Annotated in this window: 49 protein-coding genes, 1 tRNA gene, 1 pseudogene and 2 riboswitches (2 of these 53 cut by a window edge); of the genes and pseudogenes, 37 read left to right on the top strand and 14 right to left on the bottom strand. The window is 65.3% G+C overall.

Going from position 1 to position 57,125, the window contains the following annotated elements:
* The 13 genes from ACFPB1_RS11620 to ACFPB1_RS11560 form a co-directional block, all read left to right on the top strand.
* Positions 1 to 757 carry the 3' portion of an enoyl-CoA hydratase/isomerase family protein gene (locus ACFPB1_RS11620; RefSeq protein ID WP_379225271.1) on the top strand. The gene continues 59 nt to the left of window position 1, outside the view, so 757 of the gene's 816 nt are visible here — the last part of the coding sequence; its start codon lies off the left edge, out of view; it ends in the stop codon at positions 755 to 757.
* 215 nt (positions 758 to 972) lie between these two features.
* Positions 973 to 2,718, top strand: a complete 1,746-nt coding sequence (locus ACFPB1_RS11615) for a sensor histidine kinase (protein WP_379225269.1) — start codon at positions 973 to 975, stop codon at positions 2,716 to 2,718.
* On the top strand, positions 2,715 to 3,809 hold the full coding sequence (locus tag ACFPB1_RS11610; protein WP_379225267.1) for a response regulator transcription factor: 1,095 nt from the start codon (positions 2,715 to 2,717) through the stop codon (positions 3,807 to 3,809). Before ACFPB1_RS11615 ends, ACFPB1_RS11610 begins: the two co-directional genes overlap by 4 nt.
* A 254-nt stretch (positions 3,810 to 4,063) precedes the next feature.
* On the top strand, positions 4,064 to 5,779 hold the full coding sequence (locus tag ACFPB1_RS11605) for an extracellular solute-binding protein (RefSeq protein WP_379225265.1): 1,716 nt from the start codon (positions 4,064 to 4,066) through the stop codon (positions 5,777 to 5,779).
* Between the two features lie 72 nt (positions 5,780 to 5,851).
* On the top strand, positions 5,852 to 6,742 hold the full coding sequence (locus ACFPB1_RS11600) for an ABC transporter permease (protein ID WP_379225263.1): 891 nt from the start codon (positions 5,852 to 5,854) through the stop codon (positions 6,740 to 6,742).
* A gap of 18 nt (positions 6,743 to 6,760) precedes the next feature.
* Positions 6,761 to 7,651: a carbohydrate ABC transporter permease gene (locus ACFPB1_RS11595; RefSeq protein ID WP_379225261.1), complete on the top strand. Its 891-nt coding sequence runs from the start codon at positions 6,761 to 6,763 to the stop codon at positions 7,649 to 7,651.
* A gap of 45 nt (positions 7,652 to 7,696) precedes the next feature.
* Entirely contained in the window at positions 7,697 to 8,875 is a 1,179-nt protein-coding gene (locus ACFPB1_RS11590; protein ID WP_379225259.1) for a Gfo/Idh/MocA family protein, read from the top strand.
* A gap of 124 nt (positions 8,876 to 8,999) precedes the next feature.
* Complete coding sequence (locus ACFPB1_RS11585; RefSeq protein WP_379225257.1) at positions 9,000 to 9,452, top strand: VOC family protein; 453 nt, start codon at positions 9,000 to 9,002, stop codon at positions 9,450 to 9,452.
* A gap of 50 nt (positions 9,453 to 9,502) precedes the next feature.
* On the top strand, positions 9,503 to 10,390 hold the full coding sequence (locus tag ACFPB1_RS11580) for a TolB family protein (RefSeq protein WP_379225255.1): 888 nt from the start codon (positions 9,503 to 9,505) through the stop codon (positions 10,388 to 10,390).
* A 214-nt stretch (positions 10,391 to 10,604) separates the two neighbouring features.
* Positions 10,605 to 11,438: a 5-dehydro-4-deoxy-D-glucuronate isomerase gene (gene kduI / locus ACFPB1_RS11575; RefSeq protein WP_379225252.1), complete on the top strand. Its 834-nt coding sequence runs from the start codon at positions 10,605 to 10,607 to the stop codon at positions 11,436 to 11,438.
* 34 nt (positions 11,439 to 11,472) lie between these two features.
* Entirely contained in the window at positions 11,473 to 12,249 is a 777-nt protein-coding gene (locus ACFPB1_RS11570) for a DeoR/GlpR family DNA-binding transcription regulator (RefSeq protein ID WP_379225250.1), read from the top strand.
* Positions 12,239 to 12,988, top strand: a complete 750-nt coding sequence (gene kduD / locus ACFPB1_RS11565; RefSeq protein ID WP_379225248.1) for a 2-dehydro-3-deoxy-D-gluconate 5-dehydrogenase KduD — start codon at positions 12,239 to 12,241, stop codon at positions 12,986 to 12,988. The genes ACFPB1_RS11570 and kduD overlap by 11 nt, the downstream gene beginning before the upstream one ends.
* A 61-nt stretch (positions 12,989 to 13,049) precedes the next feature.
* Positions 13,050 to 13,688: a bifunctional 4-hydroxy-2-oxoglutarate aldolase/2-dehydro-3-deoxy-phosphogluconate aldolase gene (locus ACFPB1_RS11560; protein WP_379225246.1), complete on the top strand. Its 639-nt coding sequence runs from the start codon at positions 13,050 to 13,052 to the stop codon at positions 13,686 to 13,688.
* Between the two features lie 279 nt (positions 13,689 to 13,967).
* Here the strand turns inward: ACFPB1_RS11560 and ACFPB1_RS11555 are convergent, their stop codons facing one another.
* Positions 13,968 to 14,828: an AraC family transcriptional regulator gene (locus tag ACFPB1_RS11555; protein ID WP_379225244.1), complete on the bottom strand. Its 861-nt coding sequence runs from the start codon at positions 14,826 to 14,828 to the stop codon at positions 13,968 to 13,970.
* Between the two features lie 120 nt (positions 14,829 to 14,948).
* Here ACFPB1_RS11555 and uxaC point away from each other — a divergent pair, with 120 nt between their 5' ends.
* The 3 genes from uxaC to ACFPB1_RS11540 all read left to right on the top strand — a co-directional run bounded on the left by uxaC (position 14,949) and on the right by ACFPB1_RS11540 (position 19,276).
* Entirely contained in the window at positions 14,949 to 16,388 is a 1,440-nt protein-coding gene (gene uxaC, locus ACFPB1_RS11550) for a glucuronate isomerase (protein WP_379225242.1), read from the top strand.
* Positions 16,385 to 17,890, top strand: a complete 1,506-nt coding sequence (locus tag ACFPB1_RS11545) for a tagaturonate reductase (protein ID WP_379225240.1) — start codon at positions 16,385 to 16,387, stop codon at positions 17,888 to 17,890. Before uxaC ends, ACFPB1_RS11545 begins: the two co-directional genes overlap by 4 nt.
* 84 nt (positions 17,891 to 17,974) lie before the next feature.
* A complete protein-coding gene (locus ACFPB1_RS11540; protein ID WP_379225238.1) occupies positions 17,975 to 19,276 on the top strand; it encodes a Gfo/Idh/MocA family protein in 1,302 nt (433 codons plus the stop codon).
* A 253-nt stretch (positions 19,277 to 19,529) separates the two neighbouring features.
* On the opposite strand, the gene gcvPB is transcribed toward ACFPB1_RS11540, so the two are convergent.
* From gcvPB to gcvT, 3 genes are read right to left on the bottom strand one after another with little or no spacing between them, the layout of a single operon-like run.
* Positions 19,530 to 21,035 carry an aminomethyl-transferring glycine dehydrogenase subunit GcvPB gene (gcvPB, locus tag ACFPB1_RS11535; RefSeq protein ID WP_379225236.1) on the bottom strand — a complete coding sequence of 502 codons (1,506 nt, stop codon included), beginning with the start codon at positions 21,033 to 21,035 and terminating at the stop codon, positions 19,530 to 19,532.
* A complete protein-coding gene (gcvPA, locus tag ACFPB1_RS11530) occupies positions 21,032 to 22,396 on the bottom strand; it encodes an aminomethyl-transferring glycine dehydrogenase subunit GcvPA (protein WP_379225234.1) in 1,365 nt (454 codons plus the stop codon). Before gcvPA ends, gcvPB begins: the two co-directional genes overlap by 4 nt.
* A gap of 5 nt (positions 22,397 to 22,401) precedes the next feature.
* Positions 22,402 to 23,517, bottom strand: a complete 1,116-nt coding sequence (gene gcvT, locus ACFPB1_RS11525) for a glycine cleavage system aminomethyltransferase GcvT (RefSeq protein ID WP_379225232.1) — start codon at positions 23,515 to 23,517, stop codon at positions 22,402 to 22,404.
* Positions 23,518 to 23,748: 231 nt separating this feature from the next.
* A riboswitch (glycine riboswitch) is annotated at positions 23,749 to 23,848 on the bottom strand.
* Positions 23,849 to 23,996: 148 nt separating this feature from the next.
* Positions 23,997 to 24,113: riboswitch (glycine riboswitch) on the top strand.
* A 251-nt stretch (positions 24,114 to 24,364) separates the two neighbouring features.
* On the opposite strand from gcvT, the gene gcvH reads away from it, so the two are divergent.
* The 11 genes from gcvH (at position 24,365) to ACFPB1_RS11470 (ending at position 37,138) form a co-directional block, all read left to right on the top strand.
* The gene (gene gcvH / locus ACFPB1_RS11520; protein WP_379225230.1) at positions 24,365 to 24,757 is read left to right on the top strand and encodes a glycine cleavage system protein GcvH; all 393 of its coding nucleotides are present in this window, start codon (positions 24,365 to 24,367) and stop codon (positions 24,755 to 24,757) included.
* A gap of 66 nt (positions 24,758 to 24,823) precedes the next feature.
* Entirely contained in the window at positions 24,824 to 25,489 is a 666-nt protein-coding gene (gene sdaAB, locus ACFPB1_RS11515) for an L-serine ammonia-lyase, iron-sulfur-dependent subunit beta (protein ID WP_379225228.1), read from the top strand.
* A 12-nt stretch (positions 25,490 to 25,501) separates the two neighbouring features.
* Entirely contained in the window at positions 25,502 to 26,473 is a 972-nt protein-coding gene (gene sdaAA / locus ACFPB1_RS11510; RefSeq protein WP_379225225.1) for an L-serine ammonia-lyase, iron-sulfur-dependent, subunit alpha, read from the top strand.
* 58 nt (positions 26,474 to 26,531) lie between these two features.
* A complete protein-coding gene (gene lpdA, locus ACFPB1_RS11505) occupies positions 26,532 to 27,944 on the top strand; it encodes a dihydrolipoyl dehydrogenase (protein WP_379225223.1) in 1,413 nt (470 codons plus the stop codon).
* A 5-nt stretch (positions 27,945 to 27,949) separates the two neighbouring features.
* The gene (locus tag ACFPB1_RS11500; protein ID WP_379225221.1) at positions 27,950 to 28,828 is read left to right on the top strand and encodes a lipoate--protein ligase family protein; all 879 of its coding nucleotides are present in this window, start codon (positions 27,950 to 27,952) and stop codon (positions 28,826 to 28,828) included.
* A 13-nt stretch (positions 28,829 to 28,841) separates the two neighbouring features.
* Entirely contained in the window at positions 28,842 to 29,474 is a 633-nt protein-coding gene (locus ACFPB1_RS11495; protein WP_379225219.1) for a hypothetical protein, read from the top strand.
* A 400-nt stretch (positions 29,475 to 29,874) separates the two neighbouring features.
* Positions 29,875 to 32,076 carry an AraC family transcriptional regulator gene (locus ACFPB1_RS11490; RefSeq protein WP_379225217.1) on the top strand — a complete coding sequence of 734 codons (2,202 nt, stop codon included), beginning with the start codon at positions 29,875 to 29,877 and terminating at the stop codon, positions 32,074 to 32,076.
* 391 nt (positions 32,077 to 32,467) lie between these two features.
* Entirely contained in the window at positions 32,468 to 33,379 is a 912-nt protein-coding gene (locus ACFPB1_RS11485) for an ABC transporter permease (RefSeq protein WP_379225335.1), read from the top strand.
* A 13-nt stretch (positions 33,380 to 33,392) separates the two neighbouring features.
* A complete protein-coding gene (locus tag ACFPB1_RS11480) occupies positions 33,393 to 34,292 on the top strand; it encodes a carbohydrate ABC transporter permease (RefSeq protein ID WP_379225215.1) in 900 nt (299 codons plus the stop codon).
* Between the two features lie 127 nt (positions 34,293 to 34,419).
* Positions 34,420 to 36,087, top strand: a complete 1,668-nt coding sequence (locus ACFPB1_RS11475; protein ID WP_379225213.1) for an ABC transporter substrate-binding protein — start codon at positions 34,420 to 34,422, stop codon at positions 36,085 to 36,087.
* Positions 36,088 to 36,220: 133 nt separating this feature from the next.
* A complete protein-coding gene (locus ACFPB1_RS11470; RefSeq protein ID WP_379225211.1) occupies positions 36,221 to 37,138 on the top strand; it encodes an AraC family transcriptional regulator in 918 nt (305 codons plus the stop codon).
* A 329-nt stretch (positions 37,139 to 37,467) separates the two neighbouring features.
* Here ACFPB1_RS11470 and ACFPB1_RS11465 read toward each other — a convergent pair whose 3' ends face one another.
* A complete protein-coding gene (locus ACFPB1_RS11465) occupies positions 37,468 to 38,661 on the bottom strand; it encodes an MFS transporter (RefSeq protein ID WP_379225209.1) in 1,194 nt (397 codons plus the stop codon).
* Between the two features lie 121 nt (positions 38,662 to 38,782).
* Between ACFPB1_RS11465 and ACFPB1_RS11460 the strand changes: the two genes are divergently transcribed.
* Positions 38,783 to 39,724, top strand: a complete 942-nt coding sequence (locus ACFPB1_RS11460) for a helix-turn-helix transcriptional regulator (RefSeq protein ID WP_379225206.1) — start codon at positions 38,783 to 38,785, stop codon at positions 39,722 to 39,724.
* A 48-nt stretch (positions 39,725 to 39,772) separates the two neighbouring features.
* On the opposite strand, the gene ACFPB1_RS11455 is transcribed toward ACFPB1_RS11460, so the two are convergent.
* Positions 39,773 to 40,678: a DMT family transporter gene (locus ACFPB1_RS11455; protein WP_379225204.1), complete on the bottom strand. Its 906-nt coding sequence runs from the start codon at positions 40,676 to 40,678 to the stop codon at positions 39,773 to 39,775.
* A gap of 160 nt (positions 40,679 to 40,838) precedes the next feature.
* Positions 40,839 to 41,258 (bottom strand): VOC family protein, encoded by a 420-nt coding sequence (locus tag ACFPB1_RS11450; RefSeq protein ID WP_379225202.1) that lies wholly within the window; start codon positions 41,256 to 41,258, stop codon positions 40,839 to 40,841.
* 98 nt (positions 41,259 to 41,356) lie between these two features.
* Between ACFPB1_RS11450 and ACFPB1_RS11445 the strand changes: the two genes are divergently transcribed.
* From ACFPB1_RS11445 to ACFPB1_RS11430, 4 genes and pseudogenes are all read left to right on the top strand, one after another.
* Complete coding sequence (locus tag ACFPB1_RS11445) at positions 41,357 to 41,602, top strand: SRPBCC domain-containing protein (protein WP_379225200.1); 246 nt, start codon at positions 41,357 to 41,359, stop codon at positions 41,600 to 41,602.
* Between the two features lie 483 nt (positions 41,603 to 42,085).
* Positions 42,086 to 43,021 carry a DUF4912 domain-containing protein gene (locus tag ACFPB1_RS11440; RefSeq protein ID WP_379225198.1) on the top strand — a complete coding sequence of 312 codons (936 nt, stop codon included), beginning with the start codon at positions 42,086 to 42,088 and terminating at the stop codon, positions 43,019 to 43,021.
* A gap of 80 nt (positions 43,022 to 43,101) precedes the next feature.
* Positions 43,102 to 45,714: a 1,4-alpha-glucan branching protein domain-containing protein gene (locus tag ACFPB1_RS11435; protein ID WP_379225196.1), complete on the top strand. Its 2,613-nt coding sequence runs from the start codon at positions 43,102 to 43,104 to the stop codon at positions 45,712 to 45,714.
* A pseudogene (locus ACFPB1_RS11430) lies at positions 45,711 to 45,803 on the top strand (sugar phosphate nucleotidyltransferase); the annotation flags it as partial. The gene ACFPB1_RS11435 and the pseudogene ACFPB1_RS11430, both read left to right, overlap by 4 nt.
* Before the next feature lie 219 nt (positions 45,804 to 46,022).
* On the opposite strand, the gene ACFPB1_RS11425 reads toward ACFPB1_RS11430, so the two are convergent.
* Entirely contained in the window at positions 46,023 to 47,102 is a 1,080-nt protein-coding gene (locus ACFPB1_RS11425; protein ID WP_379225194.1) for an LLM class flavin-dependent oxidoreductase, read from the bottom strand.
* A gap of 136 nt (positions 47,103 to 47,238) precedes the next feature.
* On the opposite strand from ACFPB1_RS11425, the gene ACFPB1_RS11420 reads away from it, so the two are divergent.
* From ACFPB1_RS11420 to ACFPB1_RS11405, 4 genes are all read left to right on the top strand, one after another.
* Positions 47,239 to 47,598, top strand: a complete 360-nt coding sequence (locus tag ACFPB1_RS11420) for a winged helix-turn-helix transcriptional regulator (RefSeq protein ID WP_379225192.1) — start codon at positions 47,239 to 47,241, stop codon at positions 47,596 to 47,598.
* A 418-nt stretch (positions 47,599 to 48,016) separates the two neighbouring features.
* On the top strand, positions 48,017 to 48,826 hold the full coding sequence (locus ACFPB1_RS11415) for a phytanoyl-CoA dioxygenase family protein (protein WP_379225190.1): 810 nt from the start codon (positions 48,017 to 48,019) through the stop codon (positions 48,824 to 48,826).
* A gap of 43 nt (positions 48,827 to 48,869) precedes the next feature.
* Entirely contained in the window at positions 48,870 to 49,880 is a 1,011-nt protein-coding gene (locus ACFPB1_RS11410) for an SDR family oxidoreductase (RefSeq protein ID WP_379225188.1), read from the top strand.
* A gap of 48 nt (positions 49,881 to 49,928) precedes the next feature.
* Entirely contained in the window at positions 49,929 to 51,326 is a 1,398-nt protein-coding gene (locus ACFPB1_RS11405) for a glycoside hydrolase family 32 protein (protein ID WP_379225186.1), read from the top strand.
* Between the two features lie 83 nt (positions 51,327 to 51,409).
* Here the strand turns inward: ACFPB1_RS11405 and ACFPB1_RS11400 are convergent, their stop codons facing one another.
* The 3 genes from ACFPB1_RS11400 to ACFPB1_RS11390 are packed head-to-tail and all read right to left on the bottom strand — an operon-like array spanning position 51,410 to position 55,102.
* The gene (locus ACFPB1_RS11400) at positions 51,410 to 52,519 is read right to left on the bottom strand and encodes a GerAB/ArcD/ProY family transporter (RefSeq protein ID WP_379225184.1); all 1,110 of its coding nucleotides are present in this window, start codon (positions 52,517 to 52,519) and stop codon (positions 51,410 to 51,412) included.
* 2 nt (positions 52,520 to 52,521) lie between these two features.
* Complete coding sequence (locus tag ACFPB1_RS11395; protein WP_379225182.1) at positions 52,522 to 53,655, bottom strand: Ger(x)C family spore germination C-terminal domain-containing protein; 1,134 nt, start codon at positions 53,653 to 53,655, stop codon at positions 52,522 to 52,524.
* A gap of 4 nt (positions 53,656 to 53,659) precedes the next feature.
* Complete coding sequence (locus ACFPB1_RS11390) at positions 53,660 to 55,102, bottom strand: spore germination protein (protein ID WP_379225180.1); 1,443 nt, start codon at positions 55,100 to 55,102, stop codon at positions 53,660 to 53,662.
* A gap of 157 nt (positions 55,103 to 55,259) precedes the next feature.
* Between ACFPB1_RS11390 and ACFPB1_RS11385 the strand changes: the two genes are divergently transcribed.
* A complete protein-coding gene (locus tag ACFPB1_RS11385; protein WP_379225178.1) occupies positions 55,260 to 55,394 on the top strand; it encodes a hypothetical protein in 135 nt (44 codons plus the stop codon).
* A 288-nt stretch (positions 55,395 to 55,682) separates the two neighbouring features.
* Here ACFPB1_RS11385 and gluQRS read toward each other — a convergent pair whose 3' ends face one another.
* The 3 genes from gluQRS to ACFPB1_RS11370 all read right to left on the bottom strand — a co-directional run.
* Positions 55,683 to 56,645 carry a tRNA glutamyl-Q(34) synthetase GluQRS gene (gene gluQRS, locus ACFPB1_RS11380; RefSeq protein ID WP_379225176.1) on the bottom strand — a complete coding sequence of 321 codons (963 nt, stop codon included), beginning with the start codon at positions 56,643 to 56,645 and terminating at the stop codon, positions 55,683 to 55,685.
* A 72-nt stretch (positions 56,646 to 56,717) separates the two neighbouring features.
* A tRNA-Asp gene (locus ACFPB1_RS11375) sits at positions 56,718 to 56,794 on the bottom strand.
* Between the two features lie 219 nt (positions 56,795 to 57,013).
* Positions 57,014 to 57,125, bottom strand: the end of a protein-coding gene (locus tag ACFPB1_RS11370; protein WP_379225174.1) for a hypothetical protein. The gene runs 254 nt beyond the window's last position; only the last 112 of its 366 coding nucleotides appear in the window; its start codon lies off the right edge, out of view; the stop codon is at positions 57,014 to 57,016.

The following is a 57,125-nucleotide window of genomic DNA, read 5'->3' as shown; positions in this document are numbered from 1 at the left end:
TAATCCGCCGATCAACCTCCTGGATCCGGATACGATCGACGAGCTGTTGACGCACATGGACCAATTCGAGACGGATCCCGAACTGAAAGTCGTCGTGTTCGACAGCGCGGATCCCGACTATTTCATCGCGCATTACGATATGGCGCGCGCGGGCGAAGCGCCGAAATCGCCTCGGGCCTCGGACTTGCCCGCCTGGTTCGAGTTCACGACGCGGCTGGCCAAGTCGTCCGTCGTCAGCATCGCGGAGATCCGGGGCCGCGCCCGGGGCATCGGCAGCGAATTCGCGCTGGCCTGCGATATGCGGTTCGCCAGTCTAGAGAAGGCCGTCTTCGGCCAGCCGGAAGTCGGGGTCGGCATCGTACCGGGCGGCGGCGGCAACGAAATGCTGGCCCGGCTCGCGGGCCGCGCCCGGGCGCTCGAGATCGTCCTCGGCGCGGACGATTACGACGCGCGGACCGCGGAGCGCTACGGCTGGATCAACCGGGCCCTTCCGGACACGGAGCTGGGCGGCTTCGTCGACAACCTCGCGCGCCGGATCGCGTCCTTCGATCAACAAGCGCTGAGCGAAGCCAAGCGGCTCCTCAATCGCGCGGGACTTCCCGGCGCGCCCGAGCTGATCGAATCCCGGACGGCGTTCCTATCGCTGGCCGCGACCGAGGGCACGCGGCAGGCGTTAGCGAAGGCCATCGCGCAGGGCTTGGGCAAGGCAGGCGGCTTCGAGCTCCAGCTCGGCGGGCGATTGGGGCATTTGGGCTAACGGATCATCGATACTCCTCATCCATTCTATCTTTAAAGCGTCCTAGCGACGCTTTTTTATCTGTCTTCCGGACCTCATCCACCCTTTCTTAAAAGCGCCCAAGCGGCGCTTTTTATGTTATATGGGATAATGTGGAATTTATTTACGGTTCCTGCAATGCCTGTTACAATCACTAGGTAAAATTGGCATCTATCGACGAAAGGAGGACGCAAACGATGAACGTTGTCGACCGAATCGCGAAGGCGCTCAGCGGCAGGTCCGTGACGCTGAAGAAGCGGATCATCATTCTCTTCTTGATCAGCTCGCTGCTGCCCTTCATCTTCGTCTTCTTCATCTCCTACCACACGATCTATTCGATCCTGACGAACAAGATCCAGGACAATCTGCAGAGCAATCTGCGGCAGGTGGAGCTGTCCCTCGAGAACGCCGTCAACAATTTGAATTCGGTCTCCGAACAGCTCGCGTTCAAAGGATCGATCGGCCGGGACCTGGAAATTCTGCTCACCTCGAACAACGCGTACGAGCGGTCGCAGATGACGACGCAGATCAACGCCGAGCTCAACCTGATCACCTTCACGAACACGAACGTCGGGCTGACGATGTATTACTTCCAGAAGGACGGGCTGCACCAATTCGAGAACACGGGCGTCAAGCCGGACTTCGATCCGAAGACGCTGCCGCTGCTCGCCGAATATTACGGCATCACGTATTACGGGCCGCATATCAGCTACGACCGGTTCAACAACAACTACGTTCTGTCCGCCCTGCGGAAAGTGGACCTGCCGAGCCGGGACGACGTGTACGTGTACATCGAGAGCAATTTCAAGCTGACGGAGAGCCTGCTCGACAACGGCCGGAATCCCCAGCACGCGTATTACCTGTTCCTGGACAATGACCGCAAAATCACGTACAGCGAAATTCCGGCCGAATATCCGCTCGGCACGGCGTTCGCCAGCGACTCGCCCGAGAAGTCGCACGGCCTGAGCAAGCCGTTCTATTGGTTCGACGAGACGAGCAATCAGGGCTGGAGCATCGTATCGGTCATCTCGACCGCGGACTACGACAAGGAGATGAACAAGTGGTTTCTGCAAATCATCGGTTCCTCCTTGTTCTTCCTCGGGCTCAGCGCGTTCATGGGGTGGCTGCTGTGGAAGATGGTCTACCGTCCGCTGTCCACGTTCAACAAGGAGATGAAATCGCTCACCAGCAGCCGGACGCCGGCGAATCTCGCCCCGACGCGCATCCCGGAGTTCGACCAGCTGCTCGCGCAATTCCGCGACATGAAGACGCAGATCTGGGAGCTGTTCGTCGAGGTCCAGCAGAAGGAGAAGCGCCGGGCCGACCTGGAGGTCGAGAAGCTGCTCTATCAGATCAACCCGCATTTTCTGATGAACACGCTGGATACGGTGCATTGGCTCGCCGTCATGAACGGACAGGGCGAGATCGACCGGATCATCACGTCGCTCAACAAGCTGCTGCACTACAATTTGGGCAAACTCGGCCAGTCCTCGACGATCCGCGACGAGGTGGACGCGCTCAAGCAATATTTGATTTTGCAGAAGGTTCGCTACGACTTCGAGTTTCAGGTAAACATCGAGGTGGAGCCGAGCCTGCTCGACATGCCGATCCCCCGCTTCATCCTGCAGCCGCTGGTCGAAAACTCGCTCTACCACGGCTTCAGCGAGAACGGCGTCATTCACGTGCTCGTCAAAGCGCGCGAGATGATCGAAATCTCCATCCAGGACAACGGATCGGGGATGACGCAGGAAGCCATCGCCAAGCTGCTGCACAGCGAGCAGCCGGAGCGCGAGAAGGTGGGCATGGGAATCGGCATGAACTACGTGAAGCGGATGCTCGAGGCCTATTATAACGGCAAAGCGCGGATCCGCATCGAAAGCGTGCCCGGCCAAGGGACGGGCATCTTATTGAATTTGCCGATAGCAAAGGAGGAGACGGCGTGATTCGGGTATTGATCGTGGACGACGAGAAACTGGTGAGGCAGGGCTTGATCACGTCCTTGCCGTGGTCGGAATACGGCATGCAGGTCGTGGGCGAAGCCAAGAACGGGGAGAAGGCGATCGAATACTTGGAGCGGGAGGAGGCGGACCTGATGCTGACCGATCTCGCGATGCCGGTCATGTCGGGCATCGAGCTGATGCGCGTCGTCCGCAAGCGGTATCCTCGGCTGTACATCATCGTCCTGACGCTGCACCAGGATTTCGAATATATTCAGGAAGCGCTGCGGCTCGGCGCCATCGATTACATCGCCAAGGTGGAGCTGACGGCGGACCGGTTCCCCGAGATTCTGGCGCGCATCCGCGAGCGGATCGCCGACGAAGAGAACAAGCGGCGGCAGTCCGGCGGCGCGGCGCGCGAGGCCGAAGGCGAAGCGCCGCCCCCAGCTTGCGGAGGACAAGCGGACGCGCGCGAGGACGAGCTCGCCGAGGCCGCCGAGCCCTGGCGGTCGCCCGATTGGGTCGGGGACGACGAACGGTTCGGCCGGCTGCTGGAGCGGCTTCGCGACGCGGCGCTCCCCCCGGCTAGGCTCCTGCCGCTGCTGCGCGGGCTGACGGAAGAATGGAACGCGCTGTACGGCTCGCTGCTGCCCGAACCGCTCGCGCTTCCGGAATCGGTCGACGGCTGGCCGGATGCCGAGGAGCGGCTGAGGCAGGCGAAGGCGATCCTGAGCCGGGCGCTCGGATCGCCGCATTATTCCCAGGAGGTTCAGGAAGCTGTCCGGAAGGCCGTCCGGTACGTGCATGAGCAGCTGGGCGGGCAGCTGTACGTCGCGGATATCGCGAGGCGAGTCAACATGAGCCGCAGTTATTTCAGTCAATGCTTCAAGGACCTCGTCGGCAAGACGTTCAACGAGTACGTGCGCCAGGCAAGGGTGGACAAGGCCAAGGAATATTTGGTTCATACGAACATGCCGATCCCGCTGGTGGCGGAGAAGACGGGCTACCTGGACGGCAAATACTTCAGCACGGTGTTCCGCGAGCAGACGGGCGAGCTGCCGAGCGCCTACCGGAAGCTCCACCGCAAGGAGCGGTAGCCCGCGGCGCCGAAATCAGACATATCTCCCGGTTGAGGCGCCGTCTGCGGCCGGCAAGGTAGAGGGATGTCCGATCGGCGGGGCGAAAGCGATGTCCGAATCGGACGAATTCAGCCGGGATCAGGAAATAAGCAGGCCCGAAGCGCACGTTTCTCTCCCTTAATACCGTGCCGCTTCCCGTCTTATTCGAGGCCTTTCGTGCGTTATAGTTAGGTTGCCAGAAACGATGACAAGCCGGAAAGAAGGGGAGCAAGATGAAAAATAAACGAAAAAGCATCCCGGCCGCCGCGGCGATATTGACGGCCGCGCTGCTCGTCAGCGCCTGCGGCTCGAACGGAGATTCGAACGCGAATACGGCAACGAACGGCGGCGGCAGCCAGACGGGGAACGCGTCCGCGGGACCGGCCGATCCGTTCGGCAAGTATGCCGAGCCGGTCGAGCTGGCCGTCGGCCAGAAGGTCGACCCGTCCGACAAGTCGCTGCCCGCGGGCGACACGCCGGAGAACAACCAGTTCACGCGCTACATCAAGGATAACCTGAACATCGACGTCACGGACGCCTTCACGGCGTCGCCGACGAACTACGACCAGAAGGTCAGCCTGTCCATCTCCAGCAACGACCTGCCGGACGCGATGATCGTGAACGCGCAGCAGCTGCGCAGCATGTACGAGAACGGGCAGCTGGCCGACCTGACGGAAGCCTTCGGCCAGTACGCCTCCCCGGCGCTGAAGCGCGTCCTGCAGGATTCCAACAAGCGCGCGCTGGACACCGTCACGTTCGACGGCAAGATTATGGCGCTGCCGCAGGCGGAGGATGCCGGCATCCACGAGATGTGGATCCGCAAGGATTGGCTCGACAAGCTCGGGCTGGAGCCGCCGAAGACGATGGCCGACCTGGAGAAGGTGGCCGAAGCGTTCGTCAAGCAGGACCCGGACGGCGACGGCAAAGCGGATACGATCGGGATCGCCGGTCCGTCGAGCAGCGGCAAGATGTACGCGAACTTCCTGGATTCCGCGAATAATCTGTACGGCTTCGATCCGATCTTTTCCGCCTACGGCGCGTACCCGGGGTATTGGGTGAAGGACGCGGACGGCAATCCGGCCTACGGCTCGACGCTGCCGCAGACGAAGGAAGCGCTCGGCAAGCTTCGCGACCTCTACGCCAAGGGCTTGATCGATCCGCAAATGGCGATCCGCACGGACTCCGGCGAGTCCATCGTCAGCGGACAGACGGGCATGTTCTTCGCGCCGTGGTGGATGGGCTACGGTCCGCTCACGGACGCCGTCAAGCAAGATCCGAAAGCGAACTGGCAGGCGTACGCGCTGCCGCTCGACGCCGAGGGCCGATTCAGCCCGCACTTGAGCGCGCCGGCCGGGCAATTCGTCGTCATCTCCAAGGACTACAAGCATCCCGAAGCGGTCATTAAGCTGCAGAACCTGCTGCTGCGCGACGAGAACCAATTCGACCTGGCCAAAGGCTCGATCGGGTTCTATCCCGTCCGGCTGGCGCTCGGGCCGTCCGACGAGTCGGAGTTTACCGTGCAGGCGGTGCGCGAGGTGCTCGCGGGCACCAAGAAGCCCGAAGACTTCGCGGACAAGCCGGAGTACAAGCTGCTCGCGGGCGACTTGAACAACATCAAGAAGGTGAAGCTCGAGCCGTACGACAAGATGGACATCCAGTATTGGAATCCGACGGCGGACATGGGTGCCTGGACGCGGCTGTACTCGATCATGGTCGGTGTGGCGCCGTTCGTGGACGTACCAATGAACCGGGTGAGCAGCCTGCTCTATTCGCAGACGAACGCGATGGAGACCAAGTGGACGAACCTGAAGAAGATGGAAGACGAGACGTTCCTGAAAATCGTCGTCGGCGGGGCGCCGCTCGATACGTTCGACAAGTTCGTGGCCGACTGGAAGAAGGAAGGCGGCGATCAAATAACCGCCGAGGTCGCCGAAGCGGTGAAGCCATAAGATCTTGCCGGGGGCTTGGATCCAAGCCCCTTTCCATTGCCTGCCGGCCGTCATTTCGGGGAGGGAACACGCATGCACAGCAAACGATTCGCCAAGCACTACTACTTCATGCTGCTGCCGGGCTTCGTCTGGCTTGGAATATTCAGTATATTCCCAATGTTCGGAATAATCATCGCGTTCGAGCAGTTCAGCCCGGTTAAGGGCATGCTTGGCTCCGAGTGGGTCGGGCTGGAGAATTTCCGCTATATGTTCACGCTCAGCGATACCGCGAGCATCTTTTTCAATACGATCTTCATCGCCGTCATGAAGATCGTCGCCAATCTGATCGTCCCGCTCGTCTTCGCGCTGCTGCTCAACGAGCTGCGCCTCGCGGTGCTGAAGAAGTGGGTGCAGACCATCGTGTACCTGCCGCATTTCCTGTCCTGGGTCATCCTCGGGGGCATCGTGCTGGACCTGTTCGCCTTCGACGGCCCGATCAACGGCCTGATGAAGTTCTTCGGCCTGGGCGCGCACAATTTCTTCGCGAACGCGGCGCTGTTCCCGTTTCTCGCGGTCGGCTCGGACGTGTGGAAGGAATTCGGGTTCAACATGATCATCTACTTGGCCGCGCTGACCGGCATCAATCCCGCCTTGTACGAGGCGGCGGGGATGGACGGCGCGTCGCGGATGCGCCGCTTGTGGCATGTGACGCTGCCGGGCATCCGCACGACGGCGGCTCTGCTCGCCGTGCTCGGTCTCGGCAACGTGCTGAACGCGGGCTTCGATCAGATCTTCAACCTGTACAATCCGCTCGTGTATTCGTCGGGCGACATCATCGATACGTGGGTGTACCGGACGGGCCTCATGGACATGCAGTACGAGCTCGCGACGGCGGTCGGCCTGCTCAAATCGGTCGTCGGCTTCGTGCTGATCGCGCTCTCGTACGTCGCCGCGAGCAAGTGGGCCAATTATCGGATTTTCTAAGGAGAGGAGGCGAGCGCCATGGTGAAGGAAACGACGCTCGGATCTAAGCTGTTCGACGCCCTGCTCGTAGTCGTGCTCGTCGCCGCCGCCGCGACCTGCATACTGCCGCTCTGGTATACGCTGGCCGTCTCGTTCAGCACGAAGGCCGCCGCGGCGGGCGGGCAGATCTCGCTCTGGCCGGTCGGCTTCAACCTGAATTCCTACAAGCAGCTGCTGCAGGACAATCAATTCTTCGTCTCGTTCTGGACGTCCGTCAAGCGCGTCGTGCTGGGCGCCGGCCTGAATCTGCTGGTCGTCCCGCTGATGGCGTACCCGCTGTCGAAGACGATCAAGGACTTCCGGCTCCGCAATGTGCTCATGTGGGTCGTCCTGTTCACCATGCTGTTCAACGGCGGCTTGATTCCGCTGTACTTGACGATCCGGAAGCTCGGCTTGTTCAACAGCGTCTGGTCGCTCGTGCTGGTCGGCGGGGCGCAGACGCTCGTGTTCAACGTCATTCTGGCGATGAACTTCTTCCGCAATCTGCCGCGGGAGCTGAACGAGGCGGCACTCGTGGACGGTGCAGGTCCTTGGTATATTTTACTCAAGGTGTACGTGCCGTTGTCCGCGCCGGTGCTGGCCACCGTGTCGCTCTTCAGCATCGTCTACCATTGGAACGAGTTCCTGTACGGGCTGGTCTTCATGACGCGGGAGCAATTCTATCCGCTGCAGACCTACATCCAGCAGGTCGTCGTCATGCTGGATCCGTCGACGATGTCCACGGACGAGCTCGAACGGATGAGCCAGCTCTCCAACCGGACGTTGAGCGCGGCCAAAATCTTCATCGCGATGGTACCGGTGCTGCTCGTCTATCCGTTCCTGCAGCGCTTCTTCATTCACGGCATTACGCTCGGGTCGGTCAAAGAATAGGCCGCCCGGACAATCGGCAACGTTACGGCAGGGAGGAATCAGCAAATGAAGGAAGTACGAATCGGCATGATCGGCTATAAATTCATGGGCAAGGCGCACAGCCACGCGTACCGGGACTTGCCGATGTTTTTCCCGGATGCGCCGGCGCCGGTCATGAACGCGATCTGCGGCCGGGACGAGGCGGGGGTGCGCGAGGCGGCGAAGCGCTACGGCTGGGCGCATGCCGTCACGGATTGGCGCGAGCTGGTCGCGCGGCCGGATATCGACGTCGTCGACATCAATGCGCCGAGCGACGCGCATAAGGAGATCGCCGTCGCGGCGGCCAAGGCCGGCAAGCATTTGCTCTGCGAGAAGCCGCTCGCGCTGTCGCTGGCCGACGCCCGGGAGATGCTCGCCGCCGCCGAGGCGGCCGGCGTCAAGCATATGGCCGGCTTCAATTACCGGTTCGCGCCGGCAGTCCGATTGGCGAAGAAGCTGATCGACGAAGGACGCATCGGCCGGATTCATCATTTCCGCGCTGTGTTCCTGCAGGATTGGCTCGTCGATCCGGGGTTTCCGCTCGTCTGGCGGCTCAAGAAGGAAGTGGCGGGCTCCGGCTCGCACGGCGATTTGAACGCGCATCTGATTGATCTGGCCCGCTACCTGGTCGGCGAAATCGACGAGGTGGCCGGCATGAACGAGACCTTCGTGAGACGCCGGCCGATCGCCGAATCCATGAGCGGCTTGCACGCGCAGGGCAGCGCCGACGGACCGGCTGGCGAGGTGACGGTCGACGACGCGACGCTGTTCCTGGCCCGGTTCGCGGGCGGGGCGCTGGGCAGTTTCGAGGCGACCCGGTTCGCCGCCGGCCATCGCTGCACGAACGGGTTCGAGATCAACGGCAGCGCAGGCAGCGTGCGGTTCGACTTCGAACGGATGAACGAGCTGGAGGTGTATTTCGCCGGCGACGCCGCAGACGTGCAGGGATTCCGGCGCGTGCTCGCGACCGATCCCGCCCATGCGTACATGGAGGCGTGGTGGCCGCCCGGCCATACGATCGGCTTCGAGCATACGTTCGTGCACGAAGCGCTGGAATTGATGGAAGCGATTCGCGACGACCGCCAGCCCGAGCCGAATTTCCGGGACGGCATCCGATGCCAGGAAGTGCTGGAGGCCGTCGATATCTCCATCGCCGAGCGCCGCTGGGTGGCCATCAGCGAACTGATGGAGGACGCCCGTGCCTAATGCAAAGCGGGCCACAAACGCCCGCTGTTCGATATCGCCGGCCGCGAGGGGAAGGCAATGGCGGTTTGACGCTTCATAGGCAGCAGGAATCATCACTTTATGTATGAAATGGGGTAGAACCGCCATGAACAACCCGATCGGATTCGAAGGGTTCATCCAGATCGCGCTCGTCGTGAAGGACATTCGGAAGGCTGCAGAGACCTGGGCCCGCTTCTTCAACGTGCCGGTGCCGGACATCGCCGAACATCCGCCGGCCCGCAATCCCGAATTGACCTATCGCGGGGAGCCGGCCTATTACGGCCTCAAGTTCGCCGTCATTCAAGCCGGCAGCTTCGTCATCGAGCTCCATGAGCCGGACGAGCATGACAGCACGTTCCGCGAGTTTCTCGACAAGCACGGCAATGGGGTCCATCATCTGGGCTTCCAGGTCGGCGACAAGCGCGACGCGGTGATCGGCGAACTGGAGAAAATGGGGTATGCGATGCGCACGGTCGGGTATTATCCCGGCAGCAGCTGGACGATCGTCGACAGCGAGGACGATCTGGGCGTGAACTTGAACATTAAGCCGAAGGCGTAACGCCGCCGGGATCCCGGGAACGTCCCGGACAGACAAGAAGGAGCGAGAGCATGAAGCGATTGAAGGAACCGCGGCAAGAAGCCGGAAGGAACGTCATCAGCATTCTGGAAACCGTCGACGTGCGGACCGGGGAACGGCGCGCTCTGGCCGAATTCGATTATTTGGTCGAGGCGCCGAATTGGACGCCCGACGGCAAGCATTTGATCTATAACAGCTTGGGCTATCTCTATGCGTTCGACATCGCCGCGGGCGAGAGCAAGGTCATCAATTCGGGCTTCGCGGTGCAGTGCAACAATGATCACGTCCTGTCGCCCGACGGCGCGTTCGTCGCGGTCAGCCATCATACGTACGAGGACGGTCAATCGCGCATCTATACGTTCCCGATCGGAGGCGGGCAGCCGGTCCTCGTGACGCCGATGGCGCCGAGCTACCTGCACGGCTGGTCGCCGGACGGCAGCACGCTCGCGTACTGCGCGGAGCGGGACGGCGAGTACGATATCTACGAGATTCCCGCTGCCGGCGGCATCGAACGTCAGCTGACCTTCACGGAGGGCTTGAACGACGGGCCCGAATACACGCCGGACGGCAAGCACATCTGGTTCAACTCGGTGCGATCCGGCCTGATGCAGGTGTGGCGGATGAACGCGGACGGCAGCGAGCAGACGCAGATGACGTTCGACGAAAGCAACAGCTGGTTCCCGCACGTGTCGCCCGACGGCGAACAAGTGGCGTATATCACGTACCGGAAGGACGACGTCGCGCCGGGCGACCATCCCGCGAACAAGCAGGTCGAGATTCGCGTTATGCCGAGCTCCGGCGGCGATTACCGCACGCTCGCGGCATTGTTCGGCGGACAAGGCACGCTCAACGTCAACTCCTGGTCGCCGGATAGCGGATGCTTGGCGTTCGTCAGCTACAAGCTGAAGGAAGAAGCGTGATCCCTTAGGGAATCGTTGACGGGCTTGCGTTAGTCCCGAACCGTTCATCATCATGAAGAAGCATGCCGCTTATGAAGCGGGATGCTTCTTTGCGATTGGCGGCATCGGCAGGTTTTTGCCCGCTCCCCGTTGCCAAAACGGCGTTTCGGTTCTAAAATGAACGTATAAGGAAACAAACGAACATAAATGAACATGAAAGGGAGAATGCAAAGCCATGGAAATCCGTTATGCTTCCCATCCGAACGAGGTTAAAGCGTTCGACACGGCCCGCCTGCGGGACGAATTCCTGATCGAGCGGCTGCTCCAGGCCGACAAGCTCGTGCTGAGCTATTCCCACGTTGACCGGTTCATCATCGGCGGCGTCGTGCCGGTCCGCGAGACCGTCAAGCTCGAGGCGGACCCGAAGGCGATCGGCGCGGCGACGTTCCTGGAGCGCCGCGAGATCGGCATCATCAACGTCGGCGGCGCGGGCACGGTGACGGTCGACGGCGAGACGTACGCAATGGCGAGCAAGGATTGCCTTTACGTCGGACGCGGCGCGCGGGACGTCGTCTTTGCGAGCGGCGACGCGGGCAGCCCGGCGAAGTACTATTTGAATTCGGCGCCCGCGCATCAGACATATCCGACGGTGAAGGCCGCGATCAGCGAAGCGTCCCCGAACCATCTCGGCAGCCGGACGAATTCCAACGAACGGACGATCTACCGCTACATCCATACCGGCGGCATTCAGAGCTGCCAGCTCGTCATGGGCATGACGCTGCTGAAGGACGGCAGCATGTGGAACACGATGCCGTGCCATACGCATAACCGCCGCTCGGAGGTCTATTTCTATTTCGACATGCCGAAGGACGGCGTCGTGTTCCATCTGATGGGCGAGCCGGACGAGACGCGCCACATCGTCCTGCGCAACGAACAGGCCGTCATATCGCCGAGCTGGTCGATCCACAGCGGCGTCGGCACGAGCAGCTACACGTTCATCTGGGGCATGGCCGGCGAGAACCAAGTGTTCGAGGACATGGACGCCGTGGCGATGAACGAGTTAAAATAAACGCATCACGACGTAAGAAAGCGATGAATCCGACATGAATCCACTGCGAAGATACGAGAAAATCATGGAGACGCTGCTGGCCGCGCGCGAGGTGACGGTCGCGGAGCTGACCGAGGCGCTCGGCGTCACGGGCAAGACGATCCGGGAGGACCTGGCGAAGCTGGAGGAGCGAGGGCTGCTGGCCCGCGTGCACGGCGGGGCGGTGCTCGCGCAGCCGAACCAGCTCGGCATCCTGTCGCCGAAGCGCGAGGAAGCGCCTAACGCGGCGGAGCGCCGGGAGATCGCGGCGTCGGCCGCGGCGCTCGTCGAGCCGAACGAGGTCATCGCGCTCGACGGCGGACGCACGACCCTGGAGATGGCCCGGCAGCTAGCGGATCAGCCGCTCACCGTCGTGACCAACGACCTGCTCATCATCGCGGAGCTGTCCCGCAGGGAGCGGATCCGCCTCGTCGTGCCCGGCGGCTACCAGAGCCGGAACGTGCTGATCGGCGCCGAGGCGGAAGCCTACATCCGCAAGCTGAACATCGCGAAGGCGTTTCTCTCCGCCACGGGCGTGCATGCCGAGTACGGCTTCACGATCTATTCCGGCGAATCCGTCGGCATCAAGCGGGCGTGGCTGGAGACGGCGAAGGCTTCGTACGTGGCGGCGGATCATCACAAGTTCGGGCAGGGGGCGCTCTTCACCTTCGCCAGGCTGGACGAGGTCGCGGCGATCATTACGGACTCGGGCATGCCGTCCGGGACGGCGGAGCGGTTCCGCCAAGGCGGCGCGCGGGCAATCATACAAGGGAGTGGGAGCGATGAGCTTTGATTTAACGGGCAAGACGGCGCTGGTTACCGGCACCTCCGGCGGCATCGGCCAGGCGATCGCGGCCGGCCTCGCCGAAGCGGGCGCGTCGGTCGTCGCCGTCTCGGCCTCGAACAGCGCCGAGACGGTCGCGATGGTCCGCGAAGCCGGCGGAACGATCGAAGAATTTTCCGCCGACCTGAGCGACCTGGACGGGCTGGAGGCGGTCTTCGCCCGGGCGCTCGGCTGCTTCGGGCAGGTCGACATTCTCGTCAACAATGCCGGCACGATCCGCCGCGCCCCGGCCGCCGAGCACGCACGCCGGGATTGGCACGACGTCCTCGACCTGAACCTGAACGCGCTGTTCTTCCTCAGCCAGCTCGCCGGCGGCCACATGATCGAGCGGGGCAGCGGGAAGATCATCAACATCGCCTCCATGCTCAGCTATCAGGGCGGCATCAACGTGCCGGGCTACACGGCGAGCAAGCATGCGGTGGCCGGCGTGACGAAGGCGCTCGCCAACGAATGGGCGAGCAAGGGCATTCAGGTGAACGCGATCGCGCCGGGCTACATCGCCACGCGCAACACGGCGCCGCTCCGGGCGGACGAACGGCGGAGCCAGGCCATACTGGAGCGCATCCCGGCGGGCCGCTGGGGCACCCCGCACGATTTGAAGGGACCGGCGGTGTTCCTGGCGTCTGCCGCTTCCGACTATATGAACGGCCACGTGCTCTGCGTCGACGGCGGCTGGATGGCCCGCTGAACAGCAAGCAAACGACAACTTTTTGCAGCCGAACGAGGCATTCGGAGAAGGGAGTTCTATCATGACGTTGAACCTATTGCAGGCTTTATCTGAAGAGAAAATCATCGCGATCATCCGCGGCATTCCGGAGGAAGCGGGCGACGCCGCCGCGAAGGCGCTGGCCGACGGGGGCATCGTCTTCCTGGAGGTGACGCTGAACACGGACGGGGCGCTCGGCATGATCGCCCGGTTCCGGGAGCAATATGCCGGCCGCATGCGGATCGGCGCCGGCACCGTGCTCGATCTCGGGCAGGCGAAGGAAGCGGTCGCCGCGGGAGCGGAATACATCATCTCGCCGAATCTGGACGAGGAAGTCATCGCGTACGGGCTGGAGCATGGCGTGGACGTCTGGCCGGGCACGATGACGCCGACCGAGATCGTGCGCGCGTTCAAAGCCGGCGCGACGGCGGTCAAGCTGTTCCCGCTCGGCTCGCTCGGCATCAACTACATGAAGGAGATCCGCGCGCCGCTGAACCATATCCCGATGATCGCCACCGGCGGCGTCAATCTGCAGAACATCCGAAGCGTGCTGGACGCGGGCGCGGTCGCGGTCGGGCTCGGCGGCAACCTCGTGGACAAGCAGCTCGTCAAGGACGGGAAGTTCGACGAGCTGACGAAGCTGGCGCAGGCGTTCACGGCGGCGGCGAAGGGCCTGTCGTAACGCGCGCCGGCGGACGCTCATGTCCGCCAAGGCCGCGGTGACACCGCACAGCGCGGGATCACGGCGACAATAAGCGTATAGCAATGACAAAGCCCCGGATTCCGGGGCTTTTTCGCATGGGAGCAAGCGGGCGCGGATGACTGCCGCTTGGCGAGGCGCCCGGTGCAGCAGTATACAGGCGTCGGCAGCCATCGGCGCCCGTCGGCCGCCGGCCGCGGCCGCCCGAGGCCAGTCCGCAAGCCGCCCACGGCCAGCGCACGGCACGCGGCTGCCCGCGGGCTACGGGCGGCGGTTCAATTTCCGGTAGCGGGTCGGCGAGGCGCCGGTCAGCTTCTTGAACGTCCGGTTGAAATGCGCGAACTGCTCGAAGCCGACGGCGACGGCGATGTCCGCGATTTTGGCGTCCGTCCCGGCCAGGAGCGACTGCGCTTCGCGGACGCGCATCAGGTGCTGGTAGCCGACGATCGTGAAGCCCGTGATCTTCTTGAACATGCGGCTGAGATAAGCGGGGCTGAGTCCGAAGTCGGCGGACAGCTCGGGCAGCGGAAGCTTCTGGCTGAAGTGGGCGTTCAGATGCTTGACGACCTGTCCGATTTTGCGGTGAACGGGACTGAGCGGATCCTCGGCGGCGTCGGCGGGCTCAGCCTTCAGCCGGCCCGCGAACAGGAGCAGCTCCGTCAGCAGCAGCCGCAGGGCCAGCTCGAAGCCTTCTTCCTGCCGCCCCGCCTCCTCAGCCATGCGCCGCAGCAGGCGCTCGACATGCCACTGCTCCTGCGGCTTCAGCCGGAACTGATGCGGCTCGCGGACGAACATCCGCAGCAGCTCGGGCCGGAAGAGCGGATGGTCCCTGCCGAGGAAGTCGTCGCTGAAATTCATGACGATGCGCTCGTGCTGCGGGGAGCCGAGCACGGACGTCTTATGCACGTCGTATTTGTTGATGAACACGAGATCCCCGGCCGCGACGGAATACGAGGCATCCTTGATGAAATAATAGCGCCTGCCCGCAAGCAAATAGTAGATTTCGTACGTGCCGTGGTAGTGATTGTTCCGCTCGAACGGCGCCGTCCGCTGCACCTGGCTGAAGTAAAACTCCCGCTCCTCGTGCCCGTACTCGACGATGATCTGCTCTTTCGCGCTCATAGGCTCACCTCGGGACAAAATCGATCATATATCCGGTCGTTTGAACAAAATTGGCCATTCCGCCGGACGTATTTTGTCTTATGATACCATAAGAACGCTATGGAGATGGAGGATTCGCGCATGAAGCCGTTCCTGGACGAACAATTTCTCTTGCAGAACGAAACCGCTGTCAAGCTGTACCACGACTACGCGGCGTCTCTGCCGATCATCGACTATCACTGTCACCTGGATCCGAAGGAAATCGCGGAGAACAAGCGGTTCGCCAATTTGGCCGAAGCGTGGCTGTACGGCGACCATTACAAGTGGCGCGCTATGCGGGCGAACGGCGTCGAGGAGCCGCTCGTCACCGGCGGCCCGGGGATCGGCGACTACGACCGGTTCGCGGCTTATGCCCGCACGGTGCCGTATACGCTCGGCAACCCGCTCTATCATTGGTCGCACCTGGAGCTTCGCCGGCTGTTCGGCGTGAACGAGCTCATCAACGAGGCCAACGCCCACGCCATTTGGGAGCAGACGGGTGCCTGCTTCGCCGGTGAAGGCTATGCCGTCCGCGACCTGATCCGCAAGAGCCGCGTGGCGGTCATCTGCACGACGGACGATCCGGCCGACCGGCTCGAGCATCACCGGGCGATCCGGGCGGACGGGACCGTCCCGGCCCGCGTGCTGCCGTCGTTCCGCCCGGACAAGGCGCTGAACCTTCGCAAGGAGACGTTCCGGCCGTGGCTGCAGCGCCTCGAGGAGACGGCCGGCCGGTCCATTCCGGATTACGGCGCCCTGCTCGCCGCGCTGGAATCGCGGGTCGATGACTTCCACGAGCACGGGTGCCGGGTGTCCGACCACGCGCTGGACGAGGTTCCGTATGCGGCCGCTTCGTACGAGGACGCCGCCGCGGCGTTCAAGAAGGCGCTGAACGGCGAGCCGTTGTCCAAAGAAGAGGAGGATCGCTACAAAACCTTTACCCTGCTTCAGCTGGGCGCATGGTATGCTAAGCGGGAATGGGCCATGCAGCTCCACCTGCACGCCCACCGGAACAACAACGGCCGGATGTTCGCGGCGCTCGGCCCGGACACCGGGTACGATTCGATGTACGACGGCCCGCTGGCGAAGGCGGTCGTCGGGCTGCTCGACGCGTGGGAGCGGGAAGGCGCGCTGCCGCGCACGATTTTCTACTCGCTGAACGGGCGGGACAACGACGTGCTGGCGTCGATCATCGGCTCGTTCCAGGGCGGCGGCATTCCGGGCAAGCTGCAGCTCGGCTCGGCCTGGTGGTTCAACGATACGAAGGACGGCATGCTCGCCCAGCTGACCTCGCTTGCGAACATCGGCCTGCTCGGCCGGTTCGTCGGCATGCTGACCGATTCGCGGAGCTTCCTGTCGTTCACGCGGCACGAATATTTCCGCCGCATCCTGTGCAATCTGCTCGGCGGCTGGGCGGAGAACGGGGAAGCGCCGCATGATTTGGCGTATCTCGGCGGCATCGTGCAGGACATCTCGTACCGCAACGCGGTCCGTTATTTCCGCTTCGACGGCGTGCAAACGGCAGGAGGTTCTGCGATATGACGGCATCGGTCAATCCCGGCGGCGGCGTCCCTGGCCTCGCGCAGCTGCCGGAAGGGCAGGCGGGCTGCCGGCTGCCCGTGAAGGTGCTGCAGTTCGGCGAAGGCAATTTCCTGCGCGGCTTCGTCAATTGGATGGTGCATCGCGCCAACGCTGAGGGGCTGTTCGGCGGCGGCGTCGCTGTTACCCAGCCGCGCCCTACCGGCAAGCCGAACCTGGAGAAGCTGAAGGTGCAGCAGGGCGCGTATACGCTGCTCGTGCGCGGGCTGCGGGATGGCCGGCAGATCGAGGAGCGGGAGATCGTCTCCGTGTTCGCCCGGATGATCGACCCGTACGAGGAATGGGACGCCTTCCTGGCGCTGGCCGATTCGCCGGAGCTGGAATTCGTCGTCTCCAACACGACGGAGGCCGGGCTTGCGTACCGGCATGCCGAATGGAATCCCGGCGTGCCCGTGGCGTCCTTTCCGGGCAAGCTGACTGTGTTCCTCTACCGCCGGTTCGTGACCTTCGCGGGCGATCCCGGGCGGGGACTGGTTCATCTGCCGTGCGAGCTGCTCGAGCGGAACGGTGAGCGCCTGCTGGACATCGTGCTCCGCCATGCGGACGATTGGCAGCTCTCGGATTCGTTCAAGCGATGGGTGCGGGAGTCGAACCGGTTCGTGAACACGCTCGTCGACCGGATCGTCACCGGGTATCCCCGGGAGGAAGCGGACGGCTTGTTCGCGGCGTGGGGCTACGCCGATCCGCTGCTCGCGACGGCGGAGCCGTACCATCTGTGGGCGATCCAGGCGACGGACGGGCTGGAGGCGCGGCTGCCCTTGGCGCAGGCGGGGCTGAACGTGCGCTGGGTCGAGGACTTGACGCCGTACCAGCTGCTCAAGGTGCGCATCCTGAACGGCGCGCACACGATGATGGCGACGCTCGGGCTTGCGGACGGGCTGTCCGAGGTGCGGGAAGCGATGGAGCATCCGGTGTGGGGGCCGGTATGGGAGCGGACGCTGCGCGACGAGGTGCTGCCCGGCCTGCCGCTGCCGCGCGCCGAGGCGGAGGCTTACGTGAACAGCACGCTGGAGCGGTTCCGCAATCCGTACATCCGGCACCGGCTGACCGACATCGCGATGAACAGCCTGTCGAAATGGCGGACGCGGCTGCTCCCTTCCTTGAAGGCGTACAGCCAGGCCGAAGGGAAAATCCCCAGCGTGATCGGGCAGTCGCTGGCCGCGCTGATCTGGCTGTACCGCCCGCGGGACGCATATCCCGAAGGCGGCGCGCCGTTCGAGCCGCGGGACGACGAGGCGCTGGTCGAAGCCGTCCGCGGCGCTTGGGCGCCGGAGCCGGATGGCGGCGGGCGGTACGATCTCGCGCGCACGGCGGCGAACATCCTGCGCCTGGAGGCGGCATGGGGCGAGGACTTGACGGCGCTCGGCGGACTCGCCGAGGTTGTCGCCGCTGCGCTGGCCGCGCGCGCCGGCGGACAAGGCGGGCGGACCCGGAGCGGGGATTGACGCTTCGGCTTACGCGGCCGTTTCGAGCCGCGGGACGGCAAACATCAGGGCATACGAACCCGAATTAAAGGAGCGGACGAACGAATGGCTAAGAAGAGATATGTGCAGGTCGGGGTTGGCGGACGGGCGGAATTTTTCTATTCCGCGATCGCGACCCATTACCGCGAGACATCGGAGCTGGTCGCCTTTTGCGATATTAACCAGACGCGCATGGACTACGCGAACAAGCTGCTCCGGGAGAAATACGATTATCCGGCGGCGCGCACCTATAAGCACGACGAGTTCGCCCGCATGATCGAGGCCGAGCGGCCGGACGCGGTCATCGTCACGAGCGTGGACCGGACGCATCATACGTATATCATTCAAGCGCTGGAGCTCGGCTGCGACGCCATTACCGAGAAGCCGATGACCGTGGACGAGGCGAAGTGCCAGCAGATCCTCGACGCCGTCCACCGTACGGGCCGCCGGGTGCGCGTCACGTTCAATTACCGCTACGCGCCGCATCACACCAAGGCGCGCGAGCTCATCGCCAAGGGCACGATCGGCGACGTGACGTCGGTGCATTTCGAATGGCTGCTTAACACGCAGCACGGCGCGGACTACTTCCGGCGCTGGCACCGCGACAAGCGCAACAGCGGCGGCCTGCTCGTGCATAAATCGACGCATCATTTCGACCTCGTCAATTTCTGGATCGGCTCGGAGCCGGACACCGTCTTCGCCATGGGCGACCTGCTCTTCTACGGCCGCGAGAACGCCGAGAACCGGGGCGTGACGACGTTCTACGACCGCGCGACGGGCAACCCGAACGCGGAGGGCGATCCGTTCGCGCTGCGGCTGGACGAGAACGAGCATCTGAAGGCGATGTACCTCGACGCGGAAGCGGAGGACGGCTACCGGCGCGACCAGAGCGTCTTCGGCGACGGCATCTCGATCGAGGATACGATGAGCGTGCTCGTCAAGTACAAGAACAAGGCGCAGCTGTCGTATTCGCTGAACGCCTACCTGCCGTGGGAAGGCTACCGGATCGCGTTCAACGGCACGAAGGGCCGCATCGAGATGAAGGTCGTCGAGCAGTCGTACGTCAACTCCGGCGGCGACAAGGCGCTCGAGGGCGCGGTGCAGGGCGTGACGATCCTCGTCTTCCCGATGTTCGGCGAACCGTACAAAGCCGAATTCGAACTGGGCGACGGCGGGCACGGCGGGGGCGACCCGGTGCTGCTGAACGACATCTTCGGCGTTCCGGTCGCGGACGAATTCAACCGCGCGGCGGACCACGTCGACGGCGCGCGGTCCATCCTGACGGGCATCGCCGCCAACAAGTCGATCCGCACGGGGCAGGCCGTGAAGGTGGACGAGCTGGTCAAGTTTTACGACGAGCAGGGCTAGAGCAAGTCGGTATAAGCAAGGCCGGACGGGGTTTCCGTTGGCCGTTCGAAGTATGCTGCACAGCTAAAAAAAGCCTCCAATCCCGCCCGTTTTAGGCGAGTTGGAGGCTTTTTGCGCTGCGCAGGGTTATGCATTGTTGCGGCTGCGGCCGCATACTTCCGTTCCAAGGGCGGAGCTACCGCACCGCGTTAGAGCCGCGTCGCCCCCGCTTCAGCCGCGCATCGTCGCTGGCCGGCGGGGCACATCGGCCGCCTCAGCCGCAGGAGCAGTTCAGCACCGGCTTGCGCGCCGCCGTCGTTTCGTCGAGCCGGCGGACGGCCGTGCCGTATGGTGCGTTCACGACAACGTCCGGCGTAAGCCGCGCTTCCTCGGCGATGCGGATCATCGTGTCGATGAAGCCGTCGAGCGTTTCTTTGCTTTCCGTCTCCGTCGGCTCGATCATGATGCATTCCTCGACGTTCAGCGGGAAATAGACGGTCGGCGGATGGTACCCGAAGTCGAGCAGCCGCTTGGCGACGTCGAGCGTGCGGACGCCGTACTGCTTCAACCCGCGGCCGGACAGGACGAATTCGTGCTTGCACACGCCCGGGTACGGAACCTCGTAGTGCGACGACAGCCGGTGCATCATGTAGTTGGCGTTCAGCACCGCGCATTCGGACACGTGGCGCAGCCCTTCCGGACCGTAAGTCCGGATGTACGTGTATGCCCGGACGAGGATGCCGAAGTTGCCATAATAGGCCTTCACGCGGCCGATGGATGCCGGACGGTCGTAGTCGAAATAGTACGTCCCGTCGTCGCGGCGGCCGACGATCGGCTTCGGCAGGAACGGCACGAGCGCGGATTTGACGCCGACCGGGCCGGCGCCCGGGCCGCCGCCGCCGTGCGGGGTGCTCATCGTTTTATGCAAATTCAAGTGGACGACGTCGAAGCCCATGTCGCCCGGACGGGCGATGCCCATGATGGCGTTGGAATTGGCGCCGTCGTAATAGAGCAGGCCGCCCGCTTCGTGCACGATCTGCGCGATCTCGGCGATCTGCTCCTCGAACAGGCCGAGCGTGCTCGGATTGGTCAGCATGAGTGCGGCGGTGTCGCTGCCGACGGCCGCGCGCAGGGCGCCGAGATCGACCATGCCGCGCGCGTCGGACGGCACGGTCACCGTCTCGAAGCCGGCGACGGTCGCGCTGGCCGGGTTCGTGCCGTGCGAGGAATCTGGGACGATGACCTTCGTCCGGCGTTCGCCGCGGCTCTCGTGGTAGGAGCGAATCATCATGAGCCCGGTCCATTCCCCGTGGGCGCCGGCGGCGGGCTGCAGCGTCACCTGATCCATGCCGGTCAGCGCGGCGAGGTCGTTTTGCAGCGTGTGGAGCAGCTCCAGCGCGCCCTGCAGGCTTTCCTCCGGCTGGTACGGGTGCAGGTTGGCGAAGCCGCCGAGGCGCGCCGCGTCTTCGTTGATTTTCGGGTTGTATTTCATTGTGCAGGAGCCGAGCGGATAAAAGCCGTTATCGACACCGAAATTGCGGCGCGACAGCTCCGTATAGTGGCGCACGACGTCGAGTTCGTACACTTCGGGCAGCTGCGCCGGCGTCTTCCGCAGCAGCGCTTCGGGAATGAGCGCGGAGAGCTCTTCCTCCGGCACGTCGCACGCCGGCAGCGAATAGGCGACGCGGCCTGGCCGGCTAAGCTCGAAGATCAGCGCTTTGTCCGGTTTGACCGGAGCGCCCGCGGCGTCCTCGCGTACGGGTAAGTTCGTATTCGTCATGCCGATGCCTCCTCCAATTTGGCCGCGAAGCCGTCGATTTCGCCGCGCGTCCGTTTCTCCGTCACGGCAACTAGCATATGGCCCGCCAATTCCGGATAGGCGAGGCCGAGATCGTATCCGCCGAGATAGCCGTCGCGCAGCAGCGCCAGGTTCGCCTCTTTCACGGACACGCCTTCCGGCAGGCGGACGACGAACTCATTGAAGAACGGTGCCGCGAACGGAAGCGAGAAGCCGCTGCGCGCCGCTACCGCGCCGGCTGCGTAATGCGCCTTCCGCGCGTTGAGCGAAGCGACGTCGATCAGGCCTTGCTTGCCCATCGTCGACAGGTAGATGGACGCGCACAGCGCGAGCAGCGCCTGGTTGGAGCAAATGTTGGAGGTCGCCTTCTCGCGGCGGATGTGCTGCTCCCGCGCCTGCAGCGTGAGCACGAAGCCGCGCTTGCCGTCGATGTCCTTCGTCTGGCCGACGATACGGCCCGGCATCCGGCGCATGAGCGGTTCCGCGACCGCGAAGAAGCCGCAGGTCGGGCCGCCGAGCGATTGCGGAATGCCGAGCGGCTGCGCGTCGCCGACGACGATGTCCGCGCCGAGCTTGCCGGGCGCCTCGAGCAGGCCGAGCGCGATCGGATTCGCGCTGACGACGAACAGGCCTTTGACGCCGTGGGCGATCGGCTCGATGGCGGTCAGATCCTCGAGGCAGCCGAAGAAATTCGGCGACTGCACGAGCACGGCCGCCGTCTCCGGCGTGACCGCCTGGCGCAGGGCGTCAAGGTCGGTCGAGCCGTCCGGGGCGTAGCCGACCTCGACGAGCTCGAGGTTCAGACCGCGCGCCGTCGCGGCGACGACTTCCCGCGCTTCCGGATGGACCGCGCGGGAGACGACGATCCGCTTGCGCTTGGTCGCGCCCGACGCCAGCGCGGCTGCTTCCGCGAGCGCCGTCGCGCCGTCGTACATGCTGGCATTGGCGACGGCCATGCCGGTCAGCTCGCAGATATACGACTGGAATTCGAAGATCGCCTGCAGCTCGCCTTGGCTGATCTCCGGCTGGTACGGCGTATACGCCGTATAAAATTCGGACCGCGACGCCAGATGGTTGATGACGACGGGAATATGGTGATCGTAGATGCCCGCGCCGAGGAAGCTTGCGCGGGTGCCGGTATCGGCGTTGCGTCCGGCGAGCTCCTTCAGGTGCCCGAGCAGGGATATTTCGTCGAGCGCCGGGGACATCGGAAGAACGCCGCGGTAGCGGATGTCCTCGGGGATGTCGCGGAACAGCTCCTCGACGGAGCCTGCCCCGATCGCCGAGAGCATTTCGGCGCGGTCTTCTTCGGTCATGGGAATATAACGATGCGCGTTGGCCATGGGTATCACTCCTTCGGGGTTCGTTTGTAAAACGGGGCCGGTACGACTTGGGCCTTCAACATCTTGCCGCGGACGTCGACCTGCAGCTCGGTGCCGAGCGAGGCGAAGCGGGCGTCGACGAGGGCGAGCCCGAGATTGCGCTTCAGCGTCGGCGACTGCGTCCCAGTCGTCACTTCGCCGATGCGCTGGCCGTCCGCGTAGACAGCCATCGCGTGGCGCGGAATGCCGCGGTCGATCATTTCGATGCCGACGAGCTTGCGCGGCACGCCGCCGGCCTTCTGCGCCGCCAGCGCATCGCGGCCGATGAAATCGCCTTTGTCCAGCTTCACGAAGAAGCCGAGTCCGGCTTCAAGCGGCGAGATCGTACGCGACAGCTCCTGGCCGTACAGCGGCAGCCGGGCTTCGAAGCGGAGCGTGTCCCGCGCGCCGAGGCCGGCCGGTACGAGGCCGTGAGGCTTGCCTGCCGCGAGCAGCGCCTGCCAAACCTGCGGCGCGTCTTCCGCGGCGACGCAAATTTCGAAGCCGTCCTCGCCCGTGTAGCCGGTCCGGGAGACGAGCGCTTTCGCCTCGCCGATCAGGACATCGGCGGCGAAGTGAAACGGCGCCAGGCGGCTGCCGTCAAAGCCGCCGCCCGCGGCCCCCCGCAGGATTGCGGCGGCTTCAGGGCCTTGCAGCGCCAGCAGGGCGAGCGCGTCGGAGCGGTCCTCGAGCGTGACGTCGCCGATCAGATGCTCGCGCAGCCACTCGAAGTCTTTGGCGATATTGCCGGCGTTCACGATGAGCAGGTATTGGTCGTTCGTAATCCGGTAGACGAGCAGGTCGTCGACGACCCCGCCGTCCGGATAGCACAGGAGCGCGTACTGCGCCTGGCCGTCCTGCAGTTTGGCGACGTCGTTGGTCGTCAACCGCTGCAGGAACGCCTCGGCGAAGCGGCCGGTCACGAGAAATTCGCCCATGTGGGACACGTCGAACAGACCGGCCCGCGTGCGGACGGCCTCGTGCTCTTTCTGAATGCCGGCGAATTGGACGGGAAGCTCCCATCCGCCGAAATCGATGCATCTCGCCTCGGGGAACTCGGCGTAGAGCGGGTAAAGCGGCGTGCGTTTGAGCGGGCTCTCCATATTGAACCTCCTTAGGCAGCTGTTTTGTTTCGAAAAAAGAAAGGCCGAAAACGCAAATAAGGACAGCGGCAAAAAGAACCGTCGCCCGCGGCAGCATAGCCGCCCGGCGTCCGTTCTTTCCGCTCTGTCCTTTGTACCTGAGAGTTGCCCCGCGGGCAGTTTTGCCCGGGGTTTCACCGTGGGTGACGCCGCGGACTTCCCGCGTCCGGTGCGGCGTGCTCTCCAGAGGTGCGTCCGATAAAGGTCCTTTTGCCTGAGAGATTCACCGTAATCAGGTTTACTCCTTCGGCGCCGCCGATCTGCGATCCGCGATCTCTCCCGTTATCATCATCCGCATATTCGGTTGGATAATTTACTTATACATGACATTCTTGTCGAACGTCAACGGGGGAAGCCGAAAAAAATAAAATCCTTGTAAGCTATATTGACATGGGCTCGTCCGCTCCGGTAAGCTAGGCATACATGCGATCATAAGCGGATGACGATGGTTGGGAGAGACCCGCCGGGGAAGCGTTCCCTGCGGGCACCGAAGGAGCAAGTCGACGGCTAGCCGGCCGGACGATCAATCTCTCAGGTACAATGAACCGCCATTCGACGCGGCTCTGGAGAGAGCGAGCAGCCACCAAAGGGGTAACTGCGGTCCGACCGGGCCGCCTAAACTCTCAGGTACCAAGGACAGGGATTTCGGCGACAGGCCGAAGCTCTGTCCTTTTTCGCGTGTGCGCGCGGCTGCCGCGAGCACGGAGCAGGGCTGGACGATCCCTGCGGGCGGAAGCTGCGCCATACGGGATCTCCAAAACGGGATCTGAAGCAAGCTATCAAATTATACGACGAAAGGATGCTGGACATGAGCGAAGTGAAACAAGGACTGGGCTATTCGGAGGAGCATGAATGGGCGGAGGCGGCTGACGGACGCGTCCGGATCGGCATTACGGATTTCGCGCAGAGCCAACTGGGCGACATCGTGTTCGTCGAATTCCCGGAGGTCGGCGCAGAGGTCGAAGCGGCCCAGCCGATGGGCTCCATCGAATCGGTCAAGACGGTATCCGAATTGTACAGCCCGGTCACGGGCCGCGTGACGAAGGTGAACGAGGCGCTGTTGGACGCGCCTGAGCTCGTCAACGGTGATCCTTACGGTGAAGGCTGGATCGTGGAAGTCGAGGTCGACGGAGATGCGGCGGAGATCGTCGCGGGCCTGCTCAGCGCCGATCGGTACGCGGCTTACATTACGGGCAAATAAGCGGACGGGCGCGGCGGGAGATGGCCGGCCGTAACGCGCCCCGCGCCGCTCGGGGGAGACGAAGCCATGCGGTTTAAGGACGTGTTTTCCATCATCGGGCCGGTTATGGTCGGTCCGTCGAGCTCGCACACCGCGGGTGCGGCGCGGCTCGGCCGGGCGGCCCGGCAGCTGCTCGGGGACGTGCCGGATCGGGCGGTCGTCACGCTGTACGGCTCCTTCGCGGAGACGTTCGCCGGCCACGGCACCGATCTCGCGATCGTCGGCGGGCTGCTCGATTTCGCCACGGACGACGGGCGGATCCCGTCGGCCTTCGCCGAAGCGGAACGGGCAGGGCTGAGCGTGACGATCCGCCGGGGAGCCGGGGCGAAGCCCCATCCCAATTACGCGGAGATCGAAGCCGCGCGCGGCGCGCGCGTCGTCACGGTCGGCGGGGCGTCGGTCGGCGGCGGTACGATCGAGATTCACGAGATTAACGGCTTCAAGGCCGGCTGCTCGGGACATTACCCGGCGATCGCCGTCGCGCACGCCGATCAGGTCGGCGTCCTGGCCGCCATCGCGCAGGCGATCGGCGGGGCCGGCCTCAATATCGGCTACCTGCAGACGGGCCGGCAGGGGCGGGGCGGCGCGGCGCTGACGGTCGCCGAGTGCGACCGCATGCCGGACGAGGCGCTGCTGCGCGCGATCGCGTCGCTGCCGCATGTCGGAGAGGTCGCCGTCATTCATTTGAACTAAGGAGCTGTCGAGATGCGATTCCGTACGCTGCAAGAACTGTCGGCGCTGTGCGCGGCGGAAGGCCGCACGATCGGCGGGCTGATGCTCGCGGAGCAGGCGGCCGAAGCCGGCGTGTCCGAGGAGGACGCCTTCCGCCAGATGGCCGGCTATTATCAGGTGATGAAAGAGGCGGTCCGCAAGGGGCTGGATGAAGCCCCCGTCTCGCGAAGCGGACTCGTCGGCGGGGACGGCCGCAAAATGAACGCGTACCTCGAACGCGGCGAGCCGTCCGTCGGGAACTGGGCGGGACTCGCGATGGCGTACGCCCTCGCCGTATCGGAAGTCAACGCGTCGATGGGGCGCATCGTCGCAACCCCGACCGCCGGCTCGTGCGGCATCATCCCCGGCGTCTTCGTCAGCTCGCAGGAACGGTTCGGCTGGCCGGACGAGAAGCTCGTCGAAGGGCTGTTCGCCGCCGGCGCCATCGGCTACGTCATCGCCAACAATTCCTTCGTCTCCGGCGCCGAAGGGGGCTGCCAAGCCGAGGTCGGCTCTGCCATCGGCATGGCCGCGGGGGCGCTGACCGAGCTGCGCGGCGGCAGCGCGGAGCAGGCCGTTCACGCGGTCGGCCTGGCGCTTAAGAACACGCTCGGGCTCGTCTGCGACCCCGTCGCGGGGCTCGTCGAGGTGCCGTGCATCGTTCGCAACGGGCTCGGCGCCGTCAACGCGCTCGCGGCCGCGGATATGGCGCTGGCCGGCGTGCGGAGCGTCATTCCGTCGGACGAGGTGATCGGCGTCATGCTGGAAATCGGTTCGGCCATGCCTGCCGCGCACCGCGAGACGGCGCTCGGCGGACTGGCACAGACGCCGACCGGGCGGGAGATTACGGATCGGCTGCGCGCCGCAAGGCCGAAATCGCAACCGCAGTCGCAACCGAGACCTGAATCGCAACCGCAATCACAACCGAGACCGGAATCGCAATCGGATTCGCAACCGGAATCATAACCGAACTCATTACCGAAACGATGACCGATAACATAACGACAGAGGCGGAGGAAGATTCGTGAACGATTACGACATCGTCATATTAGGCGGCGGTCCCGGCGGCTACGCGGCGGCGATTCGCGCCGCGCAGCTCGGCAAGCGGGTCGCGCTCGTGGAGAAGGAAGGCCTCGGCGGCACCTGCCTGCATAAGGGCTGCATTCCGAGCAAGACGCTGCTGCGCAGCGCGGAGCTGTTCGAGACGATGAAGCGGAGCGAAAGCTTCGGCATCCGGGCGGGCGGCGTCGAGGTCGATTTCGCGGGCGTGCTCGCCCGCAAGAACGCCGTCGTGCGGCAGCTGCATGCCGGCGTCGAATTCCTGATGAAGAAGAACGGCATCGCGGTATATGCCGGAACCGGCACGATCGCGTCCTGCGAGCCGGACGGCGAGCGCGCCGGCATCATCGACATCGCGGCCGGGGCTGTCTCCGACAGCATCGGCTTCGGCCATCTGATCGTGGCGACCGGCTCGCGCCCGCGGCGGCTGCCGGGCTTGCCGGCCGACCCGCGCATCATGACGAGCGACGAAGCGCTCGCGATGACGGAGCTGCCGGAGTCGATGCTGATCGTCGGCGGCGGCGCGATCGGCGTGGAGTGGGCGTCGCTGCTCGCGGACTTCGGCGTGCGGGTGACGATCGTCGAGACCGCGGACCGGCTCGTGCCGGCTGAGGACGCCGACGTCTCGCGTGAGCTGGCGCGGCTGTTCGCCAAGCGCCGGATCAAGGTCGTGACCGGCGCCCGTCTGGCCGACGGCGGAGTGACGGCCGGCGCGGACGGCATTGCGGCGCAGATCGAGCGCGCGGGCAAGACCGAGACGCTTGAAGCCGAGCGGATGCTCGTCTCCGTCGGCCGGGCCGCGAACGTCGAGGGCTTCGGCCTCGAGCGGACCGGCGCGGCCGTCGAGCGCGGATGCATCGCCGTCGATTCGTCCATGCGGACGGCGAATCCGCGCGTGTATGCAATCGGAGACGTCATCGGCGGCCTGCAGCTCGCCCATGTCGCGAGCCACGAAGGCGTGACGGCGGTCGAGCGCATCTGCGGGCTTGACGCCCACGCGCCGGATCCCGCGTCCGTGCCGAAATGCGTCTACGGCCGGCCGGAAATCGCGTCGGTCGGCTTGACGGAGCAGGCGGCGATCGAGGACGGCCGTTCGGTCAAGATCGGCAAGTTCTCGTTCAAGGCGATCGGCAAGGCGCTCGTCTTCGGGGAGACCGACGGGTTCGTCAAGGTCGTGGCGGAGGAAGGCTCGAACGCTATTCTCGGCGTGCACATGATCGGCCCGCACGTGACCGATTATATCGGCGAGGCGGCGCTCGCCCGGCTGCTGGAGGCGACGTCGATGCAGGTCGGCCGGATGGTGCATCCGCACCCGACGCTGTCGGAAATTCTCGGCGAAGCGATGCTGGGCGCGGACGGCCTGGCGCTCGGGATGTGAGCCCCATGTGGCGATTCGTGCACACCGGCGTTAGAAGCGCGGCGGAGAACATGGCGATCGACGAAGCGATACTGACCGCGCATGCCCGCGGGCTCGTCCCGCCGACCTTGCGATTCTACGGCTGGCAGGAGCCGACGCTGTCCGTCGGGCGCTTCCAGCGCGCCGAACGGGACGTCGACTTCGCGGCCATCGAGGCGCGCGGCGTCGCCTTCGTCCGCAGGCCGACCGGCGGCCGGGCTGTCCTGCACGACCGCGAGCTGACATACAGCCTGGTCGTGGCGGAGGACCATCCGGGCATTCCGGCCGGCGTGGCGGAAGCGTGCGCCATGCTGAGCGCAGGCCTGCTGGCGGGCTTTCGCCGGCTCGGACTGGACGCCCGCGCGTTCGGCGCCGGAGGCGGCGCGGGGCTGCCGAACGACGCCGAACGCGCGTCGGCGGGGGCCGGTGCCGGGCCGGCTTCCCCCGGGCAAGCGTCCGCGGCCTGCTTCGACGCTCCGGCCGATTACGAGATCGTCGTCGAAGGCCGGAAAATCGCGGGAAGCGCCCAAATGCGCGCGGACGGCGCACTGCTGCAGCACGGCTCGGTCCCGCTGGAGCTGGATGCCGGGCTGCTGCACGACGTCCTGCGTTTCCCGGACGCGGAACGCAAGCGCCGGATGCGCGCGGCGTTCGAGCGCCATGCCGTGGCGATTAATGCCTGTCTGCGGCGCAAAAGCATGGCTCCCGCAGCCATCCGGGACCTGGAAGAGGCCTTCCTCGCCGGCTTTGCCGAACATCTCGGCGCGGAGCTGGAGCCCGGCGAACTGACCGTGTTCGAGACGGAGCTGGCCGAGCGCCTCGCCGCCGAGAAGTACGGCGCGGATGCGTGGAACCTGCGAAAATAGAGGAGGGATCAGCATGAGGAAACCTGCGCCGCTCACGATCGGCCGGGAAGCACCCGCGAACGGCCGAAGCCGCCGGTTCCGCCGGCTTGCCGTTTTGCTCTTCGTGGCGCATTTCGCCTACGCGGCGCTGCTCGTCTCCGTCGCCTGCGCGCTTATCGCCGGAGGCGGATTGTCACCAGCCGAGACGGGCACGCTGCTGCTGCCGGGTTTCCTGCTCGCGATCGGCGCCTATGTGCCGGACAACATGCTGTCGCGCTCGGCCTGGATCTCGGTGCGGCCGGGGCTTGCCCTGCTCGCGGCCGGCCTGCTCGGCCTGCTCGCTTGGAACGGGGCTGACGCGACGGCGGCCGCGGCCGCGATGCTCGGCGCCGGCTGCGGCTTCGCCGGCGTGACGCTGGGCGCGGCCGGCGAGCTGGCCGCGCCGTCTCAGCCGGAGCCGTCCCCCGCCCGCGTGCCGCTCCCGCGCCCCAGGCTGTACGGAGGCCTTGGCGGCGCCGCGTTCGGGGCCGCGTTCCTCCTGCTCCGGCAGGCGGAGCTGCGGCCGTCGCGCGTGGAGCTCGGCCTGCTGCTGGCGGCCGTGCTCGCGGCGGCGCTGGCGGAAGCGTTCGGCCGCGGGAGAGAAGAAGAAGGCGTCTTCGGCGAATAGTACTTTACCTTCGATCCCCTTGCTCATCCTCTTCATCCGCGCGCGGCGCGCCGCTATGTTCCGGCGGCTGTTCCGCGGCGGGAAACGGCCGGCTGCGAGGAAGCGGCGGCCGCCTCGCCGGATCGGCCCGTTCATTCCTATACGGCACGATGTTGAACCTTTCCTGCAGATCCCTCGTCAAGCAAGCGTCCCATTTACCGTTTGTCATCTATCCGCCCTTAACGAAGGCGCTCGAACGCGACCGGGCCTGGAACGATTGGATAAAAGGACAAAAAGTCGGCCGGAACGACAAAGACGATTCGTCCGGCCGGTTTTATAATGGGATTAAATGTATACGGTTACAATGGCCGCCTCCCGTTAGAGGACAGGGCCTCAAACTCCGTACAAAGGATGATGATCCTTGAACCGTACTTGGCTGCGCAAGACGATCTGGTCCTATCTGCCGATATTCTGCATCATATTTTCCCTCCTCTTCTTCGTCTTCTTTCAGACGCTCGTCGAACAGAACAACCGCAACACGAAGGATTCCAGCGAAGTGTTCCTGAACCAGCTGCTGCAGTCGCTGGACGTCAGCCTGCGCTCGATCGACAATACGCTGATTCGCGAGATGGTGTCCGGCAAGCTGCTGAACGATTTCTTCCTGGCCAGCGGCGAGAACGACGTCTTCCTGAACTATCAGGTCGTGAACCGGATGCTGCAGCTGAAGCAGGCTATGCCGATGATCGATTCGTATTATTTGGTCCGCTACCGGGACGGCATCGTCTTCAGCGGCGTCACGACCCAACTGGACAAATTCTCGGACTACGGTTTCATTCGCAGCCGGATGAGCGGGAACCCGTCGTACACGTCGTCCTGGAGCGCGTTCCGGCCGTTCCGCGAATATCCGAACCAGCGCCCGAAGGATGTCGTGAGCCTCGTCCGCAACGTCTCGCTCAGCAGCGGCACGGACGGGATGATGGTCGTGAACGTCAGCTTGTCCGCGATCAGGAGCATGCTCGGCGAAGCGTTCGACGCGAAGCGGGGCTTCGTCCAGGTGTACGACCGGGACGGCCAGCCGCTGTTCGATCCCGGCGGCGCGCCGGCCGGGGGCAAGGTGCTCGCCGGGCAGACGTCGTCTTACACGGGATGGAAGGCGGAGACCGGGGTGGCGAACGGCACGGCCGTCGCGGTCATGTCCAGCCTCTCGAGCGTATGGCTCATGCTCGGACTGCTCGTCTTCCTGGCCGGCGGCCTCTCGATCGTCTACATTGCCCGGAAGAACTATAAGCCGATCGCGGATCTCGTCTACCGCATCCAGGATCAGTTCGGACCGGGCAAGCCGTCGCTCGGCCGCCTGGCGGTGGATGAGTTCGCGTTCATCGAGACCGCCATCGACAACTTCGCCGAGCAGTCGAGGCGGTTCCGCAAGGAAGCGGAGGAGACGGCGGCGCGCCGGCGGAAATCGCTGTTCCGGGAGCTGCTGCAGACCGAGCACGCGCCGGAGGAGCTGGAGCCGCTCGCCTTGCCGCCGCACGAGCGCATCCAGGCGTTCATCGTCGAGATCGACGAGCCGGAGCGGGCGTTCGGCCGGTATTCCGGACGCGACCGGTCGTTGTTCCAATACGTCGTCGGCAGCGCGGCGCACGAGCTGTTCGCCTCCCGGCATCCGGTCCAGCTCTGGCTGGAATGGACGTCGCCGGTGCGGATGACGGGGATTCTGTTCCTGGAGGCGCCGGCCGGGGATATCGCGCGCGAGACGGCGCCGCATATCGCGTCCTGGGTGCGCGAGCACCTGGCGTTCACGGTGACGATCGGCATCGGCGGCGCGGCCGAGGCCGGCGCGGGCGCGGGGCCGTCGCACCGCCAGGCGCTCGAAGCCTTGACGTTCAAGGCGGTGCTCGGCCATGATCGCGTCATCGTGCACGGCGAGACGGCGCGCGCGGCCGTCAAGGAGACGAATAAGCATCTGCAGGCGATCCACAAGCTGAGCCAGCAGCTGCGCCTGCGGCAGGACGAGTGGCGGACGCGCTTCGAGGACTTCTTCCGGGGCATGCGGGAGTGCTGCCTGCCGCGGGGCGACATCGCCGAGCTGTGCCGGTACTTCCTCGCGCTCATGGATTTGCAGCTGTCGGAGGCGTCGAAGGAATATTACGAGCTGTGGCAGCACGAAGCCGCCGGGCCGCTCGGGCGGGCCGTCGACGAATTCGATACGCTCGACCGGCTCCGGGAACGGTTCGGCGCCGTGCTGGGCGAGTTCGCGGACCGGCTCGACCGGCTCTCCGGCCATCGCCAGCACCGCCAGCTGCTGCAGGATATCCGGGACTACATCGCCGAGCATTATGCCAATCCGGAGCTGTCGCTCGACCACCTCGGCGAGCGGTTCGGCCTCGGGGCCAAATACGTCAGCCAGCTGTTCAAGGAGGAGTTCGGGGAGAACTTCCTGGATTATTTATCCCAATTGCGCATCATGGAAGCGAAGAAGCGGCTGCTCGAGCAGCCGGATTCCATCCAGGAGGTCGGCGAGCGGGTCGGGTACGCCAATGCCGCGACGTTCCGCCGGGTCTTCCGCAAGGTCGAAGGCATCTCGCCCGTCGATTTCCGCAAGCGCAACGCCGCGATCTGAGCGCGGCGGCGGGTTGGGCACGGACGAAGGCCGGCCGCAAGCAGGCGCAGCTGCTCGCGGCCGGCCTTTTTGCCATGCGCGAGGGCAGGGAGGGGTTCGTCCGGCCGCGGCGGGCGTCCATCGGAAAGCTGAGCGGCTTCGGAAAATTGATCGCCCGCGCCCCGGAGCCCAAGCGCGGCGCGGCTTCGGAAAATTGATCGCCTCGCGGATTATCGGCGGTTGTCCGTCTGTCCACGCTCCTTTATCGTGAAAGTCAATCCAGGCCGGGACCTCCGAGTCGAAGGTCCGCACGACAGGCCGAAGCGAAAGGATGTGGGGAAGCAACATGCCGTCGACCACGGGAGTGCTCGAAAGAAAGGACGCCGCGACGACGCCGGCCCGGCGCGGCGCGATGGCGCTCAGGGACCGGGGCAAGCGGGTGAAGCGGCATTGGCAATTGTACCTGCTCGTGCTGCTGCCGCTCGCCTATCTGATTATTTTCAAGTACGTACCGATGTACGGGGCACAGATCGCCTTCCGGGACTTCAGCCCGGTGAAGGGCATACTCGGCAGCGACTGGGCCGGGTTCAAGCATTTCCGGACGTTCTTCGAATCGCCGAACTTCTGGATGCTCATCAAGAACACGCTGGTCATCAGCCTCTATTCGCTGCTCGTTGGGTTTCCCGCGCCGATCCTGCTGGCGCTCGCGTTGAACGAGGTGCGCGGCATGCGCTTCAAGCGGCTCGTGCAGATGGTGACGTTCGCGCCGTACTTCATCTCGACGATCGTCATGGTGTCGATGATCATCCTCTTCCTGTCGCCGCGGCTCGGCTTCGTCGACCATATTCTGAACGCGTTCGGGATGGAATCCGTGAACTTCATGGGCGTGCCGAGCTACTTCAGCAGCATCTTCGTCTGGTCGAACGTCTGGCAGGGCATCGGGTACGGGGCCGTCATCTACCTCGCGGCGCTCTCCGGCATCAACGTCGACCTGTACGAAGCGGCGAGGGTGGACGGGGCGTCACGCATCCGCAAGGTATGGCACATCGACCTGCCGGGCATCATGCCGGCCGCGACGGTGCTGCTCATCCTGAACGTCGGCCAGATCATGAACGTCGGCTTCGAGAAGATCTACCTCATGCAAAACCCGCTCAACACGAGCACTTCGGAGGTCATCTCGACGTATGTGTACAAGATCGGCCTGCTCGGGGCGAACTTCAGCTTCTCGGCTGCCGTCGACCTGTTCAACTCGGTCATCAATCTCATTCTGCTGCTGACCGTCAACTACGCCGCGCGGCGCTTGTCCGAAAGCAGCCTATGGTAAAGGAGGATCGGCCATGACGCGATCGAACGCCATCCGGGAATCGTTCGGCGACAAGCTGTTCCTGACGCTGGTCTACGCGTTCCTGATCTTGATCTTGCTCATCGTGCTCTATCCGCTCGTGTATATTTTGAGCTCGTCCTTCAGCTCGCCGCAGGCGGTCATCAGCGGCCGGGTGTGGCTGCTGCCCGTCGACTTCAGCCTGGCGGGGTACCGGGCGATATTCTCCAATCCCCAGATCATGACGGGCTACGGCAACTCGCTCTTCTACACCGTCTTCGGCGTGCTGATCAACGTCAGCCTGACGGTCATGATGGCGTATCCGCTGTCGCGCTCGACGTTCTACGGCCGCCACCTTCTGATGGGTGTTCTGGTGCTGACGATGATGTTCAGCGGCGGCCTCATTCCGTACTACCTGACGGTCAAAAACCTTCATCTGCTCGACACGCGGTGGTCGATGCTGCTGCCGAGCGCGATGGCCGTCTGGCAGGTTATCATCGCCCGCACGTTCTTCCAGTCCAGCATTCCGAAGGAGCTCGGCGAGGCGGCGGAGCTGGACGGCTGCAGCGATCTGGGCTTTCTCTGGCGCGTCGTGCTGCCGCTGTCCAAGCCGATTCTGGCGGTGCTCGTGCTGATGTACGCGGTCAGCCAGTGGAACGCCTACTTCGAGGCGCTCATCTTCCTCAAGTCGCCGGACCTGTTCCCGCTGCAGATCGTGCTGCGGAACATCCTCATCCTGAACTCGATCGACTCCAGCATGATGGTGGACGCGAACAAGATGGCGGCGATGCAGGGGCTGCGCGATCTGCTGAAGTTCTCGCTCATCGTCGTGGCCACCGTGCCGGTGTTGGCGATCTATCCGTTCGTGCAGAAGTATTTCGTGCAGGGCATCATGATCGGTTCGCTGAAAGGATAAGGCACAAGGAGGCTAAGGAGCCCGGCTGATCAAGGGGGTGAGGCTGCCGATCGGGGGCGAGGGGCACGGCCGGCGTGCCGGTGGCAAGGCAAGGTATCGCACGACTATGACCAAGGAGGCGTCTGTCTTGAAAACAAAGAAGAGAAGCGCGCAATGGTTCAGTTTGTTCCTGGCGGCTGTACTGCTCCTGACCGCATGCGGCAACGACGGCGGCGACAACGGCGGCGGAGCGGCGAACGGCGGCAATGCCGGGGAAGGCGGGGGCAAAGCCGTCACGCTCGATACGTTCATCAGCGTGTCCCCGCGCATCGAGGACATCTATACGAACGACGTTACGAAGACCGTGGAGAGCAAGCTGAACATCAAATTCAAATTCGACGCGACCCCGAGCGCCAATGCCGCGGACAAGAAGAAGCTCATCATGGCGAGCGGCGACTATCCGGCGATCTTCCTCTCGGGCGACTTCACCCAGGCCGAGCAGATCTCGTACGGCAAGCAGGGCATTCTGCGGCCGCTGAACGACCTGATCGACCAATACGGCAACGAAATCAAGCGCGCCTTCGCGGAGGACAAAGACCTGCAGGCGGCCATCACGGCGCCCGATGGCAACATTTATGCGCTGCCGCACATCAACGACTGCTTCCACTGCTGGTACTCGCAGAAGCTGTGGATCAACCAGACGTGGCTGGATAAGCTGGGGCTGAAAATGCCGACGACGACGGAGGAATATTACGAGGTGCTGAAGGCGTTCAAGACGCAGGACCCGAACGGCAACGGCAAGGCCGACGAGATTCCGCTGTCCGGCGCGTTCAACTCGTGGCACGGGATTCCGTCGAACTTCCTGATGAACTCGTTCATCTACGACAACGACGAGGATTTCTTCTTCATGAAGGACGGCCAGGTGCAGCTGGCCGCGAACCAGCCGGAATGGCGCCAAGGCCTGACGTACATCAACAAGCTGTTCAGCGAAGGGCTGATCGACAAGGAGTCGTTCACGCAGAACGCCGATCAGATGGCGCAGGTCGGCAACAAGGAAGGCGACAACGTCAGCGGCAGCGTGACCGCGGGGCATATCGGCATGTACTTCAGCCTGGTCGAAGGGCAGAACCGCCATAAGGAATACGTCACGGTCGCGCCGCTCAAGGGACCGGGCGGCGCCGCGTACGCCGGGTATTACAAGGCCTACGGCAACGGCCAGTTCGCCATCACGAACAAGGCGACGGAGGAGCAGGCCATCGCGGCGATCAAGATGGCGGATTACATGTATTCCGAGGAATTCGCGATCATGAACGAATACGGCCTCGAAGGCAAGTATTGGACGAAGGCGCAGCCGGGCGAGAAGGACGTGCACGGCAACCAGGCCAAATATACGTTGAAGCCGGAATATTGGAACCTGAGCACGACGTTCAACGACACCTGGGATCAGATGGGCATCACGCGGCGGACGCGCGCGATCCGCGAATCGTGGACGGCCCCGGCGGACATGATGTCGCAGCAGGGCTACGAATTCCGGCTGTTCACGGAGACGGCCAAGAATTACGAGAACCGCCAGCCGGAAGAGACGTTCCCGCTTACGATCTTCATGGACGAGAACGACGCCAACGAAGCGATCATGCTGCGCACGCAGATCAACGAGTACGTCCGCTCCAACATGGCGCAGTTCGTGACGGGCTCCAAGAAGCTGACCGACTCGGAGTGGGACGGCTACGTGAAAGGCTTCGACGGCTTGAATCTGAAGAAGTATCTCGAAATCTATCAGAAGGCGTACGATACGCAGAAGCAAAAGCAGCAATAGACGGCCGCACGGCGAACCGTCCGCGCGGCAGGGATCGCTTGTCCCGCCCGCGCGGGCGGTTTTATAATGAAACGAATCGCAGCCGGCACAGCCCGGAAGCGGGACCGGATTCCGCTCGAGGAGGAGTCAACGGATGAGCGCTGCCACCCGCGGCAACGAGACTGCAGGAATCGATCCATCCCCCCTTCACCCGTACTTGCTGTTCGCGAGGCGGTACGCGTACTGCCCGCAAGAGACGACGCCGGACCGGGCCGCGTATACGAACGCCGTCATCATCGTGGAGGCCGGCGAGGGACGGCTGCGCCTGGACGGGCGGGAATACGCGCTGAAGCCGGGCGCCCTCGTCTATATTCCGGCCGGCCGGGTTCATCGCTGGCGGGCAGACGGGGCCGACCCTATGATCCACCGGGAGGCGTATTTCGACTGGCGGCCGCGGCGCCGCCCGTTCGTCGGCGAGGGTGAGTTTTTCCATTACGCCGCCGGGGCGGGCGGGCCGGTGATGGCGTACATGGACGAGCAGCCCGATTTTCGGATCGAGCCCGTGACCGCGGCCGCCGACGTGGAATTTTGGCTGTCGTACCATGACCGGTTCCTCGAGGCGCCGGGCAAGCGAGGCGGGGACGCCGCCGGGGAAGCCGTTGGGGAAGCGATCCGGTGGCGCGGCGAGTTCCAGGTGTTTCTGTCGCTGTTCCTGTCGGCGGCGTACCGGGATGCCGGCAGCGGCGGCGATCCCCGCATCCGGGAGCTGCTGCGGCTGGTCGCGAGCCGGCAGGAGCTCGAGGAGCGCGAACTGCTGCGGTACGCGGCGGAGGCCGGCCTGAAGCGCAGCCGGTTCTATGCCTTGTTCCGCGAAGAGACGGGCCTCTCGCCCAAGCATTACATGCTGCAGCGCAAGCTGCAGCGGATCAAGTGCGATCTGCGCCAGTCGGACGCGTCGATCACGCAGATCGCGGAGAAATACGGGTACTCCAGCATTCACGTGCTGTCCAAAAACTTCCGCAAGCATATCGGCGTGACGCCGTCGGAATACCGGCGGCAGAGCCGGCTGTAGCGGCTGGGCCGCGCGGAGGGAAAAATAGCGGCGGTAGGGGGCCGGGCATGCCGGGTTCTCGCGGAGAGAAGATGAGGTGACGGTACGGGGCCGGGCATGCCGGGTTCTCGCGGAGGGAAGATGAAGTGAAGGTGCGGGGCCGGGCATGCCGGGTTTTCGCGGCGAAGCCCCGGGCAAGGTTGTACTTGCCCGGGGCTTTCGGCGTGCCGCGGAGCGGCGAGCCGGCTGCAGGCTGCGGCGAGCCGGCGATATGGCGTGATATAGCGTGCCGCCGTGAGCCGGGCGGCCGCGCGCCGGGCCGCCGCGAGCTTGGCCGCCGCGCGGCCGGGTTACGGCTTGGCGGGCGCCCCGCCGCCGCGCGCCGGCGCCCGCTCCGCCAGCACGCCGCCGGCGAGGAACGCGCCGAGCGAGAGCAGCAGGCAGACGGCCGAGAAGAGGCCGATCGCCGCGTAGCCGCCGAGCTGCGCGTAGAGCAGGCCCGCGGTCCAGGCGCCGATCGTGTTGGCGCCGTTCATGGTCGCGTTGGCCAGGCTGGAGATCGTGCCCCGGATGGAAGCGTTCAGCGACGTCAGCGCCTCCATGACGACGGGGAAGACCGTGCCGAGCAGCGCGAAGAGGAGCAGGTAGAGCGCCGTCGCGGCCGGCAGGCTGCCGAGATGCGGCCCGATAACGTACAGCGCGGCGATCAGCGTCATCCCCGCCGCCGCGGCGTTCGCGCGGCCCAGATTCCGGGCCGGATACGCGCCGAGCAGGCTGCCGAGCAGCGTGCCGAGCCCGAGGAACATCATGACCGTGCCGATCTGGCCAACCGGCAGCGCGAAGCGGTCGGCCATCCACTTGCCGGCGAAGGCCAGCGACGCGCCGCTGCCGAGATGGAGCAGCAGGTAAGCGAGAAAGCCGGCTCTCGCCCGGCTGCTCGCGGCAAGCGGGGCGTACCGGCGCAGGATCGCGCCCCGTCCGCCCGCAGGTGCGGCCGCCGGCTTCACGTCCGGCATGAGGCGGTAGACGGCCGCCGCGAGCAGCAGCGAGGCGGCGCCGATCGTCCAGAAGGGGACGGACCAATGGGCGGCCTCGAGCCAGCTGCCGATCGGCACGCCGAACGCCTGGGAGGCGGCGAGGCCCGAGAAGGCGACGCCCATCGCCTTCGGGACGCGGGCCGCCGGCACGACGGCCGGGATCGACGCCCATACCTGCGGCGCCGTGAACGCGGCGCTGACACCGGCCAGGAAGCGGAGCAGGCACATCGTCCGGAAGCCGTTCGCGAAGCCGCACAGCGCGGTCGTCATGGAGAAGCCGAGCAGGCCGCACAGCATGACGGTCCGGCGGTTCCAGCCGTCGGACAGCGGCCCCGCGATCAGGGCGAAGAGGGCGGAGCCGAGCGTGTAGGCGCCGATCATCCAGCCGGCATGGCCCGTCGAGACGCCGAATTCGGCCTGCAGCGTCGGAATCAAGGGCGAGATGAGGAAGGTATCGGTGCCGATCATGAACAGGACGAGGAAGAAGAGGGCGGTGAATTTGCCCATCGTCGATCACTCCTAACGGGTTGAAGTTGCTTGCGCGCCTAGCGTAACGCATAATGGTGACGGAAACTGTCATGAATGTCTGATAAACTGCAGGCATAATCGAAATCAAGGAGGCGGCCGCATGCCGAAGTCCAAACGGCTGATGGAACTGATGATGACCGTGAACCGGAAACGGCGCTTCAAGGTGCGGGAGCTGGCCGACGAATTCGGCGTGTCGACCCGCACCATCCTGCGGGATCTGCAGGAGCTGAGCGAGCTCGGGGTGCCGCTCTATTCGGAGGTCGGCCCGCACGGCGGCTACCAGGTCGTGCGGGAGCGGGTACTGCCGCCGATCGCGTTCACGGAGGAGGAAGCCGCGGCGATGTTCTTCGCCGTGCACGCGCTGCGCCATTACGCCTCGCTGCCGTTCGAGACGGAATCCGCCTCCGCGCTCCGCAAATTCTACCTGCATATGCCCGGAGACGTCCGGGAGCGGATCGACCGGATGAAGGACCGCGTGGACTTCGTGACGCCGGCGCGCCGGGGCGAGACGCCGCATCTGGCGCTGCTGCTCGATGCCGCCGTCCACCGGAAGGTGCTCGCGATCGAATACGCGCCGAAGGATGCGGACACGGAGCGCCGGCGCGTTCAGCCGGTGTGCCTGTACGCGAACAACGGCTTCTGGTACTGCACGGCGTACTGCTTCGAGCGCCAGGGCTACCGCGTGTTCCGCTGCGACCGGATCCGCGCCGCGGCGCCCGATCCGGACACGGAGCCGCTCGAGCTTGGCGACGTGCGCGACAGCCGCAAGGCTGCTTCCGCGCCGGCGGCGCCCGTCCGCCTGCGCGCCGCGCTGACGCGCGCGGGCGTCCAGCGCTGCGAGAGCGAGCTGTGGCTCGCGCCGCTTCTGGACGTGCGCGAGGACGGCAGCGGAACGATCGACGCGGACGTGCCGGGCGGCGATATAGGCTTCTTCGCGGACTTCTTCATTGCGCTCGGCGCCGAGGCCGAGCTGCATGGGCCGGCGGAGCTGAAGGACGCAATCCGGCGGAAGCTGACCGAGCTGCTGGCGCGCTATTCGTAATCGTCCGGGCGGAGAGCCGGCCGTCGCGAGCCGGCGGAGCGGCGGGGTTCAGGACGCGGGACCGCGGCGGTCTGCGGGGAGCGGGGCGGCGGCCGTCCACACGCCCGACAGGACGAGAAGCGCGCCGACGGCCTGCGCCGCGGTCACCGGCATGCCGTCCGCCAGCGAGACGGCCATCGTCACGACCGGAACCGCGTTGAAGAAGACGGATGTCGGACCGGCTCCGATTTCCGCCATGCCCTTGTTCCACCATGAGTAGCCGAGCACGCTCGTGAAGAAGGCCATGAAGGCGATGGCGCCCCAGGAACCGGGCGGCACGCGCTCGAGCGGCGCGGGGCTCGGGGCGAACTGCGCCGCGGCGATCAGGCAGAGCGCCCCGGCGAGCGTCGAATACGCCGTCGTCGACAGCGAGCTGCCGCCCCGGACGAGCCGCCGCCCCAACACGCCGTAGCTGGTCCAGCAGAGGTTGGCGGCGAAGAGCAGGAGGTCGCCCGCGGAGAACGACAACGTCCGGAACGCGCCCGGCGAGCCGTGCAGGACGACGATCGCGACGCCGGTCAGCGCCGCGCCGAGTCCGGCGGCCTGCCTCGGCGACATGCGGTCCTTTAGAATGAACCGCCCCGCGACCGACGTCAGCAGCGGATTAAGCGCCATGATCAGCGCGCCGTTGACCGGCGACGTGTAGCGAAGGCCCCAGAAGAACAGAGCGCTGAAGCCGAAGATGCCGACGATGCCGAGCACGGCGTAAGCGAGGGCGTTCCGTCTGACGGGAGCGAAGCGGATGCCTTCCGTGGCGTGGAGCAAAACGAGCAGCGCCGGAGCGGCCAGGCCGAACCGCCATGCCGCGGCGGCGAGCGGCGAGAAATAACCGGCCGTGTATTTGGCCAAATCGAACGATGCGCCGGTGAAGACGGAAAAGCCGGCGAGCATCGCGTATAGCTTCAGTCGTTTCATGCGTCGGTGTTCCCCTTCCGGACGGCCGGGCGGGCGAGGCCTGACCGTCGTTGCATTTAAAAAGCCGGATTGCTCCGGCTTCGGCCGCGCGAACGGCCGCGTGCCCGGCCCTGAAGGCCGTGCGCTCGCGCCTTTCCGCCCGTAACTCTTGCCCTGTGGCTTACCGGCTGGTGAAGATTTGAAACGTCACGCCGAACCGGTCCGTTACCACGCCGTAGGACGGGCTGAAATGGATCTTCCCAAGCGGCATGACGATCCGGCCGCCTTCGGCAAGCGCGTCGAAGAACCGGCGCGACGTTTCGGCGTCGGGCACCGTGAGGCAGACTTGGACGCGTCCGCCGTCCGGTCCGGCAGTGCCGGGGAACGCGTCCGCGACGAACAGGTCGGCGCCGCCGAGCTTCAGGACGGCGTGCGCGACGCGGTCCTTCGCGGCGTCCGGGACGGGGTGGCCGGGATCGGCCGGTCCCTCGCCGAACGTTTGGGTAAAGGCGATCTCCGCGTTCAAGGCGCGCGCGTAGAACGCGATCGCGGCCTTCGCCTCGCCGCCCAGCAGAATGAACGGAGTAGCTTGATAGGTCATGCTGAACCATCTCCTTCGCATGTCGTGAATGGTCCCCAGCCGCTTGGCCGGGGCTCGAGGTCGAGTATAAACCGCAATCGTGACAAGGTTTGTCATAGATGATCGGGTTCGGGATAAAAAGTGGACAGAGCGTCCGTCCGCCGTTCGAAGAGGACTGGCCGCTCGAGATCCTTAACGACGTCACGTTCGCCGAAGCGGGCGCCCGCACGACGATTCTGCTCAAGAGCAGCCCCCTGAACGCGACGCCGGAAGAGGAGCGGGTGTTCCGGAGCGGCTTCGCGTCGATGGAGGAAGGCTACGGCGGCACGTTCGACCAGCTGGCGGCTTATTTGGCCGAAGCGTAACCGTCTGCCGCCTGCTGCCTACCGCTAGTCGCCGGCGATCGGAACTTTAAACTTTTAAGGAAAATGCGTATCACTTGCATGCGTTTGGGAACCCGCAGCCGCGCCAGGCTGCGGTTTTTCGCGTTTTCCCGCGAGTTCGCCCGTCGAAACCCGCGCGGAAACGGCTATGGTTCGACAACGGCGCGAACGCGGGGCGTGGGTCGGCCGCCTCAGGCGCGAGACCGGGGGCTGTGACTGCCGGCCGAAACCGCTTGCCCGCGCCGCGGCGCAAACAGTTCCGGCGGGCAGCGCGTCCGAATCCGAGCTGTAGTTTGGGGGGAAGGACGCGTGGACATTCAGGCGGGTGGGACGTTGTCCCCAATTTATTTTCGTGTCAGGTTTCGAGTAAATTATCGCCAAGTTCTCTATATAATGCGGAGGTACGTGGTTGGACTACGGCGCGAAGCCGTGAACGGCCGCGATTCGAAGGGAGGAGGCCGGCTTATGTTGGACGAGATCCGAAGGTTGAAAGAAGAAGGTCTGACGCACAAAGCGATCGCGGATAGGCTGGGCCTCAGCATCGGGAAAGTGCAATACCGTCTGGGCAAGCTCGGAAGGCCCAGGAAAGCGGACGGCGGGGACGAAGGCGAAGCGGCGGGACGGCCCGGCGCGCCGATCGACGCCGAACCGGCCGGCGGCGGGGCGCTTGAACAAGCGCTCACGGAGGCGGCCGGTTCGGCAAGCGAGGCTGCGGCGGCGTCCGCGCAGGCGCAGGAAGCCGGCGAGGCGGCGGGACAAGCGTCTGCGGAGGCAGCCTCTGCGGCGGGCGAAATCGATGCGCCGTCCGCGGAGGCGCCGGCAGCCGGCGAAGCTGCGGGACAAGCGCCCGCGGAGGCGGCCCATGCGGCAAGCGAGGCCGCTGCGCCGTCCGCGCAGGCGCTGGGCGATGGCGAGTCCGCTTGGCGGGCCGCCATGGAAGCGGCTTATGCCGAAGGCGCTGCCGCGACCGCTGCGGAGACACCGGCAGACGGCGGGACCGCGTGGCTTGACGCCGCCGGCGATAGCCTCGGCCCGGACCGTGCTGAGGACGACGTGCTCGTCCTGCTGCCGCGGGATCCCGGTACGCTGTACGTCTACTGGACGCTCACGGAGCTCCGCATCCGGATGATCGAGGAGCATTTCCACTGCGCGTGGGACGAGCTGCCCAAGCTGCTGCGGATTTACGACGTGACCTATATATCGTTCGACGGGGACAACGCGAATCGCTATCGCGACGTTCGGATCGACGGGCGCGCGGACAATTGGTTCGTGCACGGACTTTCCGCCGGAACCGTCTTCTGCGCCGATCTCGGCACGACGGCCTTGGACGGCCGGTTCGTGGCCGTGCTTCGTTCCAACACGGCGGAGACGCCGGCCCTGCACGAGCGGCTTCGGCCTTGACAGGCCCTTACGCGGACGCCGCGGAAGGGCGATCGATCGCATCACAACTTAACGACTCGACCATGGAAAGGAAGGCGCTTGTGGATAAAGGATTTCTCTCGATCGTTCTTCACGCCCATTTGCCGTTCGCCCCGCAGGCGCAGCCCGAGGGCAGCCCGGAGGAGCGCCGGCTGTTCGAAGCGGCGACGGACGTCATGCTCCCGCTGCTGGATGTCTTGGACGGGCTTGCCCGGGACCGCGTCCCGGCGCGGCTCGCGCTGTCGCTGTCGCCGGCGCTGCTGTCCATGCTGTCCGATCCGCCGCTGCAGGCGCGGTACCGGGGCTATCTCGACCGCTTGATTCGAATCGCGGAGCCAGATACGCGCGTCCGCGCGGAAGCGGACAAGCTCCGCCAAGCCCGGACGCGCTTGACCGATATATACGGCGGCAATCTCGTCGCCGGCTTCAAGGCGCTGGCGGACGCGGGCCGGCTGGAGCTGCTGACGTCCGCCGCGACCCATGCCTTCCTCCCCTACCTTCGCACGGAGCAGGCGCTTCGCGCGCAGATCGGCGCCGCCGTCCGGGCGCACGCCGCGCTGCTCGGCACGGCGCCGGCCGGCATCTGGCTGCCGGGCGGCGGCTACGCGGACGGGATCGACCGCGTGCTGCGGGAATGCGGACTCGGCTATTGCATCGTCGAGGCCCATTCATTCCGGTACGCCGATCCGCAGCCGTCCGGCGGCCTTCATGCGCCGGTCCGGACGCTTGGCGGGATGCTTGCATTCGCGCGGGATCCCGAGACGGACCGCGAAGACTTCCCGGCCGCATGGGCCGGACGGGCGGAGGCGGCGCGGCCGGGGAACGGCAAGGCGCCGGTCGTTACCGCCTGCTTCGACCTCCTGTCCGCGTCGTGGCGGCGTGGAGGCGCGGCGCGGCTCGACCGGCTGTGCCGGACGCTCGCCGAAGCGGACAGCCCGCTCGCGCCGACGTCGCCCGGCGCGTATCTGCAGGCGCAGGCCGGCACGCGCTGCGAGGAGTGCCGTCCGTCGTTCGCGAGCGCCGGAAGCGGCGGCTATGGCGACGCGTGGCTGAACGGCGCCAATCAATGGATCTACCGCCGGCTGCACGAGATGGAAGCGCAGATGATCGAGCTGGCCGACCGGCACCCGGATGCGCGGGGACTCGTCCGCCGGGCGCTCGATCAAGCCGCGCGCGAGCTGCTGCTCGCCCAGGACGGCGACCTCGCGCTGCGCATGGGCGACGCCGGCGCGAAGGACGAAGCCGAGCGCCGGTTCGGCACCCATGCCGCGCGCTTCCGCGCGCTCCGCTGCATGCTGCGCGGCGGCATCCTCGACGAGCGCTGGCTGGCCCGCGTCGAGCGGCGCGACGCGGCGTTCCCCGCGCTCGATTATCGGCTGTACGGGACCGGCGCCGAAGTCCGGGACCTCGGCGATCGGGTACAGGCGCCGGCGGGACGCGCGCTCCGGGTTCTGATGCTTGCTTGGGAATACCCGCCGTTCGTCGTCGGCGGCTTGTCGCGGCACGTGCACGATCTGAGCCGCAAGCTTGCCGAGGAGGGGACTGAGGTTCATGTCGTCACCTGCCGCGTGGACGGCCGCCCGGCCTACGAACGGGACGGCGGCGTCCACGTGCACCGGCTGCGGACGTACCAGCACGATGGGCAGCCGTTCATGGATTGGATCTTCCAACTCAATCTCGCCATGGCCGATTACGCCGCCGCCCTGATCGGGGAGGGCGCTGCGTTCGACCTGGTCCACGCCCATGACTGGCTCGTGCATCAGGCGGCCAAGACGTTGAAGCACCGCTTCGGCCTGCCGCTCGTCGCGACGATCCATGCGACCGAGCACGGGCGGAACCAAGGCATCCGCACGTGGCTGCAGCGCACGATTCATCACCGGGAGTGGGAGCTGTGCTACGAGGCGTGGCGGGTCATCGTGTGCAGCCAGGCTATGGAGCGGGAGCTGCGGGAGCTGTTCGCCGTGCCCGCGGACAAGCTCGACGTCATCCCGAACGGAGTCGAGCCGGCACTGAGCCAAGCCGCGGACGACGGCGCCGCCGACCGCGCCGCCCTCGCCCTGCCGCACGAGAAAATCGTCTTCTTCGTCGGGCGCCTCGTGCGCGAGAAGGGCGTGCACGTCCTGCTCGAGAGCGCGCCGGAGGTGCTGGCAGCCTGCCCGGAGGCGAAATTCGTCATCGCGGGCAAGGGACCGATGCTGGTCGAACTGCGCGCCCGTGCGGCCGAGCTCGGCATCGGGGACAAAGTCCACTTCGCCGGCTTCATCGACGATGCGGCGCGCAGCCGGCTGCTCCGCGCGGCGTACGCGGCGGCGTTTCCAAGCCTGTACGAGCCGTTCGGCATTGTGGCGCTGGAGGCGATGGCGGCGCGGGTGCCGGTCGTCGTATCCGGCACTGGCGGCCTGGCGGAGATCGTCGCGGACGGCGAGGACGGCTACACGGCGCTGCCCGGGGATGCGCATTCGCTGGCGTCCCGGCTGATCCTGCTGCTGCGGGACGAGCGCAGCGCCGCGGCGATGGCGGAGCGCGCACTGCGCAAGACGGCATCCGTCTACGGCTGGGGCGGGATCGCCGAACGGACGGCGTCCGTGTACCGCCGCGTGCTGCGGGAGCAATCGCAGCTCTACTACAGCCGGGAAGCGGCTGCCGCAATCGAACCAGTGGAGGGATCGCGCTGAAAGCAGTCATCTTGGCGGGCGGCAAAGGCAACTGTCTCCGCCCGCTCGCGAGCAACGCGCCGAAGCCGATGGTGCCGCTGCCGGACCGGGTGTACGCGAACGCGGAATCGCAGCAGGCGCAGGCGGCGAAGGAGCCGGCGGCGGCGTACGCGGATCCAATCCGGCATTACCGCAACGGCTAGAGCGGTCGTCGGCCGCCGCAAGCGGCAAGCCGCAAGCGGCAAGCCGCAAGCGGCAAGCCGCAAGCGGCAAGCGTCCGGCGCCTTCCCTCCTCGGGTCGGCGCCGGACGCTTGCGTGCGCGTTAAGCTTACTTCGCGGCAGCGGCCCGCCGGACGGCGGGCGCGACTTCAGCCGCGAGCAGTTCGATCGTCTTCGCGACCTTGGCGTACGGCATGCCGCCGATGTCCAATTGGATGAGATGGCGGTCGTGTCCGAACAACTCGCGCTGATGCAGAATCTTCTCGACGATCTGCTGCGGGCTGCCTACGGCGAGCGCCGTTTCCGGCGCGGCCATCTGCTCGAACCCTTGCCGGTTGACCCCGCCGCGGCCGCGCATGGCGAGGAAGCGGTTCATGTACGCGGCGTAATGCGGGAAAAATTCGTCCTTCGCCGCGCGGGCCGTCTCGGCCGCGTACCCGTGGCTCGATACCGAGATGCGCAGCTTCGACGGGTCGTGGCCGGCCGCGCGCCAGGCATCGCGGTACAGATCGGCGAGCGGCTTGGCCTGCTCCGGCAAGCCGCCGAGCAGGGCCAGCGCCATCGGCAGCCCGAGACGTCCGGCGTTGACCGCGCTCTCCGGCGTGCCGCCGACGCCGACCCAGACGGGCAGCTCCGCCTGCGCGGGCCGCGGCGCGACCTCGGCGTCCTGCAAGGCGCTGCGGAAGCGGCCGCTCCACGTCACGCGCTCGTCGCGGCGGAGGCGCAGCAGCAGCTCGAGCTTCTCCTTGAACAGTGCCCGATAATCGTCCAGATCGTAGCCGAAGAGCGGGAAAGACTCGACGAAGGCGCCGCGTCCGGCGATGATCTCCGCGCGGCCGTCCGACAGCCGGTCGACGGTAGCGAAGTCTTCGAAGAGCCGGACGGGATCGACCGTGCTGAGCACCGTGGTGGCGCTCGACAGCCGGATCCGCTTGGTCGCTTGGGCGATCGCGGCCAGCACGACGGGCGTCGAGGACACCGCGAAGTCCGAGGTGTGATGCTCGCCGACGCCGAAGACGTCGAATCCCGCTTCGTCCGCGAGCTTCGCGGCCGCGACGATCTCGTGCAGCCGCTGACCGGATGAGACCGCGGCGCCGCCTCCCGGCGGCGGGATCAAGTCGCCGAACGTGTATAAGCCGATCTCGAACGGACGGCCGTTCGTCGTTTTCGTGTCGGATGGTTGGTTCATGAGGATGCACCTGCTTTCTGGGATGTGGGACGTCTGTCCGTGCATGTAATTATGGCTCCGTGCGCAGGCTAATGGGAAGTAGGCACAATATTGTAGCCAGGTCACATGGAAGTAACGATGCGAGGGGGCGGGGGTTGTGGCGCACGAGAGCGGCGAGGAAGCATGCATGGTCGAATACGCGCACGCGGTGATGGTCGGCAAGTGGAAGCTGACGATTCTGTACCATCTGTTCCAAGGAACGAAACGCTTCAGCGAGCTGCAGCACGCCATTCCGGATATTACGAAGAAGATGCTGGCCTCCCAGCTGCGCGAGCTGGAGGAGCACGACATCGTCCGGCGCACGGTGTACAATGTCATTCCGCCAAAGGTGGAATATTCGCTGACCGAGCATGGACTTTCGATCGAGCCCGTGCTGGACATGATGGACGAATGGGGCGAACGCCATCTGGCGCATATGCTGCGGCGGCAGAAGATTGGCGAAACGGCGCAGCCTTGACTTGTAGGGGTGCCGCCTTACTCGCTGTAGGGCCTCCTTGACTCGCCAAGGCGGCGCGCCTCACCGTGCTCCAAGAAGAAAGCCCTTACATATTATCCGAATCGACAAGCGCAACCTTTCCTTCGACGGCGATGCGGAAGACCCGCCTCCCGCCGGGCATCGCCTCTGCTCCGAAGCGGAGAGGGCGGCCGTGCGAACGCGCTTCGCGCAGGTAAATTCGTTGAATTTGTATTATTGTACATATTATATATGTATGATATATTCTGGTTGACCGAACGCGTTTGGAGGTGATTCGGCTGCCCTTCCGACGGCGCAGCAATCCTCTGTCCGCGCTGACCTTGTACGTTCCCGAAGAAGCAAGCTTGCCGGTCGGCGCCCACAGCCAGTTCTCAATTCATGATAACGGGAGGTTGTCCGCATGGCTGCTGAACCGCATCAAGGACTTCAGGCTGTTTCCGAGCCCGGCGCATTCACCGAGCTTGACCGGTTCATGTTCGAATCCTGGGGGTATCTCGTCATTCCGAACGTCTTGACCGCCGATCAGATCCAGGCATGCCTGGAAGCGTCCGTCCGTCTGCACGAGAAGGAAGGCACGGAAGGCTGGGCCCAAGTCGGCCGCGGCTTCGAGACGGAGCCGGCGCTCGACGCGCTGGTCGATCATCCGGCCGTCCTGCCGAAGGTCCGGGCGCTCTACGGCGACCGCTTCATTCTGCAATCCGCGTGGTGCACGAAGCAGCCGGCGTTCGGCGGCTTCGGCGGCTGGCATCAGGACGGCTCGGGCGCCTATGATTTCAAGAAGCTCGGCTACCCGATTCCGCTGCTGCAGCTGCGCGCGTCGTATCTGCTGACCGATCAATCCCTGCCCCGCATGGGCAACATGGAAATGATCCCGGGCAGCCACCGGGCGCAGGTACCGCTCCCGCCCGATCTCCGCAAAGCGAAAGGCGACCTGCCGATCGGCCACGTCATCTGCGCGCCGGCCGGTTCCGTGCTGCTGTTCCACAACGCCGTCTGGCACCGCACCTACGCGCACGACGGCGATTATGACCGTTATACCATGCATTATATCTACAGTCCGCCGTGGGTCCGATTCTCCGACCGGTTCGCGAACGATCCGGATTACCTGGCGCGGGCGACGCCCGTCCGCCGCTATCTGGCCGGGGAATACGAACGGCCGGACGCGCCGTTCGGGGCCGGGTATCCGGCGAACGTATTCGGCGATGAGTAGCGCCACGAGCCCCAATCGCGCTTAAAAGGAGCATGCTGCCATCATGAAAGTGCTATTTATCGGAGGAACGGGCTTGATCAGCACGGCGGCCTCGGAGCTCGCGGTGCGGCAGGGATTCGAGCTCTATCTGCTGAACCGGGGCAACCGGGGGACGCGCGCGCCGGCAGGTGCCCGCATTCTCCTCGGCGACATCCGCGACGAGTCTGCCATGCGGGAGCTGCTGTCGGACATGCGCTTCGATGCGGTGGTCGATTGGATCGCCTTCAAGCCTGAGGACATCGAGCGGGACGTCCGGCTGTTCGCGGGCAAGACGAACCAATACATCTTCATCAGCACGGTCGCGACGTACCAGCGTCCGCCGAGCTATTACGTTTTCGACGAGTCCGCGCCGCAGCATAATCCCGGCTGGGACTACGCCGTCGACAAGATCGCCTGCGAGCAGCGGCTGCTGCAGGCGTATCGCGACACGGGCTTCCCGGCGACGATCGTGCGCCCCTCGCATACGTACGGCGAGACCGCGATTCCGTTCGCCGTCACGAGCGGCGCGCATCCGTGGACGCTGATCGACCGCATCCAGCGGGGGAAGCCGGTCATCGTGCCCGGCGACGGCACGTCGCTCTGGACGATCACGCACAATACCGATTTCGCCAAGGGGCTGGTCGGGCTGCTCGGCAACGGCCAGACGCTCGGCCAGTCGTTCCATATCACGTCGGACGAAGTGAAGACGTGGAATCAATACCTCGCCGCCATCGGCCGGGCCGTCGGCGCGGAGCCGCGGGCCGTCCACATGACGTCCGAGTGCATCTCCCGGTTTCTGCCCGAATTCCGGGCTGGGCTGTTCGGCGACGCCAGCAACAGCTACGTCGTCGACAACCGCAAGATCAAGACGTTCGTGCCGGGCTACGCGGCGACGACGAGCTTCGAGCGCGGCATCCGGCAGTCGATCGCGTATTTCCGCGCGCGGCCGGAGCTGCAGACGATCGACGAGGCGCTGAACGCCCGGATGGACCGGGCGATCGCCGCGTACGAGCGGTTCTTGGCCGAGATCGTGTAAGCGGGCGCCGCGGCGCCCTTCAAGATGGGGAGAGGAGCTGGCTTATTCGTGCGCGGCTTGAAACCGACGTATCATTTTCGGCCCGAACGCAACTGGATGAACGACCCGAACGGTCCGATCCAGGCGGGCGGGGTCTATCATCTCTTTTACCAGTACAATCCGAACGGGGACAAATGGGGCGACATTCACTGGGGCCATGCCAAGAGCCTCGACCTCGTGCATTGGGAGCGGCTGCCGATGGCGCTCCATCCGTCGCCCGAGCGCGGCGAGGCGCACTGCTACTCCGGCTGCGCCGTCATGCAGGACGGCCGTCCGGCGCTGATCTATACGAGCATCGGGCCGGAGCGCGGCTCCGAGTCGGGCGCCGAGCAGTGGATCGCCTTCGGCGACGCGGACTGGACGAACTGGCATAAGCCGGACGCCAACCCGGTGCTGGCCGGATCGATTCACGGGGACCTGACGATCAAGGAATGGCGGGACCCGTACGTCTGGCGGATGGACGGCATGTGGTACATGGTGACCGGCGGGTCGCTTGACGGCGAAGGCTGCGTGACGATCTACCGTTCGCCTGACCTGCTCTCGTGGACGTTCCTGAACGTGCTCGCGAAGGGCGAAGGCAAGGTATGGGAATGCCCGAACTTCTTCCGTCTAGACGGCAAATGGGTGCTGACGTACTCGCCGCAAGGGCGCGGCATTCCGTACCGGACCGGCACGCTGACGGATGATTTCGCGTTCGTCGCGGAGACCGAGGGGATTCTCGATTACGGCCATCTGGACGGCTATTACGCGCCGACGTCGTTCGAGGACGAGCAGGGCCGGCGCATCATGTGGGGCTGGATGCCCGAGACCGGGCGGGGCGAGAGCGCGGCGATCGAAGGCTGGGCCGGCGTGCAGGCGGTGCCGCGCATCCTGCGCCTCGATCCGGAGACCGGCGAGCTGCTGATCCGGCCGATTCCGGAGCTGGATCGGCTCCGGGGCGAGCGGATCGAGCTCGGTTCGGACGAGCCGCTCGCCGGCGAGCGGACGCTGCCCGCGTCCGGCAAGGCGATCGAGCTGGAGCTGGCCGCCGACACGGAGCCGGACGCGGCATGGGGCATCCGCTTCTTCCGTTCCCCGGACGGGGAAGAGGAATGCGCGCTGGAATTCGACCGCGCCGCCGGCGTCGTGCGGCTCGTCCGGGAACGCATGAACGGCGACGCCGCGATGCACCGGTTCCCGCTGGAGGCGCCGCTGCCGGCGTCCGCGTCCGGGCGCTTCGAGATCCGGGTCTTCCTGGACCATTCGACGGTGGAAGTGATCGTGAACGAGCGGACCGCGCTGTCCGGACGCGTCTATCCATTCCGCGAGGACAGCGAAGGGCTCGCCGTCTATGGGGAACGCGGCGGCGTGACGCTGCCCGTGTTGAACGCGTACCGGCTGGCGCCGGTGTGGACCGAGGAAGAATAAGCAGGCATAGGCAAGCGGTTGACCGGAGGCATGGCTTTCGGTCAACCGCTTTTTTGTACGGGTTCGCGGCTGCGGCTTGCGGTCTATTCGATCCGGGGGACGAGCGGCGCGCCGGCCGATCCCGCCTTCCGCAGCCAAGCCGCGCCCAGCAGGAGCAGGGGGAAGACGACGGCGTACAGCAAGTAATAGGCGAACAAATACGTTTGCACCCACTCCATGTTCTCGATCACGTTATGGAACAGCAGGGAATAGGCGGACAAAATCCAGATGAGCGGGAAGGCTACGACTTGCCGCCGCTCGATGCGGAGCAGCTGGCAGATCGCCAGCACGGCGCAGTAGAACAAGATGCTCAGCTTCAGGCAGACGATGAACAGCACGTTGATGGCGAGGAACGTCTCCAGATGCTCCAGGAAGCTCGCGAACTGCATCTCGCGGAACAGCATGAACACCGGGTAGATGAGGCGCGAGCCGCGGTTGACCCCGAGGATGCCGATATTCGCCAGCACGCTGAGCGCCAGGCTGACGCCGCTCGCCGTGATGCCCAGGATGTACGAGGAGCTGAGCCGCTTCTGCACGTACGGAAACAGCATCATGAGCGCCACGGTCTCCATGAACGGGAAGGCGAAGGCGTAATTCGTCCGCACGATCGCGGCGGCGAACGGCACGGCATGGCTGTCGTGGAAGTTCTGCCAATCCCACTGCGGGAGCGAGACGAGGATCGGTACCCAATAGGCGAGATGCAGGTACGGCGTGAGCAGCTCCGACACCATCGCGATGGAAGCGATGCCCTTCACGACGGCGTAGGCGCATGTGAACAGCACCATGATACTGAAGAAGGCGACTGGCGTCTGCGGCATCATGCTGGTATGCAGGAAGTCGCCCAAATTCCGGGTGACCCAGGAGGCGATCTGCACGAAGTACAGGACATAGAACAGCGCGATGACCCCTCCGGCCCAGCGGCCGAGCGCCGCGACGGCGATTTCGACCAGGCTTTTGCCGGGATAGCGACTCGACAAATACAGCCACAGCAGCGCGAGCAGGATGCCGTAGGCCAGCGCGCCGAGGCAGACGAGCCACGCGTACTTCCCCGCGTCGCCGATGACCGGGCCGGTCAGCACGATCCATGTCGTGCCCGTTGTGAAATAAAAGGTGACCAGGAACATCTGCCAGGCGCTCAGCCGCACTTGCTCCACGTTCAGTTCCTCCTTTCGGACCGAAGCGGTCCGTTCGTATTGCCGACGGAAGAAGTCTCGGACCGCATGTCGAACGTCACCTTGGCCGATCGCCAATCCTTCACGCCGTGATCCTGCAGACCGAGCAGGTCCCAGCCCTTGGCTGCTCCCGACCGGAACAGCGCGTCCGCCTGCTTCTCGAAGTAACGGTCGAACGCCTCCTCGACCTCCCGCATGTTGCGGATGGTTACGGGGACCGACTGCCCGTTGTTCACGATCCGCAGATCCGCATGCAGCCGGTAATCGGCGCCATCCGCGCCGAAGCGGCGCTTGATCCGGATTCCGTTGGCCTCGACGTCGACGCTGCCGCCGTCTACCTGGAGCGTGAAGAGCGTGCTCGTGACGTGCTTGTTCAGGATGAAATTCAATTGCTTCTGCTCGAAATCGATCTTCCCGACCATGCGCCCCTGCACGAGCACGGCGCCTCCCGCGAACAGGAACGATTGCTTGCGGATGTTCACTTCCTCGAGGCGGTCCGTGACTTCCGCGGGCTGCGGCGACGTGTACCGGATCAGCGGGATGACCGTCGCCTGCTTCCGGTACAAGCCGATGACGAGGTTTTTCACCCGGATCGGCTCCGGCGTGCCGAAGCCGTAGCCGTTGTCCGACAGGTCGAGCAGCGAGCGGATATACCGCCCCGGCATCCGTTCGAGCGGCGAGAAGCTGTTGAGGAGCGTCTCAATGGAGCTCTCCGCGATGAGGAAGAGGATGTTCGTCCGGCGGTCGGGACTCATTTCCACAAAATTGAGCATGTCCTCAATGCCCTGCTTCGCGTACCGTTCCGAGAGGATGAGCACCTGCATGTGCGGCATGAACAGGCGCCGGGGCATGAGCGTCGTCGTCTGCTTCGTGAAGCGGCCGAGGCTGATATCCTCGAACTTGAACGTGTAGACGGCGGCCTTGGCGGCGCCCGGCCGATTGGAGAGCGAGCTCGGGTTGATCACTTGGTAGTACGCCGTGATCTTGCCCGTCTCGGGATCCTTGTCGGCGGCCCCGAGATTGACGATGGCCAGCTCGTTGATTTCTTTCATATCCCAGCAGCCCGCGCAGAGCGGCAGGCAGCAGAGCAGGCAGAGAAGGACGGCAATTGGTTTCATGCGCTCACCTTGTGTTGTTTTTCGCCTTGATTTCCCGGGGCCGGCCGCGCATGAACGGGCGCGGCAGCCGAACGAGCGTGTCTTTGAAGTCGGACGGCATCATCGGCGCGAGCGGCGCCATGTAATGGACCCCGAACGACCGGATCGACACCAGGTGAATGAACAGGACGAAGACGCCGCAGAGCAGGCCGAACAAGCCCATGACCCCCGCCAGCAGCATGAACACGAACTGGACGATCCGCTGGGCGATGCCGAATCCGTACATCGGCGAGATGTAATTGGAGATGGCGGTCAGCGATACGATGATGACCATGGCCGCCGTCACGAAGCCGGCCTCGACCGCTGCCTGTCCGATGACGAGCGCCCCGACGATCGAGATCGCCTGACCGGCGATGCGGGGCATGCGCAGACCCGCCTCGCGCAGGATCTCGAACGTGATGAACATGATCAGCGCTTCGATCAAGGCGGGAAACGGCACCTCCTCGCGCTGCGCGGCGAGGCTGATGAGCAGCTGCGTCGGCAGCAGCTCCTGATGGTAGCTGACGATCGCGATGTACAGGGAGGGCACGAAGATGGACAGGACGAACGCGAACATGCGCAGCCAGCGCAGCAGCGTCGCGATATCGGCGCGCTGGTAATAGTCCTCCGGCGAGGAGAACAGCTGGAAGAACGTCAGCGGGCCGGCCAGCGCCATCGGCGAGCCGTCGACCAGCACGGCGACGTGACCCTCGAGCAGCTTGGCGGCGACGGCGTCCGGCCGCTCCGTGCTGGTCAGCTGCGGGAAGGGGGACAGTGTCTTGTCCTGAATCCATTCCTCGATATAAGCGCTTTCCAGGATGCCATCCGCCCGCACGGCTCCGAGCCGGCGGCGGAACTCCCCGACGACGGCCTCGTTCGCGATGTTATTCATGTACGCCATACAGACATCCGTCGCCGACTCCGTGCCGATGACGAAAGGCTCGAAGACCAGATGCGGCGTCTTCAGCCGCTTTCGGATCAGCGCCATGTTGGCCTGCAGGTCCTCCACGAAGCCTTCCCGCGGCCCGCGGATGACGGCTTCCGTCTCCGGCTCGGCGACGCTGCGGTAATCGTTCTTGGCCACGTCGCAGCTTAGGAATGCCGCCGTATCCGCCGTCATCAGCACGCAGTGGCCGTCCAGCAGGCTCTTGACCGCTTCCCGGTCGCCTGCGCCGAGCTTCTTCCCGGCGACCGGCAGGACGTCCGACAGCCGCGCCGGGTCCAGGGCCGGTTCGCCGGCCAGACGCGTCCGCGCTTCCAGGATCGGCCTCAGAATCATCTCCTCGATTATGGAGCATTGCGTAATCGAGGCCAGATACAGGCAGTAGACGGCGGTTTCGCCGCCGAGCGGGACCTGCTGGCAGTTGAAATCCGGAGACGTGCCCAAATCCCGCTTGAGCCGCTCGACCGCTTGTTCGCCCGCTTTCAAGGCCGCCGCCCCCTTTTCCATGAATTGACTGTTTCAGAATGCCCCGGCTCTGCTTCTTCTATGCGCGGGAGCCGTTGGCGGCGCGGGGGAGGCCGGCCTCGGACGTGCATGAAACCGATGCTTCGCGCCCATCTTATCCGAGACGGAGGTGATAAGCATGTCGGGCAGAAACAGCAAGCCGAAGCGGAGAGGGCCGGAATCCCATCCGGGGCGGCTCGATCAATACGGCGAGAAGCTCGCCAATGACACCGGCACGAAGGCGATGCGGCCGAACAACGGCGGCAACGGCTGAGTCGCGCGAATACGCGGGACGATACGGAATGACTCGGGAATGTACGTGAAATTGAATTGAAACAAAAAAATCCTCCCCGCTGGAGGAGGATGGAGCTCCGCCGCGCGGAGCTGCCGATGCGGCAAGCCGCCTTCGCGACCGAGGGCGGCTTGTTCGCCGTGCGCGGCTTGCGCGCGGTTCGCACGCGGCTCGCACGCGGTTCGCGCGTTGCGCGTTGGTTATGGGAGGCGGCGGCATGCGCGGCAGACGCCGCGGAACCAGCCGTACGCCGCGCCGCGAGGCAGGCGGCTAGCCGCGCAGCAGCCGGCGGAGCATGTCGTCCGTGACGACGACGTGCTCCGCCGGCACCCGGCCGATGCGAAAGCGCGGGATCAGCTCGCGCGCCGGGATCGGCTCGTCCGTCTCGGCAAGTCCGCTGACATGCGCCAGCCAGCCGACGACCTGCTCGGGCGCGGCGCCCGCGTCCCGCAAGGCGGCGAGCGAGATGCCGCCGTGCCGCTTGGCGAGCCGCTTGCCGTCGGGGCCGAACAGCAGCGGGACGTGGGCGAAGCGGGGCGGCGCCAGGCCGAGCGCCTCGTAGAGCTGCAGCTGGCGCGGCGTGGAGTCGAGCAGGTCGGCGCCGCGCAGCACGTCGGTGATGCCCATCGCGGCGTCGTCGACGACGACCGCAAGCTGGTAGCTGATCATGCCGTCGGCGCGCTTGACGATGAAGTCGCCGCCCGCCCCCGGCGGGAAGGCCTGCGGGCCGGCGACGGCGTCGTCGAAGCGGACGGGCGCCGCGCCGGCGGCGAACCGGAGCGACGGCTCCTTGCGCAGCCGCCGCTCCGCGCGCTGCGCCGGCGTCAGGGCGCGGCATGTGCCCGGGTAGGCCGCGCCTTCGCTGCCGAGCCCGTGCGGCGCGCTGGCGACGGCGGCCAGATCAGCCCGGCTGCAGAAGCAGCTGTACAGCCGGCCCGCGCGCTCCAGCGCGGCGAGCGCTTCCTCGTAGCGGCCGAGCCGCTCGCTCTGCGTGTAGGGAGCGAACGGGCCGCCGACGTCCGGCCCTTCGTCCCAGTCCAGGCCGAGCCAGCGCAGGTCGGCCAGCGCCTGCTCCGCCAGCGCCGCGCGGGAGCGGGCCGTGTCGACGTCCTCCGTGCGCATGAGGAACGTTCCGCCGGCGCTGCGCGTCTGCAGCCAGGCGAGCAGCGCGGTCCTGGCGTTGCCGATGTGCATAAGCCCCGAGGGGGTCGGGGCGAATCGTCCTCTCATCATGGGAGCGGCCTCCTTCGGATGCAAAAATGAGCAGGGAGGCAAGCTCCTGCTCAGGTCGTTTGAATTATGAAATGGCGGAGCCGACGGGATTCGAACCCGCGGTCTCCTGCGTGACAGGCAGGCATGTTAGGCCTCTACACCACGGCTCCGCGTCGCAAGACAAGCAGTATCATACCATGGCGGCCGAGGCGGGCGCAATAAAAGTTTTCCAGTTCGGGTCTGGTAGCGCGTGAATGCTTGGTGCGCAAAGGAAGAAAGGCAAGGGCTGTCCGCAATATCGGAAGTCCTTGCCTTTTCTGCCGCTTCCGGCTTGCCCGCCGGAATACGGGGAGCGTCGTCCGCGAGAATCGTCATTCCGCGGCCGGCTCTTAATGCGATTGGTAGCCCTGCATGTGCTGCTGCTGGTACGGGTTCATGCCGAAGCTTTGAATCGGCTGCTGAAGGTTTTGCGAGCCGAGCTGCGACATTGCGATCTGTTCG

The sequence above is a fragment of the Paenibacillus sp. GCM10023250 genome, from assembly GCF_042653205.1.
In the GTDB taxonomy this organism is placed as follows: Bacteria; Bacillota; Bacilli; order Paenibacillales; family Paenibacillaceae; genus Paenibacillus_Z.
This window is presented reverse-complemented; position numbering and strand designations above follow the sequence as displayed.

Coding starts and splice junctions, on each gene's coding strand:
- ACFPB1_RS11615 (WP_379225269.1), top strand. CDS start 973: ATGAACGTTGTCGACCGAATCGCGAAGGCGCTCAGCGGCAGGTCCGTG.
- ACFPB1_RS11605 (WP_379225265.1), top strand. CDS start 4,064: ATGAAAAATAAACGAAAAAGCATCCCGGCCGCCGCGGCGATATTGACG.
- ACFPB1_RS11600 (WP_379225263.1), top strand. CDS start 5,852: ATGCACAGCAAACGATTCGCCAAGCACTACTACTTCATGCTGCTGCCG.
- ACFPB1_RS11595 (WP_379225261.1), top strand. CDS start 6,761: ATGGTGAAGGAAACGACGCTCGGATCTAAGCTGTTCGACGCCCTGCTC.
- ACFPB1_RS11590 (WP_379225259.1), top strand. CDS start 7,697: ATGAAGGAAGTACGAATCGGCATGATCGGCTATAAATTCATGGGCAAG.
- ACFPB1_RS11585 (WP_379225257.1), top strand. CDS start 9,000: ATGAACAACCCGATCGGATTCGAAGGGTTCATCCAGATCGCGCTCGTC.
- ACFPB1_RS11580 (WP_379225255.1), top strand. CDS start 9,503: ATGAAGCGATTGAAGGAACCGCGGCAAGAAGCCGGAAGGAACGTCATC.
- kduI (WP_379225252.1), top strand. CDS start 10,605: ATGGAAATCCGTTATGCTTCCCATCCGAACGAGGTTAAAGCGTTCGAC.
- ACFPB1_RS11570 (WP_379225250.1), top strand. CDS start 11,473: ATGAATCCACTGCGAAGATACGAGAAAATCATGGAGACGCTGCTGGCC.
- kduD (WP_379225248.1), top strand. CDS start 12,239: ATGAGCTTTGATTTAACGGGCAAGACGGCGCTGGTTACCGGCACCTCC.
- ACFPB1_RS11560 (WP_379225246.1), top strand. CDS start 13,050: ATGACGTTGAACCTATTGCAGGCTTTATCTGAAGAGAAAATCATCGCG.
- ACFPB1_RS11555 (WP_379225244.1), bottom strand. CDS start 14,828: ATGAGCGCGAAAGAGCAGATCATCGTCGAGTACGGGCACGAGGAGCGG.
- uxaC (WP_379225242.1), top strand. CDS start 14,949: ATGAAGCCGTTCCTGGACGAACAATTTCTCTTGCAGAACGAAACCGCT.
- ACFPB1_RS11545 (WP_379225240.1), top strand. CDS start 16,385: ATGACGGCATCGGTCAATCCCGGCGGCGGCGTCCCTGGCCTCGCGCAG.
- ACFPB1_RS11540 (WP_379225238.1), top strand. CDS start 17,975: ATGGCTAAGAAGAGATATGTGCAGGTCGGGGTTGGCGGACGGGCGGAA.
- gcvPB (WP_379225236.1), bottom strand. CDS start 21,035: ATGACGAATACGAACTTACCCGTACGCGAGGACGCCGCGGGCGCTCCG.
- gcvPA (WP_379225234.1), bottom strand. CDS start 22,396: ATGGCCAACGCGCATCGTTATATTCCCATGACCGAAGAAGACCGCGCC.
- gcvT (WP_379225232.1), bottom strand. CDS start 23,517: ATGGAGAGCCCGCTCAAACGCACGCCGCTTTACCCGCTCTACGCCGAG.
- gcvH (WP_379225230.1), top strand. CDS start 24,365: ATGAGCGAAGTGAAACAAGGACTGGGCTATTCGGAGGAGCATGAATGG.
- sdaAB (WP_379225228.1), top strand. CDS start 24,824: ATGCGGTTTAAGGACGTGTTTTCCATCATCGGGCCGGTTATGGTCGGT.
- sdaAA (WP_379225225.1), top strand. CDS start 25,502: ATGCGATTCCGTACGCTGCAAGAACTGTCGGCGCTGTGCGCGGCGGAA.
- ACFPB1_RS11500 (WP_379225221.1), top strand. CDS start 27,950: ATGTGGCGATTCGTGCACACCGGCGTTAGAAGCGCGGCGGAGAACATG.
- ACFPB1_RS11495 (WP_379225219.1), top strand. CDS start 28,842: ATGAGGAAACCTGCGCCGCTCACGATCGGCCGGGAAGCACCCGCGAAC.
- ACFPB1_RS11485 (WP_379225335.1), top strand. CDS start 32,468: ATGGCGCTCAGGGACCGGGGCAAGCGGGTGAAGCGGCATTGGCAATTG.
- ACFPB1_RS11480 (WP_379225215.1), top strand. CDS start 33,393: ATGACGCGATCGAACGCCATCCGGGAATCGTTCGGCGACAAGCTGTTC.
- ACFPB1_RS11470 (WP_379225211.1), top strand. CDS start 36,221: ATGAGCGCTGCCACCCGCGGCAACGAGACTGCAGGAATCGATCCATCC.
- ACFPB1_RS11465 (WP_379225209.1), bottom strand. CDS start 38,661: ATGGGCAAATTCACCGCCCTCTTCTTCCTCGTCCTGTTCATGATCGGC.
- ACFPB1_RS11460 (WP_379225206.1), top strand. CDS start 38,783: ATGCCGAAGTCCAAACGGCTGATGGAACTGATGATGACCGTGAACCGG.
- ACFPB1_RS11455 (WP_379225204.1), bottom strand. CDS start 40,678: ATGAAACGACTGAAGCTATACGCGATGCTCGCCGGCTTTTCCGTCTTC.
- ACFPB1_RS11450 (WP_379225202.1), bottom strand. CDS start 41,258: ATGACCTATCAAGCTACTCCGTTCATTCTGCTGGGCGGCGAGGCGAAG.
- ACFPB1_RS11445 (WP_379225200.1), top strand. CDS start 41,357: ATGATCGGGTTCGGGATAAAAAGTGGACAGAGCGTCCGTCCGCCGTTC.
- ACFPB1_RS11440 (WP_379225198.1), top strand. CDS start 42,086: ATGTTGGACGAGATCCGAAGGTTGAAAGAAGAAGGTCTGACGCACAAA.
- ACFPB1_RS11425 (WP_379225194.1), bottom strand. CDS start 47,102: ATGAACCAACCATCCGACACGAAAACGACGAACGGCCGTCCGTTCGAG.
- ACFPB1_RS11415 (WP_379225190.1), top strand. CDS start 48,017: ATGGCTGCTGAACCGCATCAAGGACTTCAGGCTGTTTCCGAGCCCGGC.
- ACFPB1_RS11410 (WP_379225188.1), top strand. CDS start 48,870: ATGAAAGTGCTATTTATCGGAGGAACGGGCTTGATCAGCACGGCGGCC.
- ACFPB1_RS11395 (WP_379225182.1), bottom strand. CDS start 53,655: ATGAAACCAATTGCCGTCCTTCTCTGCCTGCTCTGCTGCCTGCCGCTC.
- ACFPB1_RS11385 (WP_379225178.1), top strand. CDS start 55,260: ATGTCGGGCAGAAACAGCAAGCCGAAGCGGAGAGGGCCGGAATCCCAT.
- gluQRS (WP_379225176.1), bottom strand. CDS start 56,645: ATGATGAGAGGACGATTCGCCCCGACCCCCTCGGGGCTTATGCACATC.